This window comes from Wolbachia endosymbiont (group E) of Neria commutata, assembly GCF_964026735.1.
Classification (GTDB): domain Bacteria; phylum Pseudomonadota; class Alphaproteobacteria; order Rickettsiales; family Anaplasmataceae; genus Wolbachia.
Genome location: NZ_OZ034692.1, coordinates 1094071 through 1151741, shown reverse-complemented (window position 1 = coordinate 1151741; position 57671 = coordinate 1094071). Strand labels below are relative to the sequence as shown.

General features: G+C 34.6%; 47 protein-coding genes, 3 tRNA genes, 1 rRNA gene and 10 pseudogenes (2 of these 61 only partly in view). 23 read left to right on the top strand and 38 right to left on the bottom strand.

Annotated features, from left to right (window positions below; translation table 11 throughout):
• From AAGD89_RS06105 to murD, 8 genes are all read right to left on the bottom strand, one after another.
• Positions 1 to 290 carry the 5' portion of an AAA family ATPase gene (locus AAGD89_RS06105; protein WP_341808158.1) on the bottom strand. The gene continues 196 nt to the left of window position 1, outside the view, so only the first 290 of its 486 coding nucleotides appear in the window; it begins with the start codon at positions 288 to 290; its stop codon lies beyond the left edge, outside the window.
• Complete coding sequence (locus AAGD89_RS06100; RefSeq protein WP_341808157.1) at positions 287 to 676, bottom strand: hypothetical protein; 390 nt, start codon at positions 674 to 676, stop codon at positions 287 to 289. The genes AAGD89_RS06105 and AAGD89_RS06100 overlap by 4 nt, the downstream gene beginning before the upstream one ends.
• 357 nt (positions 677 to 1033) lie before the next feature.
• Positions 1034 to 1552 (bottom strand): translation initiation factor IF-3, encoded by a 519-nt coding sequence (infC, locus tag AAGD89_RS06095; RefSeq protein WP_341808156.1) that lies wholly within the window; start codon positions 1550 to 1552, stop codon positions 1034 to 1036.
• A 12-nt stretch (positions 1553 to 1564) separates the two neighbouring features.
• Positions 1565 to 3466 (bottom strand): threonine--tRNA ligase, encoded by a 1902-nt coding sequence (gene thrS, locus AAGD89_RS06090; protein ID WP_341808155.1) that lies wholly within the window; start codon positions 3464 to 3466, stop codon positions 1565 to 1567.
• Positions 3467 to 3511: 45 nt separating this feature from the next.
• Positions 3512 to 3991 carry an NADH-quinone oxidoreductase subunit NuoI gene (nuoI, locus tag AAGD89_RS06085; protein ID WP_341808154.1) on the bottom strand — a complete coding sequence of 160 codons (480 nt, stop codon included), beginning with the start codon at positions 3989 to 3991 and terminating at the stop codon, positions 3512 to 3514.
• Positions 3992 to 4153: 162 nt separating this feature from the next.
• Positions 4154 to 4420, bottom strand: a complete 267-nt coding sequence (locus AAGD89_RS07340) for a transposase (protein ID WP_410541875.1) — start codon at positions 4418 to 4420, stop codon at positions 4154 to 4156.
• Positions 4421 to 4570: 150 nt separating this feature from the next.
• Positions 4571 to 5170 carry a COQ9 family protein gene (locus tag AAGD89_RS06080; RefSeq protein WP_341808153.1) on the bottom strand — a complete coding sequence of 200 codons (600 nt, stop codon included), beginning with the start codon at positions 5168 to 5170 and terminating at the stop codon, positions 4571 to 4573.
• A gap of 12 nt (positions 5171 to 5182) precedes the next feature.
• Entirely contained in the window at positions 5183 to 6604 is a 1422-nt protein-coding gene (gene murD, locus AAGD89_RS06075; protein ID WP_341808152.1) for a UDP-N-acetylmuramoyl-L-alanine--D-glutamate ligase, read from the bottom strand.
• 117 nt (positions 6605 to 6721) lie between these two features.
• On the opposite strand from murD, the gene AAGD89_RS06070 reads away from it, so the two are divergent.
• From AAGD89_RS06070 to AAGD89_RS06060, 3 genes are read left to right on the top strand one after another with little or no spacing between them, the layout of a single operon-like run.
• A complete protein-coding gene (locus AAGD89_RS06070; RefSeq protein WP_341808151.1) occupies positions 6722 to 7081 on the top strand; it encodes a ferredoxin family 2Fe-2S iron-sulfur cluster binding protein in 360 nt (119 codons plus the stop codon).
• Between the two features lie 2 nt (positions 7082 to 7083).
• Positions 7084 to 8151 carry a hypothetical protein gene (locus AAGD89_RS06065; RefSeq protein ID WP_341808150.1) on the top strand — a complete coding sequence of 356 codons (1068 nt, stop codon included), beginning with the start codon at positions 7084 to 7086 and terminating at the stop codon, positions 8149 to 8151.
• A complete protein-coding gene (locus AAGD89_RS06060; RefSeq protein ID WP_341808149.1) occupies positions 8135 to 8509 on the top strand; it encodes a cytochrome c-type biogenesis protein CcmH in 375 nt (124 codons plus the stop codon). The genes AAGD89_RS06065 and AAGD89_RS06060 overlap by 17 nt, the downstream gene beginning before the upstream one ends.
• Here AAGD89_RS06060 and AAGD89_RS06055 read toward each other — a convergent pair.
• Positions 8489 to 10435: an ankyrin repeat domain-containing protein gene (locus tag AAGD89_RS06055; protein WP_341808148.1), complete on the bottom strand. Its 1947-nt coding sequence runs from the start codon at positions 10433 to 10435 to the stop codon at positions 8489 to 8491. The two genes, AAGD89_RS06060 and AAGD89_RS06055, sit on opposite strands and share 21 nt — an antisense overlap.
• A gap of 85 nt (positions 10436 to 10520) precedes the next feature.
• Between AAGD89_RS06055 and terL the strand changes: the two are divergent.
• Positions 10521 to 11948, top strand: a pseudogene (gene terL, locus AAGD89_RS06050) (phage terminase large subunit).
• 51 nt (positions 11949 to 11999) lie between these two features.
• Here the strand turns inward: terL and AAGD89_RS06045 are convergent.
• The 4 genes from AAGD89_RS06045 to uvrB all read right to left on the bottom strand — a co-directional run bounded on the left by AAGD89_RS06045 (position 12000) and on the right by uvrB (position 17503).
• The gene (locus AAGD89_RS06045; RefSeq protein ID WP_341808147.1) at positions 12000 to 13808 is read right to left on the bottom strand and encodes a hypothetical protein; all 1809 of its coding nucleotides are present in this window, start codon (positions 13806 to 13808) and stop codon (positions 12000 to 12002) included.
• Between the two features lie 34 nt (positions 13809 to 13842).
• Positions 13843 to 14058, bottom strand: coding sequence for a hypothetical protein (locus AAGD89_RS06040; protein WP_341808146.1), 216 nt, complete (start codon positions 14056 to 14058; stop codon positions 13843 to 13845).
• Between the two features lie 93 nt (positions 14059 to 14151).
• A complete protein-coding gene (locus AAGD89_RS06035) occupies positions 14152 to 15447 on the bottom strand; it encodes a hypothetical protein (RefSeq protein ID WP_341808145.1) in 1296 nt (431 codons plus the stop codon).
• A 124-nt stretch (positions 15448 to 15571) separates the two neighbouring features.
• Positions 15572 to 17503, bottom strand: coding sequence for an excinuclease ABC subunit UvrB (uvrB, locus tag AAGD89_RS06030; RefSeq protein WP_341808144.1), 1932 nt, complete (start codon positions 17501 to 17503; stop codon positions 15572 to 15574).
• Positions 17504 to 17893: 390 nt separating this feature from the next.
• Between uvrB and AAGD89_RS06025 the strand changes: the two genes are divergently transcribed.
• The 3 genes and pseudogenes from AAGD89_RS06025 to AAGD89_RS06015 all read left to right on the top strand — a co-directional run bounded on the left by AAGD89_RS06025 (position 17894) and on the right by AAGD89_RS06015 (position 20759).
• Complete coding sequence (locus AAGD89_RS06025) at positions 17894 to 18283, top strand: hypothetical protein (protein WP_341808143.1); 390 nt, start codon at positions 17894 to 17896, stop codon at positions 18281 to 18283.
• Between the two features lie 99 nt (positions 18284 to 18382).
• Positions 18383 to 19216, top strand: a pseudogene (locus AAGD89_RS06020) (transposase).
• Positions 19217 to 19472: 256 nt separating this feature from the next.
• Positions 19473 to 20759: pseudogene (locus AAGD89_RS06015) on the top strand (IS4 family transposase).
• A gap of 212 nt (positions 20760 to 20971) precedes the next feature.
• Here the strand turns inward: AAGD89_RS06015 and AAGD89_RS06010 are convergent.
• Positions 20972 to 22471, bottom strand: a complete 1500-nt coding sequence (locus tag AAGD89_RS06010; protein WP_341808142.1) for a hypothetical protein — start codon at positions 22469 to 22471, stop codon at positions 20972 to 20974.
• A 186-nt stretch (positions 22472 to 22657) separates the two neighbouring features.
• Between AAGD89_RS06010 and AAGD89_RS06005 the strand changes: the two genes are divergently transcribed.
• A complete protein-coding gene (locus tag AAGD89_RS06005; protein WP_341808141.1) occupies positions 22658 to 22858 on the top strand; it encodes a hypothetical protein in 201 nt (66 codons plus the stop codon).
• 35 nt (positions 22859 to 22893) lie between these two features.
• On the opposite strand, the pseudogene AAGD89_RS06000 reads toward AAGD89_RS06005, so the two are convergent.
• Positions 22894 to 23726: pseudogene (locus AAGD89_RS06000) on the bottom strand (transposase family protein).
• A gap of 197 nt (positions 23727 to 23923) precedes the next feature.
• Here AAGD89_RS06000 and AAGD89_RS05995 point away from each other — a divergent pair.
• Positions 23924 to 24074: pseudogene (locus AAGD89_RS05995) on the top strand (IS5/IS1182 family transposase); the annotation flags it as partial.
• Positions 24075 to 24196: 122 nt separating this feature from the next.
• On the opposite strand, the gene AAGD89_RS05990 reads toward AAGD89_RS05995, so the two are convergent.
• From AAGD89_RS05990 to AAGD89_RS05945, 10 genes are all read right to left on the bottom strand, one after another.
• Positions 24197 to 24286, bottom strand: a tRNA-Ser gene (locus AAGD89_RS05990).
• Positions 24287 to 24468: 182 nt separating this feature from the next.
• A complete protein-coding gene (locus tag AAGD89_RS05985; protein WP_341808140.1) occupies positions 24469 to 25350 on the bottom strand; it encodes a hypothetical protein in 882 nt (293 codons plus the stop codon).
• 79 nt (positions 25351 to 25429) lie between these two features.
• Positions 25430 to 26680: a group II intron reverse transcriptase/maturase gene (gene ltrA, locus AAGD89_RS05980; protein ID WP_341807935.1), complete on the bottom strand. Its 1251-nt coding sequence runs from the start codon at positions 26678 to 26680 to the stop codon at positions 25430 to 25432.
• 534 nt (positions 26681 to 27214) lie between these two features.
• Complete coding sequence (locus AAGD89_RS05975; RefSeq protein WP_341808139.1) at positions 27215 to 27652, bottom strand: hypothetical protein; 438 nt, start codon at positions 27650 to 27652, stop codon at positions 27215 to 27217.
• A 6-nt stretch (positions 27653 to 27658) separates the two neighbouring features.
• Positions 27659 to 28081 carry a hypothetical protein gene (locus AAGD89_RS05970; protein WP_341808138.1) on the bottom strand — a complete coding sequence of 141 codons (423 nt, stop codon included), beginning with the start codon at positions 28079 to 28081 and terminating at the stop codon, positions 27659 to 27661.
• Between the two features lie 30 nt (positions 28082 to 28111).
• Positions 28112 to 29035: a DnaJ domain-containing protein gene (locus AAGD89_RS05965; RefSeq protein WP_341808137.1), complete on the bottom strand. Its 924-nt coding sequence runs from the start codon at positions 29033 to 29035 to the stop codon at positions 28112 to 28114.
• 74 nt (positions 29036 to 29109) lie between these two features.
• The gene (locus AAGD89_RS05960; RefSeq protein WP_341808136.1) at positions 29110 to 30276 is read right to left on the bottom strand and encodes a multidrug effflux MFS transporter; all 1167 of its coding nucleotides are present in this window, start codon (positions 30274 to 30276) and stop codon (positions 29110 to 29112) included.
• Positions 30277 to 30447: 171 nt separating this feature from the next.
• Positions 30448 to 31575 (bottom strand): FtsW/RodA/SpoVE family cell cycle protein, encoded by a 1128-nt coding sequence (locus tag AAGD89_RS05955; protein ID WP_341808135.1) that lies wholly within the window; start codon positions 31573 to 31575, stop codon positions 30448 to 30450.
• A complete protein-coding gene (gene ubiE / locus AAGD89_RS05950; RefSeq protein WP_341808134.1) occupies positions 31572 to 32270 on the bottom strand; it encodes a bifunctional demethylmenaquinone methyltransferase/2-methoxy-6-polyprenyl-1,4-benzoquinol methylase UbiE in 699 nt (232 codons plus the stop codon). The genes AAGD89_RS05955 and ubiE overlap by 4 nt, the downstream gene beginning before the upstream one ends.
• A gap of 212 nt (positions 32271 to 32482) precedes the next feature.
• On the bottom strand, positions 32483 to 32962 hold the full coding sequence (locus AAGD89_RS05945) for a hypothetical protein (RefSeq protein WP_341808133.1): 480 nt from the start codon (positions 32960 to 32962) through the stop codon (positions 32483 to 32485).
• A gap of 187 nt (positions 32963 to 33149) precedes the next feature.
• On the opposite strand from AAGD89_RS05945, the gene ppdK reads away from it, so the two are divergent.
• Positions 33150 to 35843 carry a pyruvate, phosphate dikinase gene (gene ppdK, locus AAGD89_RS05940; protein WP_341808937.1) on the top strand — a complete coding sequence of 898 codons (2694 nt, stop codon included), beginning with the start codon at positions 33150 to 33152 and terminating at the stop codon, positions 35841 to 35843.
• A 296-nt stretch (positions 35844 to 36139) separates the two neighbouring features.
• Here ppdK and AAGD89_RS05935 read toward each other — a convergent pair whose 3' ends face one another.
• Positions 36140 to 36403: a hypothetical protein gene (locus AAGD89_RS05935; protein ID WP_341808132.1), complete on the bottom strand. Its 264-nt coding sequence runs from the start codon at positions 36401 to 36403 to the stop codon at positions 36140 to 36142.
• 431 nt (positions 36404 to 36834) lie between these two features.
• Here AAGD89_RS05935 and AAGD89_RS05930 point away from each other — a divergent pair, with 431 nt between their 5' ends.
• The 12 genes and pseudogenes from AAGD89_RS05930 to AAGD89_RS05875 form a co-directional block, all read left to right on the top strand.
• On the top strand, positions 36835 to 37161 hold the full coding sequence (locus AAGD89_RS05930; protein WP_341808131.1) for a hypothetical protein: 327 nt from the start codon (positions 36835 to 36837) through the stop codon (positions 37159 to 37161).
• 137 nt (positions 37162 to 37298) lie between these two features.
• Positions 37299 to 37523 carry a head-tail connector protein gene (locus tag AAGD89_RS05925; RefSeq protein WP_341808130.1) on the top strand — a complete coding sequence of 75 codons (225 nt, stop codon included), beginning with the start codon at positions 37299 to 37301 and terminating at the stop codon, positions 37521 to 37523.
• 75 nt (positions 37524 to 37598) lie between these two features.
• Positions 37599 to 38433 (top strand): annotated as a pseudogene (locus AAGD89_RS05920) (transposase).
• 170 nt (positions 38434 to 38603) lie between these two features.
• Positions 38604 to 38696 (top strand): annotated as a pseudogene (locus tag AAGD89_RS05915) (IS5/IS1182 family transposase); the annotation flags it as partial.
• 94 nt (positions 38697 to 38790) lie between these two features.
• Entirely contained in the window at positions 38791 to 39495 is a 705-nt protein-coding gene (gene radC, locus AAGD89_RS05910; RefSeq protein WP_341808129.1) for a RadC family protein, read from the top strand.
• A gap of 50 nt (positions 39496 to 39545) precedes the next feature.
• Positions 39546 to 39618 (top strand) — tRNA-Val (locus tag AAGD89_RS05905).
• A 27-nt stretch (positions 39619 to 39645) separates the two neighbouring features.
• Entirely contained in the window at positions 39646 to 40569 is a 924-nt protein-coding gene (locus AAGD89_RS05900; protein ID WP_341808128.1) for a cation diffusion facilitator family transporter, read from the top strand.
• 61 nt (positions 40570 to 40630) lie between these two features.
• Positions 40631 to 41737, top strand: a complete 1107-nt coding sequence (locus tag AAGD89_RS05895) for a D-alanyl-D-alanine carboxypeptidase family protein (protein WP_341808127.1) — start codon at positions 40631 to 40633, stop codon at positions 41735 to 41737.
• Between the two features lie 151 nt (positions 41738 to 41888).
• Positions 41889 to 41965, top strand: a tRNA-Arg gene (locus tag AAGD89_RS05890).
• Between the two features lie 345 nt (positions 41966 to 42310).
• A complete protein-coding gene (locus AAGD89_RS05885) occupies positions 42311 to 44455 on the top strand; it encodes a hypothetical protein (protein ID WP_341808126.1) in 2145 nt (714 codons plus the stop codon).
• Positions 44456 to 44795: 340 nt separating this feature from the next.
• Positions 44796 to 44912: a transposase gene (locus AAGD89_RS07335; RefSeq protein WP_410541848.1), complete on the top strand. Its 117-nt coding sequence runs from the start codon at positions 44796 to 44798 to the stop codon at positions 44910 to 44912.
• A gap of 152 nt (positions 44913 to 45064) precedes the next feature.
• Positions 45065 to 45298, top strand: a pseudogene (locus tag AAGD89_RS05875) (transposase); the annotation flags it as partial.
• Positions 45299 to 45545: 247 nt separating this feature from the next.
• Here the strand turns inward: AAGD89_RS05875 and AAGD89_RS05870 are convergent.
• The 7 genes and pseudogenes from AAGD89_RS05870 to AAGD89_RS05840 all read right to left on the bottom strand — a co-directional run bounded on the left by AAGD89_RS05870 (position 45546) and on the right by AAGD89_RS05840 (position 51477).
• On the bottom strand, positions 45546 to 45683 hold the full coding sequence (locus AAGD89_RS05870; protein ID WP_341808125.1) for a hypothetical protein: 138 nt from the start codon (positions 45681 to 45683) through the stop codon (positions 45546 to 45548).
• Positions 45680 to 45868 (bottom strand): hypothetical protein, encoded by a 189-nt coding sequence (locus AAGD89_RS05865; protein ID WP_341808124.1) that lies wholly within the window; start codon positions 45866 to 45868, stop codon positions 45680 to 45682. Before AAGD89_RS05865 ends, AAGD89_RS05870 begins: the two co-directional genes overlap by 4 nt.
• Positions 45858 to 47462, bottom strand: a complete 1605-nt coding sequence (locus tag AAGD89_RS05860; RefSeq protein ID WP_341808123.1) for a hypothetical protein — start codon at positions 47460 to 47462, stop codon at positions 45858 to 45860. The genes AAGD89_RS05865 and AAGD89_RS05860 overlap by 11 nt, the downstream gene beginning before the upstream one ends.
• A 125-nt stretch (positions 47463 to 47587) precedes the next feature.
• Complete coding sequence (locus tag AAGD89_RS05855) at positions 47588 to 48040, bottom strand: hypothetical protein (protein WP_341808122.1); 453 nt, start codon at positions 48038 to 48040, stop codon at positions 47588 to 47590.
• Entirely contained in the window at positions 48040 to 49140 is a 1101-nt protein-coding gene (locus tag AAGD89_RS05850; protein ID WP_341808121.1) for a hypothetical protein, read from the bottom strand. The genes AAGD89_RS05855 and AAGD89_RS05850 overlap by 1 nt, the downstream gene beginning before the upstream one ends.
• Before the next feature lie 205 nt (positions 49141 to 49345).
• Positions 49346 to 50275: a hypothetical protein gene (locus AAGD89_RS05845; protein WP_341808120.1), complete on the bottom strand. Its 930-nt coding sequence runs from the start codon at positions 50273 to 50275 to the stop codon at positions 49346 to 49348.
• A gap of 368 nt (positions 50276 to 50643) precedes the next feature.
• Positions 50644 to 51477: pseudogene (locus AAGD89_RS05840) on the bottom strand (transposase).
• 359 nt (positions 51478 to 51836) lie between these two features.
• Between AAGD89_RS05840 and AAGD89_RS05835 the strand changes: the two are divergent.
• Positions 51837 to 52691 (top strand): annotated as a pseudogene (locus AAGD89_RS05835) (IS630 family transposase).
• Positions 52692 to 52794: 103 nt separating this feature from the next.
• On the opposite strand, the gene AAGD89_RS05830 reads toward AAGD89_RS05835, so the two are convergent.
• From AAGD89_RS05830 to AAGD89_RS05810, 5 genes are all read right to left on the bottom strand, one after another.
• Positions 52795 to 54087 (bottom strand): sugar phosphate nucleotidyltransferase, encoded by a 1293-nt coding sequence (locus AAGD89_RS05830; RefSeq protein ID WP_341808119.1) that lies wholly within the window; start codon positions 54085 to 54087, stop codon positions 52795 to 52797.
• Between the two features lie 102 nt (positions 54088 to 54189).
• Positions 54190 to 55791, bottom strand: coding sequence for a hypothetical protein (locus AAGD89_RS05825; RefSeq protein ID WP_341808118.1), 1602 nt, complete (start codon positions 55789 to 55791; stop codon positions 54190 to 54192).
• A 76-nt stretch (positions 55792 to 55867) separates the two neighbouring features.
• Positions 55868 to 56233 (bottom strand): succinate dehydrogenase, hydrophobic membrane anchor protein, encoded by a 366-nt coding sequence (sdhD, locus tag AAGD89_RS05820; protein WP_341808117.1) that lies wholly within the window; start codon positions 56231 to 56233, stop codon positions 55868 to 55870.
• Positions 56230 to 56607, bottom strand: a complete 378-nt coding sequence (sdhC, locus tag AAGD89_RS05815) for a succinate dehydrogenase, cytochrome b556 subunit (protein ID WP_341808116.1) — start codon at positions 56605 to 56607, stop codon at positions 56230 to 56232. The genes sdhD and sdhC overlap by 4 nt, the downstream gene beginning before the upstream one ends.
• 118 nt (positions 56608 to 56725) lie before the next feature.
• Positions 56726 to 57671, bottom strand: a 16S ribosomal RNA gene (locus AAGD89_RS05810); it runs 558 nt beyond the window's last position.

The following is a 57671-nucleotide window of genomic DNA, read 5'->3' as shown; positions in this document are numbered from 1 at the left end:
AAATCAGGGTTAAATTGTCCTTCAAGGAAGATTAATTTTTTGTCGGTTATTTTGGATAATTTTTCAACCCAATTATTTGTGGTAATTTCTTGCCATCTTTCTCCACTTCCATAATCTTTAATCATTTCTTCAGTACTTGGAACTCCTACGCTATCAAAATAATTAATAGAAATATCATCAGAACCAAATTTAGCTTCTATAGCTTTTAAAACAGTTGTTTTTCCAGCACCAGATGCACCTGTAATGAATATAAATAGTGGCTTTTCTGTGTTCATATAATTTAATTTCATAATTTCCCTAATCGTTCAATGCATAGTTCTCTAATTTTGAAAACTTGCTCCGAGTTATATGGTATATGTGGATTATTGGTCAACCAATTCTCAATAAACTGTTTATGTTTTTTCACTTTGTAATTACCAAGACATTCAGGTTCGATTCTCTCTTCATCTATTAGCTCTAATGGTGAACTATCATTTGAAAAAGTTATATCAATAATTTGATTTCTATAGCGAAGGCAGCAATGCATTTCAGGAATTTGTGATAAATCAAACTTACTCAATACAGAAAAAACTCCAGGAGTATTCGCATTATTCATCATAAAGACAGCTATATGTAATGTTACACCAGCTCTACATTCGCAACCCAACTTATAAATAAGCGATGTTTTGTGCTGCATGTACCACATTTCTCACCAAGTACTGACAAATAATCTGCACGATTGTGATTACGTCCGTAAGGAAGTTTATGTACATAGTTCAATGCTTCACAAAACGTGGTGATATTAAGGGTTAAAAAAAGATTTGATATAGGTTTATTTTGATCTAAATATATTTGATTCATAACACCTTCCTTAAAAACATACATGTTGCTCCATCAACGTAAGTAGAGAGGAAGTATACGCGCGCTAAAGTTAAAATCCGGCCAGGACGATTGTATAGCCGCAATAAAACCGACAAACCTAAACGCCATCATGTTTTTAGGAGAATTTGCTAATGAAGTCCCTTAAATTGACACCATTGGCTGGATGGTACATCTATTTAGCTGCCAGCGCCAGGAAATATTGATTCCCTTCTCTTTTAGGTGCTAATTCTACTTTTGCAATATCCTCAGTATCCGTAATTAGCCGTTCTAATTTCTCCAGCCCAACATCGGTGTTGATAAGTTCCCTTCCTCTAAATCTCATTGTCACTTTAACTTTATGTCCATGTTCAAGAAACTCCCTCGCGTGACGTAATTTTGTTCCATAGTCATGATCACCAATATTAGGACCTATTTTTATTTCTTTCGTAGTTAATGTTTTTTGTTTCTTCTTTGCTTCGCTTGCTTTCTTCTTTGCATCATATTTTTGTTTACTGTAATCTAAAATTTTACACACTGGAGGAGTTGAATCAGGTGCAATTTCGACCAAGTCCAAACCAACACTTTGTGCAGATTCCAAAGCTCGCTCTATCAACACAACTCCAATCATTTCACCAGTATGGTCAACTAAGCGTACTTCCCTAGCTGTTATGAATTCATTTATTCTACTTTTGTTACTTTTTTTAACTGACAAATTCCTACTCCTTTAACTTAAATTAATATTTTTTAATAGTAGTTGGGTAGCTTGTTCAAGAGGAAAAGACTCTTGTTTTTCTGACCCTAAATTTCTTATTGACACAGTTCTATTTGTGATCTCATTTTTACCTATCACCCATAATATAGGCACCTTATTTGAACTATGCAAGCGTATCTTATAATTAATTTTTTCATTTGTTAAATCAGTCTTAACTCTAACACCATATTCTTTCAGGGTATTACTAACTTCCATAGCATATTCATCAGCTTCATTGGTAATGGTCAAAACAGCAAGTTGTGTAGGAGCAAGCCAAAGTGGAAATTTTCCTGCATAATGCTCTATCAAAATTCCGATAAAACGCTCAAAAGCACCAAGAATTGCTCTATGCAACATAACAGGGTGGTGCTTTTGCCCATCTGCTCCTATATAAAAAGCTCCGAGCCGCTTTGGTAAAATAAAATCAACCTGTAACGTACCACACTGCCAACTTCTACCTATTGCATCCTTTAGAACAAATTCTAATTTGGGACCATAAAACGCACCTTCACCGGGACTTAGTTCATAACTGAGCCCTGCCTCTTTAACTGCCTCAAATAGCGCCTTTTCAGCTCTATTCCACACTTCATCTGTCCCAGCTCTCACATCTGGACGATCTGAAAATTTTACAGAGACTTCATTAAATCCAATTTTCGAATATACTTCTTTCAAAAGGTCACAAAATTTTAGAGTTTCAGAAGTTACTTGTTCTTCAGTACAAAAAATATGTGCATCATCCTGTGTAAAACCACGAACACGCATGAGTCCATGCAATGAACCTGAACTTTCGTTTCTATGGCATGTGCCAAACTCCGCCATACGTATTGGCAGATCACGATAGCTTCTGGTGTGTGAATTAAAAATCTGCACATGACAAGGGCAATTCATAGGCTTTATTGCTAACTTTTTATTCTCAGACTCATCAACAACAAACATATTTTCACGAAACTTGTCCCAGTGCCCTGACTTCTCCCACAGCTCTTTACTCACCAAAATAGGAGTTTTTACTTCAAAATAGCCATTATTTATTAATTTTTTTCTTATATAAGACTCAAGAACATTATATAGAGTATATCCTTGTTCATGCCAAAAAATTTGCCCAACAGCTTCTTCTTGAATATGAAATAAGTCCATTTCCTTAGCAATCTTGCGGTGATCACGTTTTTCTGCTTCCTCTAAGCGTGTGACATAAGCGTTCAACTCATCCTTATTTCTCCATGCCGTTCCATATATGCGCTGCAACATGGGTCCTTTCGAATCACCACGCCAGTATGCTCCTGCTATTTTCATCAACTTAAATGCTTTAACTCTACCGGTTGATGGCGAATGCGGACCACGACACAAGTCAATAAAATCACCTTGTTTATAGACAGTTAAGTCTTGATCTTCTGGTATAGAGGAAATAATTTCAACTTTATATTTTTCACTTATACTGCTGAAAAAATCAATTGCCTGCTTGCGAGTCCAAACTTCTCGAATGAACTTGTGATTGCTTTTTATGATCTCTTTCATTTTTTTTTCTATTGCCGTTAGATCATCCGGAGTAAAGGCACGATCTGTAGCAAAATCATAGTAAAATCCATCCTGAATTGTTGGTCCAATGGTAACTTGAACGCCAGAAAAAAGTTCTTTGACTGCTTGCGCCATAATATGGGCAGCATCATGCCTTATTATGTCTAGCCCTATTTCATCGTTTATTTTTATAACTTCTACTTCAGCATCGAATTCAATTGCGCGAGAGAGATCGTATAACTCACCGTTTACTTTTAAGGCAATTGCTTCCTTTAGAATATCATTGTGCAATATATCAAAGCCAGCGACTTTATCGTCATATTCTTCTATTCTTTTTTCGGCTGGAAAAGTAATTTTAATCATTAATTATATACTCGCTATGGGTTATTGACATCCAATAAATAAGGCCTACTCTTCAGCATTCAATTTTAATCTGAGTGCAATTGCATCTTCCCAAATATCACCATTATGCAAAAGCTTTTCTTTATTATACATTAATTCTTCTCTTGTTTCAGTAGCAAACTCAAAATTAGGACCCTCTACAATTGCATCAACTGGACACGCCTCCTGGCAAAGTCCACAGTATATACACTTAGTCATGTCAATATCGTAACGTGTGGTGCGACGACTAGCATCTGCTCTTTCTTCTGCTTCTATGACAATTGCTTGAGCAGGACAAATAACTTCACATAGCTTACATGCTATGCATCGCTCTTCACCGTTTGGATATCTGCGCAGCGCATGTTCACCACGAAATCTTGGGCTCAAAGGACCTTTTTCCATAGTATACCTTAAAGTGACTTTGCGCTTAAACATATATTTGAGCGTAATAGAAAAGCCTCTAATCAGATCTACAAAAAACCAATAGCTAGCTAATTTTTTGAGCATAAAGTACCAAAAATCTCTACCCATAAGTATAAGTTATATTGTAGGTGCTTAAAAGAGTTTTTTCAAATAAGATCTACAGTCCCAGAATATAATGCATAATATATGAGAAGTTACCATCATAAGGAGGAGTTTCAGAAACATAATCATATGAGATGACTGACATCATCCTCCTGAAAGTAGAACGATTGAACACAGAAAAGACCCATCAAGATCTAGTGTAAATTGTAATAATGCTATTTTGAACCCTTGTAGATCGTTTCTGGTTTTATAAACAAGAAATAGCAAAGCCATAATAATGATCATGTAAATGTATACTTTCATGCCATTTATGATATGGCTTAAAAAGTGCTTATATCCAAGATTTTGCTTTATAAATTTAAAGAATACCTCTATGTCCCATCTACCCCTGTATATTTCTGTTACTTGCATAGCTGGCATCTCAAATAGGTTAGTTAAAACCATATTTCATCTCCAATTTTGTTCTTTATTTTAATTAAACGTAGGTTGCATTTTTCCTCCACTTTACTTTTTGCTTGATAGAGGTTGACACTATTGGCTGAACGGAAATTGATGAAAAGCCTATAAAAAATTTCCTATAATTCCTTTTAAGCGAATTTTGAACTTTTCAAATGTCATAACATTATTGATACGTCTATCAAGAAATGATATAGTGCCTGTGAAATCCTCTGAGTAATCGTTAATAAAGAACAATATTGTGCTTAAGTATACTCCAGCTAATATTCCTCGTTTTGTGTAATAATTAAAGTCTGCTGATTGATCATGAATGCCGTACCAAACTGCGTTAACAGTCTTATATAAGAGTTTACTGGAAAAGTATGTATTTTTCGGCAGCACAGAGAATGACAAAATATTTTTTAAAAATTCTCTGTAATTTGGCAGTTTCGCGTAGTTTGAAAGACGCATGTGAATTGCCAATTTTATCCGATCACGTACTTTCATGTCTTCTAAGTTGGAGTTTTGTAACTCGATTTCCATTGAGTTATTCAAATCCTCTGCTATGTACTCCAAAGCGCTATATATCCCATTTTGAAATTTACAAAAGCTATTAGCTAAATTAAGATCTGTGCACACTTTTAATAGTGTCTCATCACTTATTCCTTCAAATGGAATAACCCTGATTAGATTATCTACTATTAACTTTATTTCATCTTGTTCCATAGCAACATTTGACTAAATAGCATCTGTAATTGTAAATGAATCCTTTAAATTTTCAAACATCTTGCAAAAAGCTTCACCACGCTCTTCAAAACTTTTCCATTGATCAAAAGAGGCACATGCAGGAGAAAGTAATATTGTTATTTCTTCTTTGCTATTAAAAGCCTCCTTGTAAGCTAGTTCAAATGCACTTTTCAGACTTCCACACTCTACAAAACTCACTTTATTTTTCAGAGTAGCTGCAAAAGCTTCAGTTGACTCTCCGATTAAAAATGCTTTCTTAATTCTTGGAAAATACTTTCTCAGTGATTCTATACCACCGTCTTTACTTCTTCCACCAACAATCCAATATATGTTATCGTAAGATAAGATTGCTTTTTCACTCGACTCAGCATTAGTTGCTTTACTGTCATTCACAAACAATACATTTTTTATTTTACCAAGCATCTCATTTCTATGTTTCAGTCCTGAAAAAGATTTAATTCCATTAATAATCACACTTCTATCTATTTTAAGTAACTTACATACTGCATATGCAGCAGCTACGTTTTCTGCATTGGAAATTAGATTTATTTTTGCATTATCTATATGTATACACTCTCCATGATCAAATAAATCATTATTTATTAATGACACTCCATTCTTTAGGACTCTTCCATACCCCCCTGTCATCCAAGTAGCTGACACTGGGATCCATTCTTCTTTTTTTCTGGATTCCAGCGTCACGCGCTGGGATGACACCGAGAGGTGTTCCTCAAATATGCCAGCAGTGATTTCATTATCACATCCTATCACTGCTGCTTTGCTACCGTTTATCAGTTTTAATTTAGCTGCTATATAATTCTCCATACTTCCATGCCTATCTATGTGATCTGGTGTGATATTGAGTAATACAGAAATGTCTACATTCACTCCATTCATTAGCTCCAATTGAAAAGAGGAAAGCTCAATTACATAAATCTCAGCATCTGCATTTAGATTTAAAACTGGAATGCCTAAATTTCCTCCAACGTCTACCTTTTTCCCTGCAGATTTTAATATATGCCCTATTAGAGACGTAGTGGTTGATTTACCATTTGTGCCGGTAACACCTACAACTTTCTGGTTTGTTGCTTTAGCCTCCAAAAATAGCTCAATGTCTGATTTTATTGTGCAACCAAAGCTTCTTGCAAGTTTCACTATCCAATGCGGCTTTGGGTATGTAAGTGGTATTCCAGGGCTTAAAATCAATGCATTTATCTCTTGCCAGTTATACTCTTTCGGATAAATAAAATTGCACTCTTTATATATCCCTTTTGTGTTTACTATTTGCTCTTCATTGTCATCCCACGCATACACTTTTGCTCTGCTGTTTATTAAGGTATTAATAGCGGACAAACCTGTCTTACCAAGGCCAAAAACTGCAACGCTTCGATTTTTATATTTATTCAGTTGCATGATTTATTTTGAAATATTGTACAAATTGTGAATAGTGCTAATGTAAAGAATTTGCAAATATTAATTATTACCTGTAGAATATAGGAAAACTAGTAAGGATTTTAATAAGGAAATAATATGCCATCTGTTACTTTTATTTTGCCTGATGGGAGTAAGAAAAGCTATGAAGCTGCAGAGGGGGAAACTCTACTTAATTTAGCTCATAGAAGTGAACCAGACTTACTTGAAGGTGCGTGTGAAGGTTCTCTTGCTTGTTCTACATGTCATGTAATTGTCGATCCAGAATTTTATAATGCTGTGGAAACGCATAATCCTATATCTGATGAGGAAAATGATATGTTGGACCTAGCTTTTGGCCTAACAGAGACTTCAAGGCTAGGATGCCAAATAATAATAACAAAAGATATTGATGGTTTGTGCGTTATTATACCAAGAGGTACAAGAAATATATCACTGGATAAACAAGGAAATGATTAGCTATGCGTAAGGTTTTTATCTATATTATCGTCTCTTTATTTTTGTTTATTTCCATAGCATATAGTGGTTTCTGGTATTTTTCTGCATGGAAAGCAAAAAACCTCCTAGTTGAAACAATATCATATATTAATGACGAAAAATTTGATGTCTTACATGATTTTAGTGGATTTCCTTTTAACTTTATTTTTCGTGTTACCGGCCCAAAAGTCTCTAATAAGCAGTTAACTGTTTCATCTGAAGCTTTACTTGTAAAAAACAGATTATTCGACAAGTCAGTATATATTTATATACCAAGTAATGAAATCAATATTGCTGATCACAGTGATGAGAAAAAGAACATAAAATGTACTACAAACGGTAATAGCCGCTTTATTGTTAAGCTAAACGATTTACCATCTTCGCTACGTTTTGATAGAAATAGTAGCATAATAGACTATATAAATACGCTTCGTTATGAAGATTACGGTTTAAAATGTGATATTTCATCCGATTCAGGAAATCAGAAAAGTATCGTAACTGAAGTTAATGATAGAAGTAATTATATAGAATTTAATTTCAATAAAAAGCTGAGTGAAAATGCTAAGCTAGGATTTGATTCTTACATTTATCGATATAAAAATACTGCAAATCCTGAAGAATACTTAAGCATTGACACCAAATTTGATTATGAATTTGTAAATGACGTCTCTGCTTCCAGCATTAACTTTGATATAGAAAAGTTTTTAATTCAGAGTAATAACTTTACTCTCGCTGCAAATGGAGCAATACATAATTACAATTTGGTCACATCTTCATTTAAAGGCAAGATTAATGTGGATATATCAAATTATAAGGAATTAGTATCATTTATCATTGATGAAGAGTTTTCAAAAAATTATCCAAAAACTTCAAACACAATTCAGGAGTTAATATCTTCTTTATCAGAAAAAACAGCTGATAAAGATATTCAGTTTACAATAAGATACGATGATGTTATAGGGTCAAGCTTTATTGGAAAATTATCTGCTACTGACTTTATGGACCAGATGAATAAAATTAATAGATTAAGTAAAGATGAGAGTAGCAGTTAGCTTATTTGTAATATTGATATTATATTTAAATATAAATGCTTTTACTTTGGATGATAAACTTTCAGATAAGAATATGGAAAAGCAAGCAACCAACTTATTTGAGATAATAAAATGTCCAATATGTTCTGGTGAGTCATTATCTGAATCTCAGTCTCAGCTCGCATATGATATGCGAAAAATAATCCGAAAAAAAATCAGTGATGGAGCTAATAACAAAGAAATAATTTCAGAGTTAAAAAGCTCTTACGGTGATTCAATCATAATTACCCCACCTGTAAGATCTAGCACGTATATTCTGTGGTGCATTCCACTAATAACGTTACTTATTGGGTGCTTTCTAATAAAGATTGTTGCCTGAATTTACATCAAGTGCCCCATTGCCTTTTGAAGGTTGTTCGACTTGCGTAGGAATAAATCCTTCTTTACCCAGTTCATTTGATTTTTCTTGGCATAATTCAAGTTCTTTTCTCATACTCGATTCTATATACCATGGACGTGCTCTTTGAACTACTTCATTAATCACTATACTTACTAGAAGACCAGCGATGAGGCCGGCAACACCCAAAGCTGCAGTAATATACCAATCATGTTGAGCAATTTGTATGCTATAATATAAGGAAAAACCGATGCCAATAAGAACGATGCCAGTAAGACCAAGGAGTAAATGTGGTTTTTTATTCTTTTTATCCTTGTTTTGTTCTGTATAGTCAACAATTAAATCTATAGGTTTTTTACCTAGAAGATTTATAATGGTACTATCTGCTCCATGTTTGCGTAGTAATTTTATTGATGTTACATCACCACACGGAACAGCATAATGTAATGCTGTATTACCAAAAACGTCTTGTTGACTAGGATCTGCACCTTCTTCTAGTAGATACCCTACCATTTTTGTGTTACCAGAGAGGACAGCAATGTGCAGTGCTGTTTGCCCTAGAATGTTTTTAGAATTAATATCTATACCTTTATTTTTTAACAACAAAGCTAGCTCATCTTTTGAGGCACCATTTTTTGCAAGAGCGTGCAAGTCTGTTTCTTTTAAATAGCCCTTAATGTTTTGTAATGGCTGATTTGTAAGTAATTTGATTATATTTATGAATTGTATTATCTTCTCTTTATTATCCTTATCTAATTTATCTAATGCTTTAAGGCTTTCAATAGCATATTCAAGTGGAGTTTTGCAACTGTTATCCTTAATTTCCAAACTTGCACCTTTTTGTACAAGAAAATTTACTACCTCAAAATGACCATTTTGAGCTGCTAAGTGTAACAAAGCTTGTCCATATTGATTAACGTGATCAACGATCTTTTTTTGATCTTTTCTTGATAGTGTATCTTTTTTGCGTTCATCAGGTGCTTTATAAAAATCTTCTGAAAATTGTTTTACTCTTTCCTCTAATGTTCTTGTATCAATTTCCCCTAAAAGCAATTTTAATACTTCAATATAACCTTTCTCTGCAGCAGGATAAAGCGGTGTTCGTCCATTTTTGTCTGAAAGAGTTCTTGCTCCTGCATTATGTAAGAGCTCAATAACTTCCTTATGTCCATTTTCCACAGCATAATGTAATGGAGTTTTACCATTATGATCTTGACAATTAATGTCTGTCTTTTCTAAAAATTTCTTTTTTTGTCTTGTAGCTTTAGTTTTATCATTTCCTGTGATGTTTTGAGCCGAATTACGTAATTCTTCTAGTATAACATCCTTTGTAATTTCTTGGCCTTCTCTTTGTAGTAGCTGTTTTACTAGTTGCACAATACCATATTCAGCAGCAAGATGTAGCGCTGATTTTCCATCTTCATTCTTAATATTAATATCTTCTACTGTTTGGATTAAATTAGCTATTTGTTGAAAAAGTTCTTTGCATTCTTCTTTCTCTTTTTCTTCTGGAATCAAGTTCTCTTGAACTTTATTAATGTTCTGTTGCTTGCTGAAAAGATTGTCTACCCTACTCACAAATCCTTCACGCTCTTCATCTTCTTTTACTTGTAAAGCTAAGCTTTTTAAATTATCATGTAATAACTTTGATTGATTCGTCTTGATAAGATAATCTACTTTCCTTATTAATTTAACACATAATAATTGTGATTCATTTATTTCAGCCTGCTCATTTCTTTTCTCAAATTTGATAGATTTTTTCATCCCTTCAAATAAATTTTTTATCTCTAGATCCCATTCTGTTGGTTGCTTCTTTGGATTTAACTTCGAATTCAAATCCTCTATTAAAATGTGAAGAGAACTAATGATGACCTGCTCAGATTTTTTTCCAAGATTTATGACAGTCATGAGATTATTAAATATCTACTAAAAACTAAGTGTAACTCAATTTCAATTAAAAATCAATCAATTTATTAAAATACATAAAATTTTTATGAATAAAATAAACTTTCTAAAATTCATTGAATTATGCTTTCAGACTGTGGTGCCTGGATGTGAATATAATAATTATCAATATATAAAAGTCATAGCAGATAGGCTGGAAGCTGCAAGTGTTTGTAAAGTGAGACGAATAATATTCAATATGCCTCCACGTTCAATGAAATCTATTTGCGTAAGTGTTGCGTGGCCTGCATGGATACTAGGAAATCAGCCAACTGCGAGAATAATAGTTGCAAGTTATGCTCAAAATTTGAGCGAAAAGCATTCGCTTGATACGAGATGCGTAATGCAATCCGATTGGTACAAAGAGTTATTTCCAGAGGTGAAATTATCTAAGGACCAGAACACTAAATATAAATTTCAAACAGTGCAAAGAGGATTTAGAATTGCAACATCTGTCGGGGGAACATTAACTGGCGAAGGTGGTGATTTCATCATTGTGGATGATCCATTAAACCCTGCACAAGCTTTGAGTGAAACATTTAGAAAGCGTGCCACAAACTGGTTCGATCAAACTTTGGTAACAAGACTAAATGATAGAAAAAAAGGAGTGATTGTTCTTGTTATGCATAGGTTGCACATGGAGGATTTAACAGGTCATCTTCTCTCCAAGCCAAAGAACATATGGCATCACATCTGCTTACCAATGATGTCTGAAAAAGCAGAGATAGTTGATTCAATGATTACACAGAAAGAGAGTATATATTCAAGAAAAGAAGGACAGTTATTATATCCCTTGGATGGAGGCAAAGAAGAAATTGAGATGATAAAAATTGAACTCGGGAGTTATGCTTTTGCTGCTCAGTATCAACAAAACCCTTTACCGCTTTCAAGTGGTATAATCAAGCAAGAATGGCTTAAGCGCTATAAAAATTTTCCTGATAATCTTTCATATGTGACACAAAGCTGCGATACTGCGGTTTCAACAAGTGATGCTAGCGATTTTAGCGTCTGCACTACCTGGGCAAAAATAGAGAATAAATTTTATTTACTTGATGTATATCGTGCAAAACTTGAATATCCAAAACTTAAAGAGCAGGTTTTATCTTTGAAAGCAAGATGGGCTCCACACGCGATTTTAATCGAAGCGAAAACCAGTGGGCAGCAATTGGTGCAAGAGCTTAAAGCAAATAGCGATTTACCTATTATCGAAATAGTGCCACACAATGATAAGCTCACTCGATTTTATCAAATTGCTCCGATAATAGAGTCCGGTAGAGTTTTTCTGCCGCATCAAGCGGTATAGTTAAATGACTTTGAGTATGAGATTATGATTTTCCCAGAAGCTCGCCATGATGATCAAGTAGATAGCATGGTGCAATATTTGCAGTGGGTGAGAAAAACTAGCGATAGCCCTTTTGGTGTCAGAGATCTTGGCCATAATCCCAACAAAGGGCCTATATGGCTTAGAAACATCTGAGTTAAAAAGCGCTATACCAACCGAAGAAAGTTGGTGACATAGCTAGAAGGGTTATGAAATAGTACAACCCTTTTCTTTTTGCTTGGTGACCTTAGGTTCAGTTGTCTTTGAGTTAGGCTTCACAGACTTTTCATTAAGCGAACCGTGGGACTTTCGCTGAGAGCTAGGATCTTTAGACACGACTTCTACACTGCTACACTTACCATACTCTCCAGACATCTCATCCAATGGTGGTATAACGCCGCTACGCTTATGTGCCACAGAAGCAGATGTAGCTGGGGTAGCAAGATCATCAACACAGTTTGCTCCAAAAAAAGGCATAGAAGGCAGACCAGAAGACAAGCTGCTATCAGAGTGATTTCTAGGCATAGGTGATACTGATCTACTACTACTATCACTGTTACTAGAGGATAAGCTGCCCCTAGAACCTCCCATAGCACGACTAACACCTAGGGATGAAGAAGAATTGGTAGCTTGAGGAATAGCTCTGTTTGCACTGAGCAGCTCTTTTATTTTTTTATTAACGAACTCAACAAGCTCTGGCTTATCATAACCATCAAGACCAAAGCCAGATTTCAATAAACACTGCAACATATAATTATTCGCCTCTAAAAGAGTTTCCTTATCAAGATACCCGTCCTTATAAAACTTAGGTAACAATATGCGATGCAAGTCGTTTTTTAGGTCATAATGCTTTCTTGATTTGCAAAGATTGCCAAGACTGATTGCGTATTCAAAACATTTACTTGCTTCATTGTATGCAATCGGAAGTTGCATCAGCTCAGGAATTAAAAGAGCAAACTGTTTATTGGAAATACCATACACCGGCTCTTGAGACTTAGTGAATTGCGTTTTTTCAGTTTTGCCTCTAACATCAAATAAAATATCATCAAATCCCTTTTTTCTAAATGCAGCATTAATCCTATCTGCTTCTTCTCTTGCAATATCCCTTACCTCTATATCACTCACTTCTATTTTAAGTATAAGTGCAAAATCATTACCAGCATCTCTTGTATCTTTATCTATAAAAACATCAGAATCGTAGCCATCAATCAAAATCCCGTTTTTTCCATTTACTGTTGTTAGTTGAAAAACTTCACGTCTAAAGACATCTGTAATATTTTTCACTTTAGAATTTCCATCACCTTGTTGCGTAAAGTTAAGTGTTACACGCTCTGCAGTATGTTTTGCTATCTTATTAACTACTCTAACTTCAGTAACATCTTTGATAGACAACACATTATCATTAAGTTCGAAAAATTCTGAGCTATCAAGGTCGCAATTTCCCAACTCTGTCTCAAGAATTTCAAGATAAATGGTTTTGAGCGCTCTACTCATCAAAGGATCAGCAGACTCATCACCAACCAAGCCTATAGAGTATAGATCATTAATAGGTCCACCCACCCGGCCTACCGTAATAGATTGTACGAACGCATATACTGCGTCTTTCTGATTCTCGGTCGCTTTCGGATTTTTTTCGAACTTCCCTCTCATCTCATTATTTACAGACTTGATAAACGCCATAGCGAATAGAAGCTTACAATTCTGCTCTACCCTTGGAGTGACGTCGAATTTAAGTGCCTTTACTCTTCCATCCTTGTCATGTATATAACTTGCACCACCAGAACTAAATGGAAAAGATCCCAGATCAAAAAGTCTGCTTGCTAGCTTCTCGTTACCAAGAAACAGCCCTATCATCTCACTTTTTACTTCCTGAATGTAACTCTCTATATCAGGATTTTCATCAAATGAACAAACAATCTGCCCATTTTTCACAGTGAAGTTAGTGCTAACACGATCAGAATAATAATTACTCAAATTAATTGCATTAACCAATGCTTTTATAAAATCACCTGTCATAACTACTCCTAATTAAAATTAATGTAAAACAATATTATTTACTATTACCACTATCCTGATTCCAAGGTCTGCTGGTATAGCCACTGCATGCATCTGCAATCTCCCGATTAGCTTCTACAGAGTGCACTGAAAATTTGCTCCTCGGATCACTACATTTATGATATGTGCTACTAATATTCGATTTACGGCCTGATGATGAGCCTTGCTCATTTTGAGAATTGTTATTTTTTTTGTCTTGATCGTTTGGCATTTTACCCTCCATTAATAAAAAATTATCCCCTCTGTATATTGATAATAAATTACCAGTGCAAGCACTTATTTATATTTTTTTAACATAAGCGTTTCACATAACACGCCCACAATTTATATCCATAGCTTGTTCAACTCTGTTTACTTCACCCAATTCTGATCGAACTTTTTCGTTCATTGATTCAGCTTTGGAAACATTTTGCTCGTTCATATTAGGAATTTTTTCTTCAGCACAAGTAAATTGCGTTAAAAAATCGTTACAAAGATTATCTACTTTCCCTTCATTGGCACTGGTCAGCTTAGCTATTTGTGTCTTTTCTTTACGAGAATGTCTTGCATTTGCTGGAGTGAGTTGAACAGGCCTCACCTCCGGCGCCTTCGCTGGAGCTGGTGGCTGAAGTGCGGCAGGCGGAGGTGTAGGCGCTGTAACTGCAGCTTGTTTTAGTTTTTCTTCCGCTTGCTTTGGTTCAATAAACTTTTCTAGTTCAGGCTTTAGGTTTTTCAGAAGGTTGAAAAGATCAAGATCTGGTTTGAATGGAATGGTCGGCTTCTTTTCTTTATTTTCTTTGAACTTTTGGGCTCTAGTGTCACGTGTTGGATTGTTAAAAAGAGTTATAGGCTGAAGCTCTTTTTTATTTTCTTCGGATACTTTTATGCCTCCTTCAGCATTTTCCTTTGCTTGTTTTACTTCTGGTTCTTTTGATTCTATTTTTTTGTTCTCCTGTGTAGAGGTTTCTTGAGCTTGTGCAGCTCTCAAATCAATTTCTAGAAATGTAAAAAAACTTGTAAGCACAAGTGATACAAGTGCCATTTGAAATTTGAGCTTCAGCTCTTGCAGCATTCCTAACTCTCCTAATACTTCTCTTGTCTCTTCTTCAGACATGCCACCTGCTTTGAGCTTTTCTTCTAATTCTTTTATTTTTTTCTCTAATGCTTCATCCCAACTTAAATCTTCCTTAAAAACTTTGCTAAGTAATTTACGGAGTTTATCACACAATTCTTTGATTATTGAGAAAAGCCAATTTTTGTCTCTTTCTTTTTTTATCTTTAATAAATAATTCTCTAAACCTGGCTCGTTTACAGATATTCCAAGTGTACTAAAGAAATTCTTGAGGCACTCGTAAATTTTCTGTAATATTCCCTCGTCGTTTTCTGTATCACTTTCTTCAATACATGATTCTACCCTATCCAATAAGCCATCAAGCTCACTTTGAACTTGTTGATTTATTTGTCCATGAGATTGTTTTTGTAATACAGCATCTCTAACTAGTTTGTCAGCAGCTTTTATAATCTCATTTATTTTTTCTTCTGCAGCTAAATCTTCCTCTCTAATCTTTGCTTGAAAGATTGAGCTATCGCCACCACCATTATTATAAAATTGCTCAGTCATTACCCCTTCCTTTATTAAAATCTATTAACTTAATTCTACAGCATAAAATATTTAATAACCATTAATATGAATATGTCAACACAATCATGTTATATTTTTATTTATAAGCTTTCTATAACTTATATCATATGTTATTTAATTTTTCAATAATACTTTTTATCTTTGCTGCTTGCTCAAATTCTAAATTTTTAGCATGCTCTTGCATTTGCTTTTCTAACTCCTTTTTACTTCTATCAATATTCACCTCCGGCTCTTTCGTTGCTTTCTCTTGCAACCTATTTGATATAGATTTTACTATAGTTTTTGGTATAATACCATGCATTATGTTATATTCCTCCTGTTTCTTTCTTCTTCTTTCAGTCTCTTTTAGCGCACGATCCAGAGAGCCAGTCATTTTATCCGCATATAGAATTACTCTGCCCTCGGCATTACGTGCAGCACGCCCGATCGTTTGAATGAGCGAGGTTTCTGATCTCAAAAATCCTTCTTTATCAGCATCCAAAATTGCAACCAAACCACATTCAGGAATGTCCAAACCTTCCCTGAGTAAGTTCACACCTACCAAAACATCGATCTCTTTAGACCTTAATTTGCAGATGATATCTATTCTTTCCAGTGCACCGATATCCGAGTGTAAATAACTGACTTTAATATTTAATTCATTCATATATTCAGATAGATTTTCTGCCATTTTTTTTGTCAATGTTGTAATTAAAACACAAAATCCTTTCTTTATAGTAACTTGTGCTTCATGAATGACATCGTCGACTTGGCTCTCTATTGGTTTTATGATGCAGACTGGATCCAGAAGACCTGTAGGACGGATAACTTTCTCTATACATATATTATCAACCTTTGCCAGTTCATACTTTCCAGGGGTAGCTGAAATGTAAATGGTTTGTGGACGCATTTCTTCCCATTCTTCAAATTTTAACGGACGATTATCAAAAGCGGAAGGGAGCCTAAAGCCGTAATTAATTAATTTTTCTTTACGTGCTTGATTACCACTGTGCATCGCACCAATCTGAGGAACGGTAACGTGACTTTCATCAACAAATAAAATTACGTCTTTTGGTAAATATTGAAATAAAGTAGGAGGTGGATCTCCAGCTCCCATTCCATAGAGATAACGTGAATAATTTTCAATACTTTTACACGTTCCTGTTGCTTGCATCATTTCGATATCAAAGTTAGTGCGTTGTTCCAGGCGCTTTGCTTCAACAATCTTATTCTGCGAGTAGTAATAATCCAAACGTTCATTCAGCTCTTTTTTGATTAAATCAACCGCTTGCAGTAATGTATTACGCGGCGTTACGTAATGGCTGTTTGGAAAAATAGTAATTTTATTTATACTTTTGATAGTGTTGCTCGTCATAGCATCAACTTCAAAAATTTCTTCTATTTCATCACCAAATAATGATAGACGCCAAGCCTTGGTTTCAGAGTGGGAGGGAAATATATCAATAATATCGCCACGCACTCTAAAATACCCTCTTTCAAAAATGGTATCAGAGCGTTTATATTGTAAGTCAGTTAAGTTGCTCAAGAAATCATTAACACGAATCTTATCCCCTGCACTTAAAGGTATGGTCATGCTTAGATAGCTTTCAGGCGAGCCAAGACCATATATGCAAGAGACACTTGCAACTACTATTGTATCCCTGCGCTCCAGAAGAGAGCAGACTGTAGAATAACGAAGCATATCAATTCTTTCATTGATCGCAGAATCTTTCTCAATATAGGTATCAGTTTGTGGTAAATAAGCTTCTGGTTGATAATAATCATAATAGGAAATGAAGTATTCCACAGCATTGCTCGGAAAAAATCCCTTCATTTCTTCATAAAGTTGTGCTGCTAACGTTTTATTGTGTGCCATAATTAAAGCAGGTCTGTTTGTTTTTGCTATGACATTTGCCATAGTAAAAGTTTTCCCAGAGCCAGTGACTCCAAGTAAAACTTGGTCTCTTTTATTACTACTCAGCTCTGCAACTAAACTATCGATTGCTTGTGGTTGATCACCAGCTGGCCGAAAGTCTGTAGTAAGTTGGAATTCCATAAGTCCACACTCCTATGTTTTTATTTATTGATATATTAAGTATTATATTGTTTTTAAGATAAGTTGTAACGAGTTTGTTCCTACGCTTCTATAATAGATTCGGTAGTGTAAATAAGATATGAAAAAACCTATCTCTGTCACCGTATAACTTGGAGCTGATCTACAGGCCCAGAGTCTAATATGTATCTAGGAATGCAAGGATTAATAGCGGAGTACGAACGAGCAAAAATTATGGAACAGAATTCGCAGAGGAAAGCTCCACGTGGCAAGAAAAGGTAGTATAAGTGTAATGGCTAGTACACTTTATGGCTATCACTATATAAAAAAAGTGTAGGTGGATGGGCAAGCGAGGTTTGAAGTCAATGAAGAAGAAGTAGAGGTGGGAAAAGGATGCATATTTTTTTTGTAAAAACAGAAGAAAAAAGTACATGGTCTTTATTAACAAATGTAAAAAATGGCAATCCAGGAGAAATATACAAAAAAAGGTTTAAAATTGAAAAGTATTTTCAAGATCAAAAAAGTTCTGGTTTCGATATAGAGAAGACAAAAATTAGGAAATATGAAAGATTTAAAAGATTGCTCTATTTAGTAGGGCTTTCAAAGATGTTTGCAGTATTTTTAGGAAATTTTTTACTTTCTAAAAATACTGGGATTAAAAAAAACTGTCCTTTACATATAGATGTGACCTTAGTCTTTTTAAACTTGCAATTCAAGCATTCATCACATTTTTTAGGCAAGTCCACCAAGCTTTTTCGCAGGCCAACTCCTTTGTCAGGGTAGTTGTAGGGGAGTAAGGTCCACTAGACCCCCTGCGAAAAGGTAGAAAGTAGGTAAAAACGACTAAAAAGCATGTAAAATGAAAGTTTTAGGAGAGGGAAGATGGCAATAAGTTACGTAAAAATAGCAAGAACACCATATATTTTTAGACAATTGACAGGGCTCACAACATCTGAATTTGAAAAAATTGTGGCAAAAGTGCGTCCAGAGTAGGAAAAAATGGAGGCGAAAAAGAAATGTCACGGAAGAAAATCGCATGTTGAGGAGCTAGAAGACAGGATTTTATGTGTTCTAATTTATTACAGAACGTACATAACGCATCCATTTTTAGGGTTTTTGTTTAATTTGCACAACTCAAATATTTGCCGACTTTTTAAGAAAATGTAGCCATTATTGGCCAAAAAAATTACTATAAAAAAGGATAGAACGCTGACGCCAGAAAGGATTTTAAAAATTTTAGCAGACGTCACGGAGCAACCGATACAGCGGCCGAAAGACAGCAAAAAACGTAAGAAAAGTTATTCCGGAAAAAAGAAAGCAACCACAATAAAAACCGAAATTGTGATCGAGGGAAATGGGCAAATTCTGTCGATTTCGAAGTCGTATAGAGGTCGAATGCATGATTTTCGCATAAGGAAACAGGAAAAATTGTTGGCCAAAGATAGCATAAAATATGCCGATTCTGGGTATCAAGGTTGGCAAAAACTGCAGAAAAACGTTGTGATTCCGTACAAAAAACACCGTAAAAAGCCACTAACGGAGGAGCAAAAGGAGCATAATCGGAAGCTGGCATCGTTCAGGATGCGTGTGGAAAATAAGATTCGCGAGATAAAAATCTTCAAAATAATGTCAAATGTTTACCGCAATTTTCAGAAGAAATACAACATGAGATTTAATATTATAGCAGGAATTGTGAATTTGAGGCATAGTTTTTAATAATTTTTGGGCTGGGGATTTCTTACCAGATTTTATCAGCAACTTGCTTCACGTTGTTTCGCAGGGGGTCTAATGAATATGGAAACAAAAGTATTGTTTTTATGTAAAAAAGCAATATACTGAGGAAATAATTTAGTCTGGTGGGGGGAGTATGTTACCACTGCCATTAAGTTAAGAGAAAAGGATGGACTATATTAATAAATCAAGTAAAATTCCTAAACTTAAAGGAAAAATAATATGAGTAAAAAAAACAATAATCGAATTCATAAAAAATAAATTGATAAGTTTAAACTTTATAAATGATCACAAAGTATCACCAAAAGACTTTCTACGAAAAAGAAAATTGCCTTTTATTGATGTATTCATTTTGATTTTCAGAAAAAGTGTGAAATCATTACAAGTGATGCTCAATGAATTTATTCTGTACACGATGAGAGATTATACAGTTACTGCAAGTGCTTTTACCCAAGTAAGACAGAAGCTAAAGTATACTGCATTTTCAGAACTTAATGATGATGTAGTTTCCCTATATTACCAGGATCAGGAGTTTAAAACTCACCATGGTTTCAGGGTACTTGCATTTGATGCTTCTATATTAATTCTACCAAAAAGTGATGAGGTAATAGAGTAGTTTGGCTTAAGAGCAGTATGGAATGGAGTTCAGAGGTTTGAAGATTATACAAGTGCAACCTTTGAAGCTTGTTATGATGTGCTAAATAATATTGCAATAAAATCGGTGTTAAGTAGAGGTGACAGTTATGAAGTTGATTTAGCAACCGATATGCTTGAAAGCCTCAGTTCAGATGACTTACTAATCTGTGATAGAGGGTATGTATCTTATCGATTTATTGCCGAGCTTACGGAAAGGAAAATTAATTATGTAATTCGTTGTCCAAGTTCATCTTTTAGTGAAGTAAACGATATGTTTAAGCCGGGCAGTCCCTCTAGTACAATAGCAGTAGCTACTGCACCTATTAAAGTGGCAAGGCAGCTAAGAAAGCTAGGATTACCTGATGAAATGGAATTTAGGCTAGTTAAAATCATACTTTCCTCTGGTGAAATTGAAGTGCTAATTACATCATTATTAGATGAGCAGCAATTTAAGGTTGAGGAATTTGAAGAGTTATACTACTTACGTTGGGGAATAGAAACATTTTTTTCTAAACTCAAAGGAAGGTTAGGCTTAGAGAATTTTACAGGTAAAAGTGTTGAAACTATTAAGCAGGATTTTTGGTCAACCATTTTTATTAGCAACCTAGAAAGTATTATGACAGAAGATGTAGAAGAGGCATTGAATGCAGACCTAGCTGATAGTAAGCTTGAAAAAAGCATTAATAAATCTGTTTCATTTAATGCAATTAAAAACTTAGCTTTCGATATTTTTTCTACAGAATCGGACATGGATTGCGTTATGGAGCAATTATCTAAGTTATTTTTAACAAACACTTTAGTTGTAAGGAAGGGGAGGAAAGTTGATCTTCATAAGATATCTGATGTTCGTTCACTCAATTACCAAAAAAGGGCTAGAAAACACGTATTTTGAATACTACCCTACTCATTTCTGAAAGACAGTATTCCTGGAGCAACTTTTGTCAAATCTTCTGTAAAATGACTTTTAAATAAGCTATTTCTTAACTAATTTACATCTAAGAGTTTATCTACTTTAAAGTTTGCTCTATTTTGTTTTAGCATTTGCCATAACTCCTTAATCACTACAAACTTTTTTGTTCAATTTTTAGCCATTCCTTCCTTAACTTAATGGCAGTGAATGCTATATACCCCTTTTGGTTGCTTTGGCACTTCAAGTATTTCTACTTCTTCAATTTTTATGTTTTTTCTTATATTCTTTGGTTCAAACTCTGTAATAAACTGAAATGCTTCTTCTTCATTATCAGCCACTACGTCATAAGATACATAAAAACCTTCTCCGATTTGTTTGCTAGGAAGCTTGTTGCTATGAACGAGAATGCGCATGTACTTTGATTTTTTATAATCTCCATTATCTCTAATTCTTCGTAGATTACTCAAAGCATTCATGTTATGTTTATTGAAAAATACTGCTTCTAATGACACTTCTAATGCCTCATCTACATATCCTAATTTCCATAATGCAAATGCGAAAGATGAATACAAACTCGACAATTCCTCATGGTACTCGTCTTGATCAACCTGATGTTTAGTAGCAAATTCGTTAAATATTTCAATCGCCCTATCATAATTCTCAAGCTCATTATGTAAATGAATTAACAAGCTGTTACATAGTGTTAAAAGCCCTACATTCTCTTCTATAAAATCAGTGTTTTTAGTAATAAGCTCCAACTTCTCAAGCGCTTCATTTGTTTTTCCAAGGCGAGATAAAACGCTAGCGTAATTATAATAAAGAGCCAGCTTATTTGGATTTTCAGTATTTAATCCACTTTCATAGCAATTTATAGCTTTTTCATAATTACCAAGATCAGAGTTATGATTGCCTAATAATTCCCATAAACTCCAGGATTCTTGAAATACTTGAACACCTTTTTCTAAGATTTTAACTGCTTCTTCTGTCTTATTAAGTCCTTCACAGATTTCAGCTTGCTCTTCATATAGTCTTGGCTCTGCAAATGGTAAGCTTTCTAAAAGATCTAAGACTTTATCAATCTTTCCGATATGCACAAGCGTTGTCATAAATTTTGAGTACAAATATGGCAGGTGTTCACCGTGTTGATTGTCATCATATTTTACAATAAAATCATTGAAAATCTGAGCTGCTTCATCATAGCTTTGATGTTTGTTATATGAGTCTATCAATAACCCATAGCACAATTCAATAAAACTTCTATCTGTTTGTTTAAAATCAGGATCAGAAATTATCAATTTTAGTTTATATATTGCTTCATCAGTTCTAGAGACTCTATTTAAAGTAAGAGCATAGTTATAATATACATACAATAAAAAAACATCATCAGAGCTTTTAACTTTAAGCGCATCCTCATAGCAATCTATAGCTTCTTCATAATGACCAAGATCACATTTGAAATCACCAAGCATTGCCAAAAACGTAGGAGAGTCTTGAAATACTCGAATACCTTTTTCTAAGATTTTTATTACTTCTTCTTCCTGACCAAGTTCTCTATAGGCTTCAGCCTGAATTTCATATCCATCTGGACAGCCCATATTTTCAAGTTCTTTACCTATTTTTATAGCATTTTTGAAATCACCATTATCAAGATGTTCTTGTCCGTCCTTTATTAAAACACTATAATCCTGCTTCATAAAATCTCAACTTAATTAAATAAATTAACACATATTTTGTAATTATCACTAAATCAGCCAACTCTACTTTCAAAATATCCTTTATCAATTTCTAGTAAATAGTTATTGAATTAAACAACTTATAAGTTATTATAAAAATATTTTTAATTTAAACAACACTCTTATTAACTAATTCAAGGAATAAAAATGCTTACTGATATTCAAGCCACTACCAATAGTGTATCATTTTCTGATAGAACAGTAGTAACAATGCCTACAATTGACCCTGCTTCTCTATCCTCATCCTCTTTGACACAAGAATCAATAGAAGAACTTGATGCTAATTTTAAGTATGCATCAAAAAAAGGAAAAGAGACCCCTGCGAAACAACGTGAAGCAAGTTGCTGATAAAATCTGGTAAGAAATCCCCAGCCCAAAAATTATTAAAAACCATGCCGCAAATTCACAATTCCGGCAATAATATTAAATCTCAAGTTGTATTTCTTCTGAAAATTGCGGTAAACATTTGACATTATTTTGAAGATTTTTATCTCGCGTATCTTATTTTCCACCCGCATCCTGAACGATGCCAATTTTCGATTATGCTCCTTTTGCCCCTCCGTTAGTGGCTTTTTACGGTATTTTTTGTACGGAATCACAACGTTTTTCTGCAGTTTTTGCCAACCTTGATACCCAGAATCAGCATATTTTATGCTATCTTTGGGCAACAATTTTTCCTGTTTCCTTATGCGAAAATCATGCATTCGACCTCGATGTGATCTTGAAACTGACAAAATTTGCCCATTTCCCTCAATCACAATTTCGGTTTTCATCGTGGTCATTTTTTTCTTTCTGGAATAAGATTTTTACGTTTTTTGCTGTCTTTCGGCCGCTGTATCGGTTCCTCCGTGACATCTGCCAAAATCTTTAAAATCCTTTCTGGAGTCAGCGTTCTATCCTTTTTTATAGTAATTTTTTTGGCCAATAATGGCTCCATTTTCTTCAAAAGTCGGCAAATATTTGAGTTGTGCAAATTAAACAAAAACCCTAAAAATGGATGCGTTATGTACGTTCTGTAATAAATTAGAACACATAAAATCCTGTCTTCTAGCGCCTCAACATGCGATTTTCTTCCATGACATTTCTTTTTCGCCTCCATTTTTTCCCACTCTGGACGCACTTTTGCCACAATTTTTTCAAATTCAGATGTTGTGAGCCCTGTCAATTGTCTAAAAACATATGGTGTTTTTGCTATTTTCACGTAACTTATTGCCATTTTACTCTTCTAAAATTTTCATTTTACATGCTTTTTAGTCGTTTTTACCTACTTTCTACCTTTTCGCAGGGGGTCTAATCTCCATAACTCCGTTGTAGTAGCGGATAAAGGCTACGATAGTAATGCTTTTGTGGCTAGTCTTGAGGACAAAAAATGCGAAGTCTCCAAAAAGGAATTGAAAAGTGCAAAGAGATTATGACAAGCACGTTTATAAGGAGAGACATTTGGTTGAGTGTTTTTTTTTGTAAAATAAAGCATTTCAGGCGCATCTTCTCTCGTTTTGACAAAACTGCTGAAGTTTTTATGGGCTTTTTGAATTTCGTTGACGCACTTATATGGCCCTCATAAAATTTTGTTCACAGAGCCTAGAGAGAGCTATATCTATTTGCGAAAAGTATAACCACCCTATTGTTTCTCGATTAAAATGTAGGTTAGAGAAATTAACTACTTAGTTAAGTCTAGAAGCAATATGGCGGAAAGGGTGGGATTTGAACCCACGACATATTTTCATATGTGCATGCCTTCCAAGCATGTGCTTTAGACCACTCAGCCACCTTTCCATGCTGTCTATAATATGGGAAATTGCGCAACCGAACAAGGCTTTCCTTTTTAACACCTTGTTCAGAAACCAACCTACTATAGTTCTTTCCAAAGCAAATGATAAGAATATAATGCCTGTTTAGGCATACAAGATTTGTATTGAGGGGCGCTATAGTAAGTTTCAGCACTTTGCAACCATAGCTTATCCCTTCACAACAGCTGCTCCTTTGCCTGATTCTGTGCGTATTTTGTTTCTCCAATTTGTCGGTGTATCTATATTACTACCACTGTCTTCCAAGCTTGTTATTAGTTCACTTGCTTTTTTCATGACTTTTTCAGGGAAACTAATTGTTTCAGAAAATTGTAATTCTACAGATCTTTCACAATATCCCTGTTTAATAGCATTACAAAGAGGGATCCCTTCGAGCAGGTAATTTCCAAACATTTCTTTTTTTGTTTCGTCGCTTAATCGATTGATCATCTCCATATCATTATCACTTACTTCTACAATCATCCTGCCTTTATTCTGTGCATCACAATACAATGTGATCTCTAATCCCTTAAGTGTTAGCACAACACGCCCATTGCCTAAAAGATTAGAATAATTTGTTATTCCATTGTTTTTTTCGATCTTTAGTGTATTTTGACCGATTTTTACTATACCACCACCGGATTCTACTAAGCTTTTTGCTCCATTTATAAGTTTAGCAACATCAACTATACTATCCGGCGAACACTCAATGAAGAAAGTAGTGTTATCTGTTTCTAGATTTTTGAGTTCACCTTGTACTACTGCGCTTTCAACGATTCTATGAAATTCATTAATATGCTTAGAAAATTCTTTAGTGGCTTTTTGTAAATTAATTTCATGATCTTCAAAAATTCCTGATTTCTTTAACGCATCGTTTATTTTGTGATAATTTTGGTCAAAAACTGCTCCTTTTGATGTTAATTGGCAGATGATACTGCTAACAATTTTTACGCTCTCTTTTACTCCTTCTAGTTTACCAATTTTTTCCGTTACACAATTTGTAAAACTACACTTACCACCTTGAGCATAATTTATTCTAATTCCAGCCTTCAAAGGGAGAGTAGACCGGTGGAACTTCCCCACCAGTCTCTCGCAGAACTGTGCATGAACCTCGCGACTCACACAGCTCCCATTATTCAGTCTTTTGCCCTAAACCAAGTGTCCAGTGGTAAAAAGTATTTGGCTCTTCTTTCCTCATTTTTCCTAGAAGTTGCCTTGCTAGTCTTCCATGATTTCGAAGCTTCTTATACTTTCTTCTGACCCACTTTTCTAGGTGCCGCTCTATGTTTCTCAGAGGTTTGTATATCTCTTTCCTGTAAAACCTGCCATAGTACTGATACCAGCCTCTGACTATTGGATTTACTATCTTTGATATTTCCTCTGATGTTTTGTGTGTATTTCGTAGTATTTTCCATGACCTTATGGTTGTAGTAATATTTTTCTTGGCCTTGTTGCTAATCGCAGGAAGAAATGAAACAAAATGCTTTCCTATTTTATTTCTTGCTAACCTGGGTCTAAATGTATAACCCAGAAAATCAAAACTTTGTTTAGGAAATTCACTTTTCCTATTGTCATCCTTGCAGTACACAATTTGTGTCTTTTCAGGATGTAATTTTAGCTTATACTCAGCCAATCTTTCTTCTATTGCTACCCTCATAAATTCTGCCTGCCTACTACTCTTGCAGTGCACTATCGCATCATCTACATACCTCTCAAATGCTATTGTTGGGCACTTTCGTCTCATCCACTCATCAAATACATGATGCATAAATATGTTTGAGATCAGCGGGCTTGTTGAACCTCCTTGCGGAACTCCTTTTTCCCTAACTACCTTACCGCCATCTGCTTGCTGAATTGGAGCTTTTATCCATCTTTCAACATACAGTATGACCCATTTGCAGTCTGTGTGCCTTTTGATAGCTTGCAATGCCAACTCGTGGTCCAAATTGTCGAAAAATCCTGCTATATCAAGATCTATCGTCCAATCGTACCACCAGCATCTTTTCCTCGCAGTTCCTACCGCATCCAGTGCAGATTTGTTTGGTCTATAACCATATGAATCTTCATGAAACTTCGGTTCTACTAACGGTTCTAGATACATTGTAGCTGCTGTCTGCGCTATCCTGTCCGATACTGAAGGAACACATAAAATTCTTTGTCCCCCTCCCGTACCTTTTGGTATTGCTACAGCTTTTACAGGCTCTGGAAAATAACTTCCAGATGACATCCGATTCCATAGTTTATAGAGATTATCTTTTAGATCTTCCTCAAACTTTGTTATCGAAACCTCATCTACACCAGCAGCACCCTTGTTTTTGGACACTTGTTTATAAGCTCTCCTAATAAGTTGCTTCGGTATATCAAAAGACTTTGTTTTATTCATTTACTCCTCCCTTTCGGTTGACAAATAACTAAAACTGAATAACTCAGCCCCTTCGCTCCATTCCCATTACAGAAACTTCTTCACTACTACGAGCTGATCCGCCCCTGTTTTCCGTATCGGTACTCTCACCCTTGGAGTTTAGCTCCTTGGATTTCTCCCTTATCATCGAAACGACAGGTTCCCGTAGTTCCACACAATAGCCTGAAATAGATTCATGCCACCTCTATGCCGGACGCCATCTACCCAGTAAACAAGTTCCTGATAGACTTATCCCAGGTTAATCAAGACCCCCTGGTTTTGACGCCACCTAATTGTTTTCGACACTTCATCAGTGGTTCACTTTCGTTCATCTTTCTATTCCATACATGACGCATAATTACGCCTTTTCCATAATGCTCACTACCTTGGCTCTTTACCAAAGCAGCTTATGGTTGTTTGAAGCCTGCTCTTGTAAACCGGCTTCGAGGGGCCCACCCTCATCTATTGCGTAGCTTTTGCACTTAGTTTGCTCTTTTCAGAACATTCTTTGTGTCCCTATGGCACACCAAAATCTCCAACGGTTATGGTTCCTTGCTGTCTACCTTTGATTAAAAAGTACAAATTAAACGCTTGCACAATTACGTATGAAAATCCATAAACACAGAAAATCAAAAAGTAAACCCACCATATCTTCTGTTCTATTAAAGTGGCTTCTTTACAAGTGGTGCTCAGAGATATTCTTTCAGTATTATTCCTTGCAAATAATCTTACTGATAAAATATTAGAAAATACATCTACCATTCTACCTGTAATTATTGATCCATACTCTGAAAAAGTAGTTGAAAGGTGTACTAACCTTTTCAAAAAAGTAAGAGATAAAATTATAAACAATGCAGCCCAAGTAAGCATTGCGATTGCAAAGCTAGAATTTACTGTCCATAGTGCATAAATAGCGATACTAAGAGCAAAGGCTTGATGAAGGAATATTTCCACAACAATTTATATTATTTCAGGAATGTTATCTACCAGATTGTTTATCTTATTTGCAAGACTGCCTGCGAAATTATTTTGATAATAATGATGACTTTTGCCAAGCAGCACCTCAAAACTTGAGTCATTAATTTTTTTATGGAGATTTGGAACCAGTGAAATATCAACAAGATACTCATATAGCCTATGAATGCACACCATACAAAACAATATCAAAACATAAAGCGCAGCAGGAGTAGTCAAATGTTCAAGCATATTTTCAGCAGGCGCTACAGCAATTCGATCCACAATAATTTTTATCATATAAGGACTAAAAGAGTGGTCAATTGCCCAAAATAACGGGATAAAACACATGAGAATAACTTGCCACTTGAATGGATGCAGCATTTTCAGGATGAAGGATATTACTTGCTTTGTTGTAATGTTATTCATAACAATATAATGCAGCAGAAAAATTATTTTTCAACTGCAAAGTGAATTTTCTTTATTTTGGCTAAACTTCTCTATATTCAATTGATCAGTACTATTTAACAACTCAGTATCTACTTCTGTGAACGCTTGATTATTATAATGAATAGCAAAACCTACACAAATTAGAGATACAGCAGTGGATGCTATAGTTGAAAGTAGCATTATTTCTAAGCTTACTAAATTCATTGAAAACAATACTGCTATTATTGAATCAACAATAATAAATACCCCAGTAGCTGCCATAAAAATGTCAGACATTTTTTTGTATGAAGCTTTTAATTCAATGCGTGTTTTTAGATCACTCAATTGCTCTGATAATTCTGTTTTTGTTTCTAGCAACTTAGTCCTTTCTTCCCACAATATAAATCCTTTATCTAGCAATTTAAATAATTTGATTGCTTCTTTCAATTCTTTGATTCTTTCCTTTATTTGTCTAATTTCTGCCTTTCTTGATTCGTTGCGCTCTTTATTTTTTACGGTTGATAATAATACATCTGCTTTCTTAAGTTGTTTCTCCATTGCTTCATATTCTTGCTGATCTTTCATTTCTTGAAATTTCAAGTCAAGTTTCTTAAATTTCTCTTCTACTTCTTTTTCCTCTTGATCCTGCAATTCTTGTAGTGCTGTATCATTTTTCTGTAATATATCTTCAATCTCTTCTTCTGTTAATGATTCATCAGTGCTATTAATTGCTAAAGCAATGGGATATCCACTAAGTATCAAATGGTGTTCATTAGTTGATAACTCATGATATGCTTTTGTGATATTATTAAACTCATCTTCTTTATCTTTTTCTAGTTTTCCCAGTTCTTTTCGGCAATCATATGACCACTTTAATTCATAATACTTTTTTCTTATCTCTTCTATAGTGGAGCTTCTATCTACTTCTAATAATTCATAGGAATCGCCACTCACACCTATACCCCAACCTCAATTCACTGATTAAATTATACATTAAAACTGTATTTAATCAATATATTAAAAATTACTTACTCAAAACTTTCAGGTGACCGTAATAAATATACAGTGAAAATAAGTTCTAATATTACTGCAGATAAAACAAGAAGAGATACACTGATTACTTGGCCATTGTAGACATAACTTGTTAAGCCTATAAAAATAGCCATTATAAAAGATCTTATACATGATATCGCAGATGAGGCCGTACCCTTAATTTCAGGAAAAACATTCACTGATACATTAAAAACTATTGCCTGGCAGATTGCAGCACCAGTAGAAAAAATTATCATAGATAGTGTTATCAAGTAAGGAGAATAAGGTGTAAATACACTTAGTATTGTAAGTAGTAGAGCGCCAATAACGATAACAATTGTACCATTAATTACGCACCATCTTGCTCCAAGTTTTTGTAGGATTTTACCAGAGAATAAGCTAGTTAGAGAAAAAGAGCCTACAATCAAACCTTGATGTAGTGCATAAATTTTGCTTGGCAACCCAAAAGTTTCCATATATAAAAATGGTCCACAAGTAATGAATGACATATATGCAGAAGTAAAGAGACTTGATATTAAGGACAGTGCAACGAATTTTGAGCTAGATAATAATTTTTTGTAATCTTGCATCATTTTTTTTAAACTGAAAGCCGTGCGGTCTTTTTTTGTTTCTGGGAGCGCTAAAAGTAGTGAAATCCAAGAGATCAAACAAATTACTGCAACAGTTGCATAATTACCACGCCATCCTACAGCTTCATTAATAAAGCTTCCTAAAACAGGTGCAATTGCCATTACTACAGTTAAAGTTGCATTCATAATACCTATAAACTTTACTGCTTTGTCACCTTGATAACTATCTGCAACTATGGCAAACGCAACTACAGATGCGCTTGCACCAATACCTTGAATAAAACGAGCAATTACAAGCCAAAAAACCGACGGTGCAAATACGCAACCAATAGCACCGATTAGCAGCAAGGTACTACCTATAATCATCATTTTTCTTCTGCCGTAGCATTCGGACAATGGACCAAAAAACAGTCCGCCAATGCAAAAGCCTAAAAAATTGTAAGCAATAGTTAATTGAATCGTCCCTTCCGGTACGTTAAAATAGCGAACTATATCAGGAAAACTAGGTACGGAAATGTCAATTTCAATAAATTTAGCAATTAGAGATAGAATTAATAGAAAGGGTAATAGCACTGAAAATTTTGTTATATAATGTTTATTATTATACTATGGCTTTTGAGCGATGACAAACAGATAATCCCTAAGGTCTTCAGCAATGTATAGTCTCACAACTTCTCCTTCTGATGGTCATTTCTCATATATCATATTCCGGGACTATACAGTTACTCTATTCTCCCTACCAGTTTAAGTTTTCTCTAATTCAGAGTTGGAGTTAAAAATGATACGCTCTCGAAAACTTAATTGAGTAGATTGATTCCTGCTAAAAGACAGCATTATGCCAAGTGCAATACTTGAAGAGAGTAGAGATGATCCGCCATAACTAAGTAAAGGTAGGGTTATACCGGTTGTAGGGAAAACACTTAGTGTCACCCCTATGTTCATTATAAATTGTGTAATAAATTGAATTGATATACCAAGAATCACAAGTAGATTAAATAGTACACTTTCCCTATATGCAACATAAAGGAGCCGCATTGCAATGATGCCAAAGAGTATTAATGCAATTAAACACGTAATTAAGCCAAACTCTTCTGCTAAAACAGAAAATACAAAATCTGTATGACAATCAGGAAGGAGCATTTTTATGTTGCCTTCACCTGGTCCCACTCCTGTTAATTGACCTCTTTTAAATGCTTCCAGTGATTTTATGACTTGAAAATTATCACGCTGCGTGAAAAAGAGAAAGTTGTAAATTCTTTGCTTTACGTGTGGAAGATAAAAATAAGCACCTGCGATACCGGTTGTTACTATTCCTCCTATGCATATAAAATATACAAATGGAATGCATGCAATAAACATCTGACACATCCAAGAATATGTCAAGAGCATAGACATGCTAAAGTCAGGCTGTAAAAGCAATAATACAAAAACTAACAGAAATATTATAATTGATATATGTACTTTAAACTTTATTTGGCTGGCTAAGCTACTGGCTATAACGACAGAAAAAAATGGCCTCATAAATTCAGATGGTTGAATCGACATTTTGAAAATATATAGCCATCTTTTCGCGCCTTTTGCTTCTGCACCAAGTGTTATTACAATCACCATTAGAACGATAAATAAAACGAAACTCATGAATGATAGATTAAGTATGGCCTTTATATTGAGAAAAGAAAATGTTATTAGAGCAGCCAGTGATAGAGCTATATAGACTATGTGGCGTTTTATAAAATAATCCTGTGGTAAAGAAAGACGCTGCGCTATTGCTGGACTTGCTGAATAAACAAGAATAAAGCTTATGGTTAGCAAAAAAAACACTGGTATAATCAGATAATAGTCTAACGTCCTATACCAATGTTTAATATTCATTTTGTTCCGGTATGTAATGCTACTATTCCGTAACTCATATTACGAAACTCAACATTTTTAAAACCAACATCTTCAATTTCTTTTTTAAAATCAACTTGTGTTGGAAACTCCCTTATACTTTTTACTAGGTATTCATATGAACTTTGATCTTTAGCAATTACGCTGCCAATTTTGGGGATTACTTTGAATGAATATAGGTCATAAATTTTAGTAAATGCCTTATTTTGATAGTGCATAGGAGCAAATTCTAAGCAAATAAATTTCCCATTTGGTTTTAATACTCTATGTATTGCGCTCAGAGCTTTTTTTCGATCAGAAACATTTCGAATACCAAAAGCTATGGTGCAATAATCAAATTCAGCATCTTCAAATGGCAAACTCTCAGCACTTGCACACACCCAATTGAAGGTCAGCTGGTTTGAATTTATACATTTATCACGTCCTTTATTCAGCATATTTTGATTTATATCGCACACTGTAATCTTAATGCTAGGATCTTTTTTTGCGATTCTTATTGCGATATCTCCAGTTCCACCTGCAACGTCTAAAACCTTAGAATTTTTGACAAAATGAACACTATTTACCATTTTATCTTTCCAAAGCCTATGCATACCTAAACTCATTATGTCATTCATTATGTCATAATGATTTGCTACGGAATCAAATACCTCTTTAACTAACTGCGATTTATCCATACTATCCCTCTGGATATTTTTTACATATTCTGCAAGCATTTTAGGGCTATTTTTCGCATAAAACCACTTTCTACCTTTATACATGTCCTGCAAAAGCGGTATTCATGCCATTGAAATCTGTTAAGCTTCTGATTTTCTCGTCAATTTTTAAATTAAAATTACTATTGATTTTCAACACATAACTGAAGTTGTTTTGTTTACTGAGTCTAGAATCAGCCCCCAAGCGCTGGTCCATCATGATCACCGCTAACAGATGGTGAAGAACCTGGATCAAAAGATTGGCCTTGATGGTAATCTTGATCATGATGCGTTCCACCACCAAAATTATCAAAATCATGACCCATCTGATCATTTAAATGTGGAAAGTTACCTGAATCATGTCCTTCACCGCCATCATCCTGAGGAGCTCCTCCTTCCCCACCTGAGAAAAATTCTGCTAGCGCCTCAAAAATTTTTATGCCAAACATATTACCTGACTTTCCAAATAATGTTACCAAACTAGCACCACTTATCAAACCTTCAAACACATTATTATAAGCAGCGATTGCCCCTTCAAAAAAAGTAAAAAACCACTTTAATCCTTCTGTAATTGTTGCAATGGAATCACTATGGCCAAGTCCGAAACCGCTTTTTTCTCCAGCAGATTCTTGATGTTGATCCATAGCTTGTAACATTCCTGTGTCTGGACCCATAACTTTTCATTCTAAACCTTTAGCTACTATTTTATCACAAATATCGTAAAATATCAATATTTTTTCATACGTAGGCCCTGTTGTCTTAAGATATTGTTGTCACACTTTATAAAGTTAATTATCCTAAAAAGGTCTATTGATAACACCGAAACCGTACAGTATGTTTGTTAATAAAGAGCCAAAAACAATGGAACAAAAATTAGTATATTACTTTAGCAAGAGCAGATGTGAAGGCAATGCAGAAATGAAAAATCTGCTTGGAGGAAAAGGGGCGAATTTAGCAGAAATGTGTAACGTTGGTATTCCTGTTCCTCCTGGTTTCACAATTTCTACTTCTGCTTGTAAGGTTTACTACCAAGGTAATGAATTGCCAAGTAGCCTATGTAATGAAATCAAAAATTACATGACAATGCTTGAAAGTGACATCGGTTGTAAATTTGGGGACTCAACTAATCCTTTGTTAGTTTCCATACGCTCTGGTAGTATCAACTCAATGCCTGGTATGCTTGACACTATTTTAAATGTTGGTCTAAATGATGAAACTGTCGTTGGGCTTGCAAAAAAAGGTGGTGAACGCTTTGCTTACGATAGCTACTGCCGCTTTATTACTATGTATTCCAATGTTGTGTTACAACTGAGCCACAATTTATTTCAAAGTGTTATTGAAAATGAGCAACGAAAAAATGGAGTAAAAAGCTTAGCTGAGCTTGATGTTGACGTTTTAAAAAAAATAGTTGGAGATTTTAAAAAAATAGTACATGAAAAAACGGAGAAGCATTTTCCTCAGAATGTTGAGGAGCAGTTATTAAGCTCGGTAAATGCAGTGTTTGCATCTTGGAAAAACGATAGAGCCATTTCCTATAGAAGAATACATAATATTTCTGAAGACCTTAGAACTGCAGTGAACGTGCAAGCAATGGTTTTTGGTAATTTAAACAATAATTCTGCAACTGGCGTGATATTTACACGTAACCCTTCAACTGGAGAAAAAAAGTGTTTCGGTGAGTTTTTGGTCAATGCTCAAGGTGAAGATGTGGTTTCTGGCGTGTATACCCCTATGCAAATTGATGGGGATCAAAAAAATACTATGGAAAAATTAATGCCTGGTGTTTATAAAGAGCTACGCGAGATATGTGAAAAACTTGAAGGGCACTATCAAGATATGCAGGATATTGAATTTACTGTTCAGGACGGTAAATTATGGATTTTGCAGACTAGATCTGGTAAGCGTACAGCTGAGGCCACTATTCGCATAGTAGTTGATATGGTAAATGATGGAACAATCACAAAAGAGGAAGGAATACTGAGAATTGACCCAAAAATTTTTGATAATTTATTGCATCCAATTCTTGATATTAAAAGTGATCAAAAAGTAATAGGGAAAGGGCTTCCTGCTTCCCCAGGAGTTGCTTCTGGATATGTAGTGTTTAGTGCAAGTGATGCTGAAAAAGCTGCAGAGCAGGGCAAAAAAGTAATTTTAGTGAGATCAGAAACTAGCCCTGAGGACATTAATGGGATGAATGCTGCAAATGGTATAGTAACAGCAAGAGGAGGGATGACATCACATGCTGCTGTTGTGACAAGAGGAATGGGTAAGCCATGTATTTGCAGTGTAAGTGGACTTTCTATAGATAAGAATGGAACTTTTTTTCTACTTGGAGAAACAAAAGTAAATAAAGGTGATCCAATTACCATCAACGGCGGTACGGGGGAGGTTATGCTCGGCATTTTGCCTACAGTTTTGCCTCAGTTGTCGAATGAATTTAAAACAGTGATGAGTTGGATAGATGAGATCAAAACAATCAAAGTTAGAGCAAATGCTGATACTCCAAAAGATGCAAAAATTGCCAAAGAATTTGGTGCAGAGGGTATAGGTTTATGCCGCACAGAACATATGTTTTTTGCGAGTGACAGAATTGAATTCATTCAGAAATTGATAATAGCTGATGATGAAAATGAAAGAACAAGTGCACTTAGTAAATTGGAAGAGATGCAGAAGTCCGATTTCAAAGAAATATTTTCTATCATGGAGGGAATGGAAGTAACCATACGCTTGCTTGATCCCCCATTACATGAGTTTTTGCCTAATAATCAATCTACTATAGAAAAAATTGCCAAATCGCTGAATAAGTCAGTTGAGTCAGTGGAAAGTAAAATAGCACAGTTATCAGAAAAAAATCCAATGCTTGGTCATCGAGGCTGCAGGCTTGCTATTTCTCATCCTGAAATATACAGCATGCAGATCAGAGCAATACTCAGTGCTGCAGATGAGCTAAAAAAGGAAAAAAATGTGAAAATAAAACCTGAAATCATGATTCCTTTCATAATGAGCGAAAAAGAATTTGTCTTGATATGTGAGTTGGCGGAAAAAGAGGCTTCTATCATTCAAACTGGGATCCAAATACAGATTCCAGCGTCACGCGCTGGAATGACACCAGATAGGGGGTATGCAGATAAGACTTACTCAATTGGAACGATGATAGAACTTCCACGAGCAGCATTAATTGCTGATAAGTTAGCAAAACATGCAGAGTTTTTTAGTTTTGGTACTAACGATTTGACGCAAACCACCATGGGGCTCTCAAGGGATGATTCAGTTAATTTTCTTGATTCCTACAAGGAAAACAACATATTTGAAAATGACCCATTTGAAGTTCTGGACATTGAAGGGGTAGGAGAATTAATCAAAATAGCTATTGAAAGAGGTAGAAAAACCCGCAAAGAAATTAAACTTGGTATATGTGGAGAGCATGGTGCGGATCCAGAATCTATAAAATTCTTTATTGAATCAGGTTTGAATTATGTTTCATGCTCACCTTATAGAGTACCAATTGCAAAATTAGTTGCAGCACAATTCAGTGTTAAGCCTAAAAAACATTAGACATAAATTTCCTAATCATAAACGATTTAATGTTAATTTAAACAACAGAGAGATATAAGCAATCAATTTTACGATTATTTAATTATTGATATGATACATTAGGTAATCATATATGGAGGGGATATGGATGCTAAAGTAAATTATGTGGGAATTGCAAGACGTGCTGTAGCGGCTGTAATTGACTACGTTTTGTGGACGGTAATAGCGATTGTTTTAGCCTTTTCTCTATTCACGTTTCCTGCATCATCAGACAATATGGACAGTTCTTACGATTACTTACTTAATTCTGAAATAGTTCAGGACATAAACGCAACAGCAACTACCAATGCAGCTTCACCATCTCTATAAAGAACTTCCATGCGCAAGTTGTTTGATAATATATACTCATAGAAGCTTTCATCTCCATTATCACTTTTTATCAATTCATCTTCTTTGTCTGGAATCCCTAACTCTTCCATTTTTGCTTTGATTTTCTCAGCAAGGACTGTATAGTCCTTCTGCTCAGCCAAACTCAATGCTGTCAATTTGTGTGCGTAAGTGGGAAATTGTAACGTTGACATTTCCTCAAGGAGTGTTTTAAGGATATTTTGATTTTCAATATCTAAAATAGCCTGAGCAATGTCTATCTCACCGAAAATAATAGCATAAGTCAGAAATGTAAAAGAAGATACTTTGTTATAAGTATTTTTGACAAATATCCACGTACCTAAAACTTCTTGTAGATCCTTATCTCCACTAAGTAAGTAATTCCTTTAGCTATATTGTTCTCTTTGCCTTCTATCGCACTCGTTAACCTATTAAACAGCAAACATTTAACTTGACCATTTTCCCCATCGTATAAATCACTAAATCTTTTCATATCTCCTTGTTCCATTTTAAAATATATAATATAATTATTATATATTTTTATAAATAAATCAATATATAAATTTTTTACTTCGGTAGTTTTTCATTATCATTACAATTACAAAAGTAGTTAAGTTAAACGAATATGAAAACCTTTACCAAAAATTTCAAAAATAACGCAAGAAAGCTAGAGGAATTGAGCGGAGAAATTGAAGATATAGCTAATGCTACTCAAGATAAATTTACAAATGAACTCGAAAATATTGCATATGACAGTGTGCAGAAATTCCGTAGTTTACTTGCTAAAGAGCTAAATTCCATTTTCAACGATATTCACTCTCAAAACCTGAGTTCATTCAAATCCAGCTTAATTAACTATACTATAGACTCAAATTTTATCAATAAAAAAGGAGAAACAGCTTTAATGCGTTCTCTTCTCAACGTGCTTGGACATACGATAAAGAATTTGTAGTACAACTTGCTACCCAATAATAAAAATACAATAATTTCAAATGCTTAGCGCTATGTAAGTAGCGTTATACTAATTTTCATTTAATATTAAGTCCAAGAAATGATAATGATATTGCTATATAAAAAAGGAGGGTTATTATGCCAAAAATATATGTAGAGCGTAAATCTAAGCCTGAATCTCTTCCAGTTACTTTAGAAGAGGCTAAATCATTCTTACACATTGAAAACGATCAAGATGATAAATTAATTTTAAATCTTATTTCTGGGGCAACCGGCTATGCTGAGTGGCATATTGGAAAATCCCTGGCGAAACAAACGTGGCAAATCTCATGTGAAGACTATATACCTCGTAGACTCTATTAGACCCCCTGCGAAAAGGTAGAAAGTAGGTAAAAACGACTAAAAAGCATGTAAAATGAAAGTTTTAGGAGAGGGAAGATGGCAATAAGTTACGTAAAAATAGCAAGAACACCATATATTTTTAGACAATTGACAGGGCTCACAACATCTGAATTTGAAAAAAATTGTGGCAAAAGTGCGTCCAGAGTGGGAAAAAATGGAGGCGAAAAAGAAATGTCACGGAAGAAAATCGCATGTTGAGGAGCTAGAAGACAGGATTTTATGTGTTCTAATTTATTACAGAACGTACATAACGCATCCATTTTTAGGGTTTTTGTTTAATTTGCACAACTCAAATATTTGCCGACTTTTTAAGAAAATGTAGCCATTATTGGCCAAAAAAATTACTATAAAAAAGGATAGAACGCTGACGCCAGAAAGGATTTTAAAAATTTTAGCAGACGTCACGGAGCAACCGATACAGCGGCCGAAAGACAGCAAAAAACGTAAGAAAAGTTATTCCGGAAAAAAGAAAGCAACCACAATAAAAACCGAAATTGTGATCGAGGGAAATGGGCAAATTCTGTCGATTTCGAAGTCGCATAGAGGTCGAATGCATGATTTTCGCATAAGGAAACAGGAAAAATTGTTGGCCAAAGATAGCATAAAATATGCCGATTCTGGGTATCAAGGTTGGCAAAAACTGCAGAAAAACGTTGTGATTCCGTACAAAAAACACCGTAAAAAGCCACTAACGGAGGAGCAAAAGGAGCATAATCGGAAGCTGGCATCGTTCAGGATGCGTGTGGAAAATAAGATTCGCGAGATAAAAATCTTCAAAATAATGTCAAATGTTTACCGCAATTTTCAGAAGAAATACAACATGAGATTTAATATTATAGCAGGAATTGTGAATTTGAGGCATAGTTTTTAATAATTTTTGGGCTGGGGATTTCTTACCAGATTTTATCAGCAACTTGCTTCACGTTGTTTCGCAGGGGGGCTAATCTTTCCTTTCTCATCAACGATACTAATAAAAGTCTCTTTGAGTGAGATATCTAACCCGATATAATGCTTCTACTCAATAGCAATTACAGTATGTCTATTATCGCAGACAGATATAGAAATAGGCGAAAATGCTTCGGTTTGAGGTTCAATCTGATAGCTGGAATTTACAATTGGGAACTACCTATATGAGTTTCGAAAGAAATTTATTAAATATTTTACTTAAAAGTTTAATATTTTATATATAAAAAGTATATAGCTAATAATATTGATAGTGAGTGAAGGTATGGAACAAGTAGAATATGACACAAATGATTTATTGGATTACAAAAAAGGACATAGAAAACGTTTAAGAGAAAAAATTATCTTAGATAATGGACAATCGCTACTTGATTATGAAATCTTAGAGCATATTTTATATTCAGCCTATGGTAGAATTGATGTTAAACCAATTGCAAAAAGACTAATAAACTACTTTGGTAGCTTAAATAAAGTTCTTAATGCTGAATCAGAGGAATTAAAGAATATCAATAAAGTAAATGACGCTGCAATATCTGCTATCTTTTGTGTAAAACAAGCCTTTGTTCGTTCTACAAGAGAGAAAATGAAGGATTTACCAATAATTAACAATTGGCACAAATTACTTGATTATTTAAGAGCTAGTATAGGCAGCATCAATAAGGAAAATTTTCGTGTTATTTACATGAATAAAAAATATCGTTTAATAGCGGAAGATTTGCAAAATATTGGCACGGTGGATCAAACTCCTATTTATCTCAGAGAGATCATCAAGCGTGCGCTTTTGATTGGATCAACGTCTATTGTAATATCTCATAACCATCCAAGCGGAGATGTCCAGCCTTCAAATAGCGATATATCTCTTACCAAACAATTGGCAGAAGCTTGCCAAAGTATAGGAATAGAACTAATAGATCACATTATAATCGCATTTAATAACCACTTTAGCTTTAAGGAAAATAGGTTGTTGTGAAAACTTTGAGTGGATTTCTTTCAACTGCAACATTATACTACAGCTACGATGGGTAATTAGCTCAGTTGGTAGAGCACTTGCTCGACACGCAAGTGGTCACTGGTTCAAGTCCGGTATTACCCACGTTTTTATTTATAATAAAGATTTCATATGGCAGTAATACATAACGGCAAACATTCAGCAGCTGAGTCAAAGCGCTTAATTTATTCCATAATAATAGTTGCAATAACTATGTTTATGGAAATAGTAGGTGGAATAATTTCACATTCGCTTGCTCTACTATCTGATGCTGGGCACATGCTCACTGATCTATTTGCTTTAGTTTTGAGTTGGTTGGCGCATAAGTTTGCAGCTAAGAAATCTGATTTGCGGAGGTCATATGGATATCATCGATTACAGATAATTGCAGCATTTGTTAATGGTTTAACTTTATTCTTCATTGCGATAATTATTATAGTTGAGTCGATAAAAAGATTTATTTTTCCAGTCAATGTTGAGTGGAAAGTAATGCTGACAATTGCAACACTCGGGCTTCTTTCTAATATAATAGTCTTTTTTGTGTTACATAGTAAATGTGAAAACAATATAAACATAAAAAGTGCTGTACTACATGTTATAGGAGACATTTTAGGATCTGTAGCTGCCATACTTGCATCTATAATCATAATGTTTACCAATTGGCAAATGGTAGATCCAATTTTATCAGTAGTTGTAAGTGTAATCATTTTAAATAGTGGCTATAAAATAATAAAGCATTCTTGCCATATTCTTCTTGAAGGCACACCTGAAGGTATATCAATTGAAGAAATAAAAAATAAAGTTACGTTCGAGCTACCTGAAGTGATCGATGTGCATCACATACATACGTGGTCGCTGTCTGACAATTATTTTATAATCACTATGCACGCTAAAATAAGCCCAAATGTACAGCACACTGACGTCCTATGTAACATAAAAAGAATATTACTAGATAAATTTGACATTGCACACTCCACCGTTGAAATTGAATATGATGAATGTGCAGATGATCAATTACAATCAGCTAAAGCTGGTGGTTTGAAAAAACGCTTGTAAAGCAGATATTGAAAAACTCTTATGAGACTATATTGTTAATTATACGTTTTAAATTATAAGTATGTTAAGCAGATTCATAATTTTGCTATTAATTTTTGCACTTCCTCTTCACTTATATGCATACCAATTTAGAACTAAAGCAAAGCAAGCAGTAGTTTTAGAGTCAACTTCAGATTCATTTATTTTTGAGCATAATTCTGATGAAAAAATGGCTCCATCTTCAATGAGTAAGTTAATGACTTTATATGTAGCTTTTGATTATGTAAAAGCTGGAGTAATTGATTTGGAAGACAAATTTCAAGTAAGTAGGAAAGCATGGGAAAGAAAAGGCTCGTCTATGTTTTTGAAAGAAGGTCAATCTGTTACGGTGAGAGAATTGCTTGAAGGAATTATCATAGTTTCAGGCAATGATGCCTGCATAACGCTAGCTGAGGGTATTGCAGGATCAGAAGAGAATTTTGTAATTGAAATGAACGAAACTGCACAAAAATTAAATCTAAACAATAGCAATTTTGTTAACTCAAGCGGATGGCCAGACGAAGATCATTTTATGAGTGCAAAAGATTTAGTAATATTGGCAAAAAGAATTTTTACTGACTTTCCTGAATACTATGATTTATTTTCTGAGCAATACCTGACCTATAATGAAGTTCTACAGAAAAACAAGAATTTTCTACTTACTCACGATATCGGAGTTGATGGCCTAAAAACCGGTTATACAAACTCTGGCGGTTATGGCATCGTTGTGTCTGCAAAGCGGAATGACAGAAGGATTTTTGCGGTTGTAAATGGTTTAAATACTGAAAAAGAGCGAATAGAAGAGGCAAAAAGACTGGTACAATATTCCTTGAAGCACTTTAATACTAAGAAAATATTCACTAAAAACAGTGTAGTTGAAGAAATAAGCGTTCTATACGGAAGGGATAAAAAAGTACCAATTACTGTTGCAAATGATGTCACTATAACTTACAACCGCAACTTGCTTGATAAGATTAAGGTGCGCATTGAATATAAAGACATGATATCTGCGCCAATTAAAAAAGGCCAAGAAGTTGGTAAGGTTTATGTAGAAGTACCAGGTATTGAACAACAAGCCATACCACTTTATGCAATGCATGACGTGCAGGAATTAAGTTATATAGAGAGGTTTTTTAGAAGGTTATTTTAAACCCTAATTCATTATGGATTAGAGATTCAACATGACTTTAAAAGACTAATATGTTATCACTGCAAAGGACTTGTAATAGTTCTATATAACGCTATATTTACACGAAATAACTTGACTTTACATGTATTAAGAAGCATTTTATATATGTTGTGTGCCCATAGCTCAGCTGGATAGAGCAACAGCCTTCTAAGCTGTGGGTCGTAGGTTCGAATCCTACTGGGCACACCATGCTTTTTTATGAACTCATCTATGCTAAATTTAGCATAGCCCTAAAACCCGCGCCATTGGCCTACTTTTCCCCTAATATATTTTAGCCGCGTAGGTAAATTATTTTCCATAATTCATTAACTATACTTTCATAATGCATATCTTATGGAAAGCTATCTCAACCTAGTGTGGCCTTTTTTGCCCATTTTTGAGAAATTTAAAAGTAAATAAGTCAATAATTGAATTTTGTTTGATTCTAGAAAGTGTGGTATTGGTTCAAAATCAAATGAGGTTTTTATGGAATTTGACAATTATTAAGATATTAGGTACAATTGTAATGTGAGTTAGTGAATAGGGGGTAATAAAGTGCTTAACAAGTATAATGGTCAAAGAGAGCTGTCACCTGTAGAAACAGAATGTTTACAAGAACTTATAAATCTGTATGAGAAATATTCTTCTAACAAAAGGATTACAAGAAGAGATGCTATAGTAAGCGAAGAAACAAGCAAATTCAATAAAGAATATCCACAAATCAATATGGGAAGAAGTGGTAAAATCAATCCACTAACCGCTTGTGCACATGGTACTAAAGCTTCAACAGTACTTTCATCAATAATGTTTTCAAAAGGGCAATTGTGGCCTGCAAACGGCATAAGAGGGATAAGAGTATTCGATATAAGAGAAGGCTTTCCAGGGAATCAAATGTTTGTTTCAACTGTTCATTTAAATGGAAAAATATCATTGAAAATTCCGTTTGAGTTTGCAGATTTTCCTATAACAAAAGCTTTTGATAGTACAGAAATTAATAATAGAATTAATAAGAGGTGGAAAGATAGAGGTATTTGTGATATCGCACCTGAGATTTTAGATAGTGAAATAATAAAAATTTTTGATGAGTTATTGGGTGTTCCCGTGGTAATTCTAGGAGATGGAATTGGAAAATTTGAGGGAAATGTTAAGGATATGGTTCGTGGTCAACCTGGTGAAGTTCTTTATGAAAGGTTTAATATTAGGATTATAGCTGTTGAAAAGGATCACATAGAATTAATGAAGTCTTTAACTACAATAAATACTGAACTTAAAATAGCCGTAATTGATAAAGAAGAATTGCTAAATTTTACAAATGATTATAATACTAAACTTGACGATAATAGTACTAATAAATCCTTTATAGAAGAAGTGATAGAGCATTTTGAGTTAGATTATTTAAAATTCTCTGAAAAAGTTGAGCCAGTTACAATTAAGAAAAGGTTAATGTATAATACTGAAGTATATGTTAATAGTGACAGTGATGTAGTAATAGGAAAAGGACTAGTTGGGTGCATAAAGAACGTTAGTTTTTATGTGAAAGATTTAAAACAAAAACAAGATTTTTACAATGAAGCTCAAATAAAAGAGGCAATCGAAAAAAAAGGAAAGATAGACGGTTACGATCCAATTGTATATGCATTACTTAGTGATGTATTACTGGATGAAAAATTTCCAATAGTTTATGCAATAGAACAGGGTATCAAGATAGAAGATATAGATCCAACATTATGGGCAAAAGTTAATAAGTATAAAATAGGGGTGAGCGAAGATCCAATAGACTATGCAATAGAACATAAAATGCTAATAGAAGGCGAAGATGCACAAAAATGGACGGATGCTAAAGGAGATAAAAGAATAGAAGATGAAGAAAAAAAGAGGAAAGAAAAATTACATTCTGAAAGTGCTGCCAATCAAAAAATAGGACAGGATACAGCACAGCAAAATTCAGAACAATCAGCTAATAGTAATTATGAATATGGGGAGCAAGTTGCAACCACTGATGAAATATTTAACTCGGATTCAAATATATTAGAGAACAAGATAAATCAGAATGCATTACATGATCGTGGTAGGGAAAGCGGTTATGGCTCTGAAGAAGATCATATGAAGATTGATAATGGGAAAGAAGCTTTAGAGCAATCAGCTTTGAGCACATCTGAGGGAGATTTACAATCTGGGGCAGAACCTGCAATAGCTTCTAGCATCCCTAATTCTAATGCAACTAATGAAGCAGTATACACTGAGAACAAAACACAAAATGAAGGTGAACTATCTCAAAAACCTATAGTAGAAGGAGTTCTAAGCCATACTGTTAGGACACCTGAGAAGATTTTACAATTTGAAGCAGAATCGCAGCCTAAAAAATCAACACATATTCCTGCTGTTTCTTCAGATGATACTCATGTTACAAATGAGGGAGTAGATAAAAATAGCGGTCAATCATTGTCAAGTCCACAAGAAAAACCTAAAAGTAACAGCAAATACTATATCGTTGGCTGTGCAATCGGTGGTGCAATTATTGGAGCAGTAATAGCACACTTTGCAGGGGCTGCTGCATTAGTAGGTACTGCAGTTGCAGTATTTTTTGCAGCTGTGGTTGGTGCATTACTTGGAGCTGGAATCGGTTATTGCATAAGTAAATGTCTTGATAGTCCTGATGTACAATCTATGTCTGGCCAGGAAAAGAAATTACCAGTTTAAACGTAGTAATTCAGACCGGATCTATGAATCACAAATACTCTTCTTGATAGGGCTATTGAAACTAACAAATTGTGGACTATATAACCCCAACTATGGATTAGAAAAGAATAGAAAAGCCAAGGAAACAGGGTAAACTCAGGAAATATTTGAAAACTAAATGAGGTTACCCATGAATAAAAATATAACAGAATTATTTTGCCTGATCGATGATTTTTGCAACGCAGCCGACAAAAATTTTGCAGAAAAATTCCTGCCAAGCGGCAAAAAGCCAACCAAGAATCACGTATTCAGAGATTCTAATACCAACTTTCACAAATAATACCAAATATTAACGAAAAAATTGACAGGTTTATTATTTGGAGATAAGGGCTACATAAAGCAAGACCTTTTCCATGAGTTGTTTGACAGGGGCCTAAAACTTGTTACCAAACCCGAACTATGGATCAGCTTGATGTAAGCTACTGATATTCAATATTTTTCAGCCTGCAATTGATAATTTAACAAAACTGTCACTTTCTGTTATATTATGGATTATTGATTACATAACCTGCTGATTTTCCATTCTTTTTTTTGATATTGCACTGAATTTCTAATCCATAGTTCGGGTTTACCAAGATTAAAAAAGGTATGAAAAACATGCTAATGTCGCTAAATGAGAAGATTCTGCTGAGAAAAAGATCGATTGTTGAAACAGTTTTTGACAATCTGAAAAATAAATTTGAAATTGAGCACACTCGGCATAGATCTCCAGTAAATTTTTTGGTTCACATTGTTTCGACACTTGTTTCATATTCGCTAAAACCCAAAAAGCCTTCTATTTCCTACACTTTCTTTGTTGGCTAATCCATAGTTGGGGTTATAGGCGTTGCTTTTATGCTTATGGTCATTAATAGTAAGATGGATAGGAACTATGAAGCTATTTTAAGAGTAGAAGCGAAAGTAGATAGAAATTACGATGCCATTAGAAGGGTAGAAAGTAAGGTAGACAGAAATTTCGAAGTAATGTTGTCAGACCCGTTAATTGCCTAAAAATATACTGGGTTTTTGCAACTTTTGCGTAACTTGTTGCCATTTTACTCTTCTAAAATTTTCATTTTATACGCTTTTTAATGTTTTTTACCTGTTTTCTGCCTTTTCGCAGGGGATCTGTTGGACCAAATACTCGATATTTTTTGCGGCTAGATAAGAACTGAACTACATTCTCTCTCCACTCAGCTAAATTTTTCATGGATTCCTATTCATTCCAGCACAATGACTTATATTAATATCACCAAGCGAAGTTGAAACACTTCTTATACCAGCCTCGATCAGCTCAGCATTAACTGTTCCTTCTTCTATAACTTGAGTTCTATTAAACTTTATCTCTTCAATTATTGCATTCAGCACTTGCTCTGCAGAAGAGTTATGTTTCATATACAATGCTAACTTGATGAGCTATTACTATGTCATATAAATCATCATCAAGCTTACGTGTTTTCTTTGAAAAGATCTGGCTTACCTTACCAATATGGTCAGCCCTTTGAGCATTCTGCTCTGCCAGTACATTTGCCTGTTTTCGCATTTCGTGCTGTTCTTTTATTTCTTTCTCCTGTTCTCGTATCTCCTCTTCCATTCTTTTAAACCGTGTCTTCTCTTTTTTAAATTCTTCCTTTAATAGACTTACATATTTTTTTAATACTTGAACTAATACTATTTTTTCAATTTCTTCTTCCGTTGCTTCTCTTGATCTCAATCCGTATAGCATTGGTACGCAATATGTTTTACCACATATAAAGTTCATTATTTCTGGAAAGCTGTCCTCCCTAAAGGATCTTATGCATTCTTGGAGCTCAACAAGTGAAAGACCATTTATATAACCTTTTACACCAGATTCTATACTGCACGTCTCTTTTGCATGCTCTTCGAAAATTTTTGTTAGATACTTTACATCGCTACTGCTTAATAGCTCAACATATTTCTGTACAACCTCATTATATACTAATATTGGTAACACAAAGCACTTATCAGTAGGATACTGACTTATTTCAAAAGATTTTGGTAACATTTTTTTTAGTTCTTTTTTAATTTTTTTTCCGGATGGTAAAATATCAGCTAGCCGGATACATTGTACAGTACTATCCTGCAAAAGACTTTTAACTTCATCTCTTATAACTTTCAAGCTCTTGTCTTTATCGCACCTAGACTTTAAATCAACCAAATTATCAAGCCAAAATTCCTGATACCTTGTGACATAATCATTGACCAATTTATCAAACTCTTGTTTTAATTGCGCCGGATTATCCAGATAAACTTCAAAACACTTTTGCGTCTTCTCTAAAAACTCATTACGACAATACAGTAAATCCGCCTGCCTCCAAATTGTGATATTTCTTAATTCCGCAACTACGTTTGCATTTATAAGACCTGCGTATTTATCCCTATTTTTGTGCAGAAAGTCCAATGCTACTTCAGCAAACGTTTTATATCTAAAAGTATCTTTTTCTTTTTTTGATGTTTCATATAACTCTTCCATAACCTCCTTGATATTATTTAAAGTATCCATTCCTTTACCTCCTTTATCTGAATGGAACTTTAGTGCTAACTCTCTATATTGTTTGCTAAATATTTTTGTAAATGACTCGTCATATTCACTTATAGCATCTTTACTGTAACCTAAATTTCTAGCACGCTTCAAACTTTCATCTAGACTAGATAAAGTTTTATAAGAAAAGCCAAATGAAGATAACGCTTTTTCCAAATTCATTTGATAGACCATTGCAAATTCAAGAAAATTGATAGATTCTGCGCACCCTGGAGCACTTGATTGCATCCCTGCACCGGAAGGTTCTGCCTGTGAACCAAGTGGTTGATAATCACTTGAATTTTGAGAATAAGGTTCTTGTTCTGTTTCTGTCTGTGGACTGGATTGTTGATCGCTTGGTTGCTGCATTGCCTCTGTAGATACATCAATATCACGTACTACAGCTCCGCCACGAGCAGAAAAACTGCCTTGTTGATTTCTCTTCATATAGCCTCCATTATGTTGAAAAAGAATAAAACGATGGGTTAATACTGATGTGAACATCACTAGCACTACCCGATATAAAAAAGAGTAGCTTGCATACTTTTCTGCTCTTTTCTTTTGACTTTCAGTTAAAATAACCTGACTAACTTTGGGCTCCACGGCCACCACCAATATTTTGGCATTTCACCAAGTAGGTTTAGTAATTCCAGACAATATTCTTGATCTACTGCTTCACTAGCACCTTTTCTTTTTGTTTTTTGATAATCAATAGCAACTGTAGTTGTAATCCCAAGTAATATTACTCCAGAAGTTACCGCTGCAGTAAATGCCACTTTACGCGTTGATGCCAATGAAATCAATAGAGCAGCAGACGCAATGCTGTAAGTTAAAATCAAACCATTTTTTGTATAATCTGATTTTGTATCCTCTTTTACCTTATGCAAGTGATTCAATAAAGTTGGACCAAACTCCCACCAGAGTATGCGATATTTTCTATGATTCGATAAAAATCTAACAACATTACTCTGCCATATCGGCAAATTTGCACTCTTAGATGCATATGCTGGAAAAATTGGCTCCATTAATGCCTACCTATTCCAGCACTGGCACCTTGGTTTACAGCTACATTACTAAGTGAACTACCTTGATTTAAGGAGCTTTCTATTCCCACTTTGATTAGTTCAGCATTAACTGTTCCTTCTTCTATAACTTGAGTTCTATTAAACTTTATCTCTTCAATTATTGCATTCAGTACTTGCTCTGCAGAGGAGTTATGCTTCATAACATGCTCTACAACTGCCTCTACAATATTATCCTCGTTGTCTTTTACTATGTCATATAACTCATCATCAAATCCTGTTCTCCTCAATAGCCTTCCAAATGACTTTGTTACCTTTACCCTTTGCTCTGCCTCCCGTTTTCCTTGTTCAGCCTCCCGTCTTCCTCTAGCCTCATGCTCTGTCTTTTGCTTTGCTTGTTCAGTTTCCATGTCATTAGCCCTTTGCACTCCTCCATAAGTTGCTCCTAACCAGTTAATTAGACAATTTCCGGGCAAAATTTTTACATCTATGTTGCGAAACTCCTTAGTAAAACGCTGTCTTTGATGTTCTTCATACTTTTTTGAGGCAAGCTCCGAAGCATATAAAGCCATACGTAAGTGCCCTACGAGTTTATCTTCATGTACATTATCCTGATATGTTTGCAATATACCTTGAAAATTATACCATAATCTTTCCCATTTGTTTATATCACTTGTAGAGTCTCCTTTTCTCTTTGATACTTTATATTCCTTAAATATTGAATACAGAACACTATATATGTCTGCTATATCGCTATTAGATTCTTTCTTAATCTTACTCTCCATTTCTCTTGCATAGTCAATTATAACTCTATCATCACTAGTTGACATAGCTAAATAAATTATTTCTAATGCTTCATGTAATATCTTATACACCTTTTCATGTTGCTCTTTTGTATTAGGAGCATATTTTTCTCCTTTAATTTTTTCATTCCAAAAATCTTTAGAAGTATTGTATAATCTATTAAATAAACCAGTTTCACGATTTGCTTTACCACTTTCTCTTGCTTCTTGTAGGTTCTTCTCTATGCATCTTAGATTGGTTAATAGAGTTTTAACAAGTGATAAGCCGCTATCTTCAAGGATGCGTACATTTTGGCTCACGTGGTCGGGAAATTTTCCATCTTCGCCAACAATAGTAGAAATGAATTTAGCTATATCGCTTCTATCGAAGTCAAATAATACTTTGAAGCCCTCCTTGCAATTGTAAAAATTGATTGTAGAGCCACTTCTTTCAACTCTCTAGTATCAAAAACAGTAATTAATGCTTCTGAATGAGCTCCATTAATAGCCAATACCCTTACTATATCTAAGTATCTTTCTTTTTTGCATTTCCTTCTTCCTTAGATTTTTGTGCAGCGTAATCAATATATTCACCAAAACCGTAACTTACAGATGAACTTCTTAGATGTTCTTTAGCATTACTCACACTTTCCTTTGACCTTGTATATTCGTATAATGGATTTTCTTTATTAAGAGCACATTCACTAGAGCTAAAATAATAGTCAAGTAACTTATTATACTCAGACCTCACAAAGTCCTTATCTAAAAATTTATTATCTTGCATTTTTTTTACAATCTGTTCGTTAACTTGATTGATTTTTAATGAAAAAGATTTTTGATCATTATTCAATTTTCTTATTTTTTCACGTAGATCATTGGTTAGGTCACTGACAGTCTTGGCATTTTTAATCTCCTCTTCACATTCACTGATTGTTTCATTTATCATAACCTCACATTCTTTAGAAAAATCAGCATTAACTTCTGCTACAACGCTGTCAGAAACATGCAATCCTTTATTTCTATCTTGATAATCCTGCAAACCAGTAGCTGCAAGTTGTGCTATTATAGATTTCGAGCATTCTTCTTCTGAAGCCTTTAATTGTACTCCTTGTTTGCTAGACTGTATTTGCAACAGTCTTTCATTACCATAAAAATTCTCTACTTTTGCACAGTATTCAAATTTTTTATTTCTTTGAATATTATTTAATTCCTCAATATCAATATGTTCTTTTCCATCAAGATATTTCACTTGCTCATTAGCAATTGCAAGAGGAAGTTCACACTTAGTCATTTTAGACATAGAAAGCATGTCATAGTTAAAAAGCGCAGGAATAAGCCAATACTGCCAAAGCTGACAATATTTAGGACCTAAAAGAACTTGTACTAGCTTTGGATCATTATTATCAATCGCTGCTTCTATTTGTTGTTTAACCGGTTGATCAAAAAAACTTACCATTCACTACCTCTAACAATTTAAAGAAATGCAGTACTAACAGCTTTGTTAAAGAAGAACAATATTTATTTTATAATTTATTTAGCATTATCAATGCTATAACTCATATAATATGTTAATTTGTTAAAATTCTATAACCTAAGGAAAAATAGTTTTTTTAAGAAGTCTTGAAGATGGAACTCTGAATGTTTATCTCAATGCAGGATGTATTTTGTATTATGCAAGCAAATACCGAGAATTAGATAAAAAGTGCGAAAAAATAAAATCTCTAATAGAAAGCTCAAGACAAAAAAAAGCATAAGACCCCCTGCGAAACAACGTGAAGCAAGTTGCTGATAAAATCTGGTAAGAAATCCCCAGCCCAAAAATTATTAAAAACTATGCCTCAAATTCACAATTCCTGCTATAATATTAAATCTCATGTTGTATTTCTTCTGAAAATTGCGGTAAACATTTGACATTATTTTGAAGATTTTTATCTCGCGAATCTTATTTTCCACACGCATCCTGAACGATGCCAGCTTCCGATTATGCTCCTTTTGCTCCTCCGTTAGTGGCTTTTTACGGTGTTTTTTGTACGGAATCACAACGTTTTTCTGCAGTTTTTGCCAACCTTGATACCCAGAATCGGCATATTTTATGCTATCTTTGGCCAACAATTTTTCCTGTTTCCTTATGCGAAAATCATGCATTCGACCTCTATGCGACTTCGAAATCGACAGAATTTGCCCATTTCCCTCGATCACAATTTCGGTTTTTATTGTGGTTGCTTTCTTTTTTCCGGAATAACTTTTCTTACGTTTTTTGCTGTCTTTCGGCCGCTGTATCGGTTGCTCCGTGACGTCTGCTAAAATTTTTAAAATCCTTTCTGGCGTCAGCGTTCTATCCTTTTTTATAGTAATTTTTTTGGCCAATAATGGCTACATTTTCTTAAAAAGTCGGCAAATATTTGAGTTGTGCAAATTAAACAAAAACCCTAAAAATGGATGCGTTATGTACGTTCTGTAATAAATTAGAACACATAAAATCCTGTCTTCTAGCTCCTCAACATGCGATTTTCTTCCGTGACATTTCTTTTTCGCCTCCATTTTTTCCCACTCTGGACGCACTTTTGCCACAATTTTTTCAAATTCAGATGTTGTGAGCCCTGTCAATTGTCTAAAAATATATGGTGTTCTTGCTATTTTTACGTAACTTATTGCCATCTTCCCTCTCCTAAAACTTTCATTTTACATGCTTTTTAGTCGTTTTTACCTACTTTCTACCTTTTCGCAGGGGGTCTATTGTAAGAAGAAGTTGTTGCAAGCGAAAGCAAGGCAATAGCAGAGTATTTGCTTAGTCAAGGCAAAAAATATGAATCGATAGGAATAGAAAGTGGGCAACTATCAATGCCTCCCTGCTAAACAACGTGAAGCAAGTTGCTGATAAAATCTGGTAAAAAATCCCCAGCTCAAAATTATTAAAAACTATGCCGCAAATTCACAATTCCGGCAATAATATTATACCCCTTCTCCTAATAACCCAAATAGTGTAAGCTAAGGATTTAGGGTATGAGGAGTGTTGAATGCCGGCAGCATATAGTTACGATTTAAGGAAAAAGCAATGGAGGCTCTGGACGCAAGGAGCAAGCAGGGCAGTTGTGGCAAAAAGATTTAAGATAGGAGAAACAACTTTGTACGAATGGCAAGTAAGGCGCAAAGAAACGGGAGTTTTGCATCGAAAAAGCCGGGAAGTGTAGGCTATAATCATAAAATTACCGACAGGAATGCGTTCACTGAATTTGCGAAAAAACATGGAGGTAAAACTCAATCAGAGATGGCTGAACTTTGGGGCAATATCAGCCGCCAAACGATCCACCCTGCCCTCAAAAATATTGGATTTACACGAAAAAAAGACCTATGGATACAAAGAAAGAAGCAAAGAAAAACGAGCAGAATTCTTGAAAGTTATAGCAACGTAAGCTCCTGATAATCTGGTATATATTGATGAATCTGGAATAGATAATACGAAAGATTATCCTTATGAATATTGCAAAAAGGAGAGAGATTTTACGCCCAAAATTTGGAGTAAAAAGTCAGCGTGTCAGCATGATTGCAGCGTTAAATCAAAGGAAAATAATTGCCCCTTTAACCTTTGAAGGGTACTGCAATACAGAGCTTTTTAATGCCTGGTTTGAGCAATTTTAACTCCAATTTTACAGCCTGGTCAGACAGTCATTCTTGATAATGCGAGTTTCCATAAGTCTAAGAAAATTAGTGAGCTTGCAAAAGGAGTTGGTGCTGAAATTCTTTATCTTCCTCCATACTCTCCTGATTTTAACGAAATTGAGCACCAGTGATTTCCTATCAAAAATAGAGCAAGGAAAAATATCCCTATCTTTAAATCTTTCCGCCTGGCTGTTGATTCTGCCTTCTTATGAATCATTCTGATTATTGAGAGAAGGGCTCTAAATGATAAGCTTTCCCCGAGTTTTGAATTATAAAATCAATATAGCCAACTAGAATAAGGTATGAGTGAAGCTGCTATATTCTTCCATATGTATCATCTAATCTAACTATATCATTGTCGGATAAGTATTCTCCCATCTGAAATTCAACAATCTCAAGTGGAGAATTTGCACTTCTATTTTCAATTCTATGAGAAACGTTTCGTGGGATTTCTACCATATGATTTTGTGCTATAGCATGCACTTTATCATCCACACTAACATATCCAACTCCTGACAGTATTATGTGATATTCATCTCTATAGTTATGAAATTGTTTGGAAGTACAGCTGAGTGGATTTACAAAAAGATATTTTATAAGAAAATTTCCGCCTATTAAAATTATACTATAAAATCCCCATGGTTTGATTTCTTTTTTAACTACTTTCACTTTCTTGAGTTTATTAACAAACGAAATTAGACTCTTACTTGGAACATTTTGTTGCTTGTGAGCTGGTTTTATATTATTTGGTTTATTTACAAAGCATTTCTGATCTTCCCGCAGAGAATGCTGTGTTGGTCTGTCAAATTTCTCACTCAACTCTAAAACTGCGTTCCACGTTCCAACATCCATCCAATCGAAATCAGATTCGATCATTGCAACATTTTCCGCTTTTTCCATCACTAAATAATCAATAGATATATCTTCAACTCTTTGAAAATCTTGCTGTTTCAAATAAAGAAGTTTTTCCTGCGGTGTGGTATGTTTTATACTGGAACAGCATAAGTGATAAAGATTTGGGGCGAATTTTTTGATCTCACTTATGTAGCGCTTTGCTTTAAATACAAATATACCTGAATTCCAATAATGGTTATTATCTAGCTTATACGCGGGTTTTTCTATGAAATTTTTTACTATATGATATTTTTTTTTGTGATCAAAAACTGTATTTATATACCCGTATTCAGAATTGAATTCACGAGGCCTGACTCCAAAAGTAACTATAGCGTTGTTTTCTTGGGCTATTTGAGACGCTTTCTCAATGGAATTATAAAAATTATTTAAATCGCCTATAAAATGATCTGAAGGCATAATTAACATTATTTCGTTTTCGTTGCATAGGAGTGCAGCAATTAATATTGCTGCCTCTGTTCCAATTTTTACTGGTTCAAAAATCACCTTATATTCCTGCAAAGCAACCAGTTCGCTCATTATCAATGACTCGTACTGCACGTTTGTAGCAATTATTGGAGGCATATAACTACTTTTTAATCTCAGTAAAGTGCTCTGAAACATAGTATTATCGCTAAACATTTTTTGAAATTGTTTTGGCTGGGATAAAGGCCAAAGTCTACTGCCACTACCACCACACAGTATTACAGGGCGCATATAGTTAATAAAATTAATTAAATAATTAATAGTTTATACTAGATGCGAGATATGCGCAAGTTTTTATTGTAGAATTATTAAAAGTGAAATAAGAAGATTAGTCTACAACTCGGGGCCTGTTTGTGAATTTCGTCTACTCTGTACTCCATTGGCATGTTTAGTAAGTGTTTCAGTAGGATTTATCCCTTTTCTACTTACAGCATCTCTTAATAGTTGTATTTCTTCTCCAGCATCTTCTAGTATTTTTGCTTTTCTATCACCTATACTACTTTGTAATCTTAATGTTTCAGCAGCTCCCTTTTCTGGTGTTAATTTTAGTGTTTCATCAGCTACCTTACCACCACTATTCTTTTTTTCTTCTAAATCTTTTTTAATACCTGGTTTCATTTTATTAAGCTCATCCCACGTAGCTGTAAACTCGAGATTAGGGCGCTTTTCTTCTTGTTCTAGTTCTCTTGCACAATCTTTAAATACCTTAAAGTCACTTTTTGCTTTTTCCCAATACTCTTTCAGTTGATACTTTAACTTAGTATAGTATTTATCACCATACTTTCTTTCATTTGCCACAAATAACAAAATTGGAGCTTTGAGTATTGTAGATAACATATTTACTGAATTCTTCACTATTGCTGCAGGAGTAAACAAAAGATAACCAACAGTCTTTGCAATAGGATTTTTCTTACCGATTAAAAATTCTCCTAATTTCATAGGAATAAAAGTTAACCAGTTAGCAAAAACTTTAGCTAAGCCTGAAGCAAGAACGATAGGAACAGATATAAGGCTTTTATCCCACTCTACGTTATTATTCTGATCTCTAACTGCAAAAAAATTAGTATTACATTTAGTATTAATTTTAATATCAATTTCAGTTTTATTTTTAGAAGGATCAGGCTTGACATAATAGGCAGTATATAATAGTTTGCCATTTCTGCCTTTTTTACCAAGTACAGAGGAGTTAGTTAATCGACACGACGTATCAACTTCAAAAACAGAACGTCCTTCAAGAGAAACTATTGAAGATTTAAATAGATCATAGTACTTACTATTGTTGTCTCGCTTTGGGTTAAGTAAAAAGTCAGTAGTGAAGTAAGATTTATCACCAACTTTTTTAACTAAGATTAAATCAAACTTTTCTTCTTTCTCTTCTTCTTTATCTTTTTTTTCTTCTTTATATGAAAGTGTATACTTAAGGTTGCCATCTTGATCTTTTATAGACTTTCCATGACTATCTTTTGCTTCTTCAATTTTACAAGGCACAGAGGGGTTAGCTAATCGAAATGACGTATCAACTTCAAAAATTGGAGCGTATTCCAAAAGGTCTTCCCTTTTTGGAAATCCTAGCACCGTAGAGCCAAATGATGTAAAAAAATCTTCATCTAAATTGCTTATGGAAACTGGAAAGTCAATAGTAAAATAAGATCTATTGCGAGCTTCTTTAACTAAGGCTAAATTAAACTTTTTTCCTTTATATGAAAGTTTGTATTCAGATTTCCCCTTGCTATCTTTTTCTTCTGTAATTTTACCAGATTCTACAATGTCAGGATAATTTTCTGGATATTTGCATATTCTTCCATCATCATATGTTAAAACCTCTCTAGAGTCGTAAACATAAGTTGCAATAAGTTCAGATGTGGCAAGTAATCCCCTGGCCCATAACGTAAAATCTGCTGCTTTGTTCTTTGTTTTTTTCCATACTTCGGGCATAATTGTAAATAAAAACCACTATATTTTAATAATAAAATCAGTATGTTAATAATATGTTAACACAGAACCGGTGATTTCACAAGAAAATATGCCTGTAAAAGAAAAAAATTGTAAAAGCAAGAGTTATATAAGTAATACTGGATAAGTATTTTATGAACGTTGTTGTTACAATCCTTAAAGAAACATTGTGTATATAATCTTCACACACTACCTGCATTCCAAGAACTGCATGCCAAAAGATGCAAAACAGCAATACAACAAAAAATAAAAGCTCTAAAGGATGATTAATAGCTTGAAGTAATTTTTCATTAAGAAGTAAAGGAGTCTCGTTATAAAATGCACAAGAAAATGAATAGATAAACCAAGGAAACAAAAGCAGTAAAATTACTGCAGAAATACGCTGAACCCACCAATGATGTACTGAACTTCCAGATTGACTCATATAAACATAAATAAAAATGCGATTGTAGAAAAAAGTAGTGTCACTGTTAGCAGTATAGCGCTCCTTGAAACGCCGTTGATTTCTAGGTTAAGCCCCATATCCCACAATAAATGACGAATACCATTAAGAAAATGATATGTAAAACTTACAAAACATAAAATATACGCTAATTTAGCAACAGGAGTAGATAGTAATACATTTAAGTATCTTACTATGAACAGTTTAGGAAAATAAACATGTAATATGAAATGCCAAGAAAATATCATTAACAAAAAAAAGAGCAAGACACCAGTTAACCTATGCATAATAGAAAAAAAACTAGTAACTTGTATTTTATATATCTGTAAATGTGGAGAAAGAGGTCTATCGCTCATAAAATTTTACTGCTTGAAAATTCAAATAAACCGGGAATTAAAATAAAGTAGAAGTAAAGACAGCAGTATAGTGCATAACAACACTACCATTTAAAAGTGGTGAGTTATACACAAAGCGTAAGGAGGTAATCCAGCTGCAGATTCCCCTACCGCTACCTTGTTACGACTTCACCCCAGTCACCGATCCCACTTTAAATAACTCCCTCCTTGCGGTTAGGTCGTTAGCTTCGAGTGAAACCAATTCCCATGGCGTGACGGGCAGTGTGTACAAGACCCGAGAACGTATTCACCGTGGCATGCTGATCCACGATTACTAGCGATTCCAACTTCATGCACTCGAGTTGCAGAGTGCAATTCGAACTGAGATGGCTTTTAAGGGATTAGCTTAGCCTCGCGACTTTGCAGCCCATTGTAGCCACCATTGTAGCACGTGTGTAGCCCACTCCATAAGGGCCATGATGACTTGACATCATCCCCACCTTCCTCCAGTTTATCACTAGCAGTTTCCTTAAAGTCCCCAGCATTACCTGATGGTAACTAAGGATGAGGGTTGCGCTCGTTGCGGGACTTAACCCAACATCTCACGACACGAGCTGACGACAGCCATGCAACACCTGTGTGAAACCCGGCCGAACCGACCCTATCCCTTCGAATAGGTATAATTTCCATGTCAAGGAGTGGTAAGGTTTTTCGCGTTGCATCGAATTAAACCACATGCTCCACCGCTTGTGCGGGTCCCCGTCAATTCCTTTGAGTTTTAATCTTGCGACCGTAGTCCCCAGGCGGAATGTTTAACGCGTTAGCTGTAATACAGAAAGTAAACTTCCCATATTTAACATTCATCGTTTACAGCGTGGACTACCAGGGTATCTAATCCTGTTTGCTCCCCACGCCTTCGCGCCTCAGCGTCAGATTTGAACCAGATAGACGCCTTCGCCACTGGTGTTCCTCCTAATATTTACGAATTTCACCTCTACACTAGGAATTCCTCTATCCTCTTTCAATCTCTAGATTAGCAGTTTTAAAAGCAATTCCAAGGTTGAGCCTTGGGATTTCACTTTTAA

Coding starts and splice junctions, on each gene's coding strand:
- AAGD89_RS05870 (WP_341808125.1), bottom strand. CDS start 45,683: ATGAAAAATTTAGCTGAGTGGAGAGAGAATGTAGTTCAGTTCTTATCT.
- sdhD (WP_341808117.1), bottom strand. CDS start 56,233: ATGAGTCAATCTGGAAGTTCAGTACATCATTGGTGGGTTCAGCGTATT.
- AAGD89_RS06045 (WP_341808147.1), bottom strand. CDS start 13,808: ATGACAGGTGATTTTATAAAAGCATTGGTTAATGCAATTAATTTGAGT.
- AAGD89_RS05970 (WP_341808138.1), bottom strand. CDS start 28,081: ATGAATAACATTACAACAAAGCAAGTAATATCCTTCATCCTGAAAATG.
- murD (WP_341808152.1), bottom strand. CDS start 6,604: ATGCAACTGAATAAATATAAAAATCGAAGCGTTGCAGTTTTTGGCCTT.
- AAGD89_RS06080 (WP_341808153.1), bottom strand. CDS start 5,170: ATGGAACAAGATGAAATAAAGTTAATAGTAGATAATCTAATCAGGGTT.
- AAGD89_RS06040 (WP_341808146.1), bottom strand. CDS start 14,058: ATGCCAAACGATCAAGACAAAAAAAATAACAATTCTCAAAATGAGCAA.
- AAGD89_RS06100 (WP_341808157.1), bottom strand. CDS start 676: ATGCAGCACAAAACATCGCTTATTTATAAGTTGGGTTGCGAATGTAGA.
- AAGD89_RS06035 (WP_341808145.1), bottom strand. CDS start 15,447: ATGACTGAGCAATTTTATAATAATGGTGGTGGCGATAGCTCAATCTTT.
- AAGD89_RS06065 (WP_341808150.1), top strand. CDS start 7,084: ATGCGTAAGGTTTTTATCTATATTATCGTCTCTTTATTTTTGTTTATT.
- AAGD89_RS05865 (WP_341808124.1), bottom strand. CDS start 45,868: ATGAAACATAACTCTTCTGCAGAGCAAGTGCTGAATGCAATAATTGAA.
- sdhC (WP_341808116.1), bottom strand. CDS start 56,607: ATGAGCGATAGACCTCTTTCTCCACATTTACAGATATATAAAATACAA.
- AAGD89_RS06055 (WP_341808148.1), bottom strand. CDS start 10,435: ATGACTGTCATAAATCTTGGAAAAAAATCTGAGCAGGTCATCATTAGT.
- ppdK (WP_341808937.1), top strand. CDS start 33,150: ATGGAACAAAAATTAGTATATTACTTTAGCAAGAGCAGATGTGAAGGC.
- AAGD89_RS06025 (WP_341808143.1), top strand. CDS start 17,894: ATGCATATTTTTTTTGTAAAAACAGAAGAAAAAAGTACATGGTCTTTA.
- AAGD89_RS07340 (WP_410541875.1), bottom strand. CDS start 4,420: ATGCAAGTAACAGAAATATACAGGGGTAGATGGGACATAGAGGTATTC.
- ltrA (WP_341807935.1), bottom strand. CDS start 26,680: ATGAATAAAACAAAGTCTTTTGATATACCGAAGCAACTTATTAGGAGA.
- AAGD89_RS05860 (WP_341808123.1), bottom strand. CDS start 47,462: ATGAAGAGAAATCAACAAGGCAGTTTTTCTGCTCGTGGCGGAGCTGTA.
- nuoI (WP_341808154.1), bottom strand. CDS start 3,991: ATGCTCAAAAAATTAGCTAGCTATTGGTTTTTTGTAGATCTGATTAGA.
- AAGD89_RS06005 (WP_341808141.1), top strand. CDS start 22,658: ATGCTTACTGATATTCAAGCCACTACCAATAGTGTATCATTTTCTGAT.
- AAGD89_RS05930 (WP_341808131.1), top strand. CDS start 36,835: ATGAAAACCTTTACCAAAAATTTCAAAAATAACGCAAGAAAGCTAGAG.
- AAGD89_RS06010 (WP_341808142.1), bottom strand. CDS start 22,471: ATGAAGCAGGATTATAGTGTTTTAATAAAGGACGGACAAGAACATCTT.
- uvrB (WP_341808144.1), bottom strand. CDS start 17,503: ATGGAATTCCAACTTACTACAGACTTTCGGCCAGCTGGTGATCAACCA.
- AAGD89_RS05895 (WP_341808127.1), top strand. CDS start 40,631: ATGTTAAGCAGATTCATAATTTTGCTATTAATTTTTGCACTTCCTCTT.
- AAGD89_RS06070 (WP_341808151.1), top strand. CDS start 6,722: ATGCCATCTGTTACTTTTATTTTGCCTGATGGGAGTAAGAAAAGCTAT.
- AAGD89_RS06060 (WP_341808149.1), top strand. CDS start 8,135: ATGAGAGTAGCAGTTAGCTTATTTGTAATATTGATATTATATTTAAAT.
- AAGD89_RS05955 (WP_341808135.1), bottom strand. CDS start 31,575: ATGAATATTAAACATTGGTATAGGACGTTAGACTATTATCTGATTATA.
- thrS (WP_341808155.1), bottom strand. CDS start 3,466: ATGATTAAAATTACTTTTCCAGCCGAAAAAAGAATAGAAGAATATGAC.
- AAGD89_RS05935 (WP_341808132.1), bottom strand. CDS start 36,403: ATGTCAACGTTACAATTTCCCACTTACGCACACAAATTGACAGCATTG.
- ubiE (WP_341808134.1), bottom strand. CDS start 32,270: ATGGATAAATCGCAGTTAGTTAAAGAGGTATTTGATTCCGTAGCAAAT.
- AAGD89_RS05945 (WP_341808133.1), bottom strand. CDS start 32,962: ATGGGTCCAGACACAGGAATGTTACAAGCTATGGATCAACATCAAGAA.
- AAGD89_RS05845 (WP_341808120.1), bottom strand. CDS start 50,275: ATGGTAAGTTTTTTTGATCAACCGGTTAAACAACAAATAGAAGCAGCG.
- AAGD89_RS05855 (WP_341808122.1), bottom strand. CDS start 48,040: ATGGAGCCAATTTTTCCAGCATATGCATCTAAGAGTGCAAATTTGCCG.
- AAGD89_RS05825 (WP_341808118.1), bottom strand. CDS start 55,791: ATGCCCGAAGTATGGAAAAAAACAAAGAACAAAGCAGCAGATTTTACG.
- AAGD89_RS05900 (WP_341808128.1), top strand. CDS start 39,646: ATGGCAGTAATACATAACGGCAAACATTCAGCAGCTGAGTCAAAGCGC.
- radC (WP_341808129.1), top strand. CDS start 38,791: ATGGAACAAGTAGAATATGACACAAATGATTTATTGGATTACAAAAAA.
- AAGD89_RS05830 (WP_341808119.1), bottom strand. CDS start 54,087: ATGCGCCCTGTAATACTGTGTGGTGGTAGTGGCAGTAGACTTTGGCCT.
- AAGD89_RS05925 (WP_341808130.1), top strand. CDS start 37,299: ATGCCAAAAATATATGTAGAGCGTAAATCTAAGCCTGAATCTCTTCCA.